Origin of the sequence: Tardiphaga sp. 866_E4_N1_4 (genome assembly GCF_052076075.1) — a bacterium.
In the GTDB taxonomy this organism is placed as follows: Bacteria; Pseudomonadota; Alphaproteobacteria; order Rhizobiales; family Xanthobacteraceae; genus Tardiphaga; species Tardiphaga robiniae.
This window is the reverse complement of sequence record NZ_CP197242.1, coordinates 2,873,553-2,931,223: the sequence shown is the minus strand read 5'-3', so window position 1 is coordinate 2,931,223 and position 57,671 is coordinate 2,873,553. Positions and strand designations below refer to the sequence as shown.

The 57,671-nt window shown below is 61.7% G+C and carries 48 protein-coding genes and 1 tRNA gene; 37 read left to right on the top strand and 12 right to left on the bottom strand.

Going from position 1 to position 57,671, the window contains the following annotated elements:
• Positions 1 to 239 precede the first annotated feature (239 nt).
• Together AB8B20_RS14350 and AB8B20_RS14345 are read left to right on the top strand one after the other, a co-directional pair.
• Positions 240 to 986 carry a class II aldolase and adducin N-terminal domain-containing protein gene (locus AB8B20_RS14350; protein WP_439074896.1) on the top strand — a complete coding sequence of 249 codons (747 nt, stop codon included), beginning with the start codon at positions 240 to 242 and terminating at the stop codon, positions 984 to 986.
• Positions 987 to 1,151: 165 nt separating this feature from the next.
• On the top strand, positions 1,152 to 2,429 hold the full coding sequence (locus AB8B20_RS14345; RefSeq protein WP_439074898.1) for a flavin-containing monooxygenase: 1,278 nt from the start codon (positions 1,152 to 1,154) through the stop codon (positions 2,427 to 2,429).
• Positions 2,430 to 2,648: 219 nt separating this feature from the next.
• Here AB8B20_RS14345 and AB8B20_RS14340 read toward each other — a convergent pair whose 3' ends face one another.
• Positions 2,649 to 3,182, bottom strand: a complete 534-nt coding sequence (locus AB8B20_RS14340; RefSeq protein WP_439074899.1) for a flavin reductase family protein — start codon at positions 3,180 to 3,182, stop codon at positions 2,649 to 2,651.
• 606 nt (positions 3,183 to 3,788) lie between these two features.
• Here AB8B20_RS14340 and AB8B20_RS14335 point away from each other — a divergent pair.
• The 5 genes from AB8B20_RS14335 to AB8B20_RS14315 all read left to right on the top strand — a co-directional run bounded on the left by AB8B20_RS14335 (position 3,789) and on the right by AB8B20_RS14315 (position 10,497).
• Positions 3,789 to 4,655, top strand: a complete 867-nt coding sequence (locus tag AB8B20_RS14335; RefSeq protein ID WP_244527955.1) for an ABC transporter substrate-binding protein — start codon at positions 3,789 to 3,791, stop codon at positions 4,653 to 4,655.
• 49 nt (positions 4,656 to 4,704) lie between these two features.
• Positions 4,705 to 6,315 carry an amino acid ABC transporter permease/ATP-binding protein gene (locus AB8B20_RS14330; RefSeq protein ID WP_439074900.1) on the top strand — a complete coding sequence of 537 codons (1,611 nt, stop codon included), beginning with the start codon at positions 4,705 to 4,707 and terminating at the stop codon, positions 6,313 to 6,315.
• A gap of 46 nt (positions 6,316 to 6,361) precedes the next feature.
• Positions 6,362 to 7,603 (top strand): acetamidase/formamidase family protein, encoded by a 1,242-nt coding sequence (locus AB8B20_RS14325; protein ID WP_439074901.1) that lies wholly within the window; start codon positions 6,362 to 6,364, stop codon positions 7,601 to 7,603.
• Between the two features lie 128 nt (positions 7,604 to 7,731).
• A complete protein-coding gene (locus AB8B20_RS14320; protein ID WP_439074903.1) occupies positions 7,732 to 10,092 on the top strand; it encodes an acetamidase/formamidase family protein in 2,361 nt (786 codons plus the stop codon).
• Positions 10,093 to 10,110: 18 nt separating this feature from the next.
• Entirely contained in the window at positions 10,111 to 10,497 is a 387-nt protein-coding gene (locus AB8B20_RS14315; protein WP_439074904.1) for a RidA family protein, read from the top strand.
• 25 nt (positions 10,498 to 10,522) lie between these two features.
• Here AB8B20_RS14315 and AB8B20_RS14310 read toward each other — a convergent pair whose 3' ends face one another.
• On the bottom strand, positions 10,523 to 10,960 hold the full coding sequence (locus AB8B20_RS14310) for a MarR family winged helix-turn-helix transcriptional regulator (RefSeq protein WP_068735340.1): 438 nt from the start codon (positions 10,958 to 10,960) through the stop codon (positions 10,523 to 10,525).
• 173 nt (positions 10,961 to 11,133) lie between these two features.
• Between AB8B20_RS14310 and AB8B20_RS14305 the strand changes: the two genes are divergently transcribed.
• From AB8B20_RS14305 to AB8B20_RS14230, 16 genes are all read left to right on the top strand, one after another.
• Positions 11,134 to 12,315, top strand: a complete 1,182-nt coding sequence (locus AB8B20_RS14305; protein ID WP_093757006.1) for a substrate-binding domain-containing protein — start codon at positions 11,134 to 11,136, stop codon at positions 12,313 to 12,315.
• A 169-nt stretch (positions 12,316 to 12,484) separates the two neighbouring features.
• Complete coding sequence (locus tag AB8B20_RS14300; RefSeq protein WP_439074906.1) at positions 12,485 to 13,999, top strand: amidase; 1,515 nt, start codon at positions 12,485 to 12,487, stop codon at positions 13,997 to 13,999.
• Positions 14,000 to 14,034: 35 nt separating this feature from the next.
• Positions 14,035 to 14,892, top strand: coding sequence for a branched-chain amino acid ABC transporter permease (locus tag AB8B20_RS14295; protein ID WP_089266026.1), 858 nt, complete (start codon positions 14,035 to 14,037; stop codon positions 14,890 to 14,892).
• A gap of 4 nt (positions 14,893 to 14,896) precedes the next feature.
• Positions 14,897 to 16,117, top strand: a complete 1,221-nt coding sequence (locus AB8B20_RS14290; protein WP_184511885.1) for a substrate-binding protein — start codon at positions 14,897 to 14,899, stop codon at positions 16,115 to 16,117.
• 80 nt (positions 16,118 to 16,197) lie between these two features.
• Positions 16,198 to 17,220, top strand: a complete 1,023-nt coding sequence (locus AB8B20_RS14285; protein WP_309943903.1) for a branched-chain amino acid ABC transporter permease — start codon at positions 16,198 to 16,200, stop codon at positions 17,218 to 17,220.
• A gap of 2 nt (positions 17,221 to 17,222) precedes the next feature.
• A complete protein-coding gene (locus tag AB8B20_RS14280) occupies positions 17,223 to 17,957 on the top strand; it encodes an ABC transporter ATP-binding protein (RefSeq protein WP_439074908.1) in 735 nt (244 codons plus the stop codon).
• Positions 17,950 to 18,651, top strand: coding sequence for an ABC transporter ATP-binding protein (locus AB8B20_RS14275; protein WP_441253327.1), 702 nt, complete (start codon positions 17,950 to 17,952; stop codon positions 18,649 to 18,651). Before AB8B20_RS14280 ends, AB8B20_RS14275 begins: the two co-directional genes overlap by 8 nt.
• A gap of 260 nt (positions 18,652 to 18,911) precedes the next feature.
• Positions 18,912 to 20,417 carry a MocR-like pyridoxine biosynthesis transcription factor PdxR gene (gene pdxR, locus AB8B20_RS14270; RefSeq protein WP_439074911.1) on the top strand — a complete coding sequence of 502 codons (1,506 nt, stop codon included), beginning with the start codon at positions 18,912 to 18,914 and terminating at the stop codon, positions 20,415 to 20,417.
• 345 nt (positions 20,418 to 20,762) lie between these two features.
• A complete protein-coding gene (locus tag AB8B20_RS14265) occupies positions 20,763 to 22,370 on the top strand; it encodes an ABC transporter substrate-binding protein (protein ID WP_439075066.1) in 1,608 nt (535 codons plus the stop codon).
• 74 nt (positions 22,371 to 22,444) lie between these two features.
• A complete protein-coding gene (locus tag AB8B20_RS14260; RefSeq protein ID WP_439074912.1) occupies positions 22,445 to 24,445 on the top strand; it encodes a hydantoinase/oxoprolinase family protein in 2,001 nt (666 codons plus the stop codon).
• A complete protein-coding gene (locus AB8B20_RS14255; protein ID WP_439074914.1) occupies positions 24,442 to 26,013 on the top strand; it encodes a hydantoinase B/oxoprolinase family protein in 1,572 nt (523 codons plus the stop codon). Before AB8B20_RS14260 ends, AB8B20_RS14255 begins: the two co-directional genes overlap by 4 nt.
• A gap of 31 nt (positions 26,014 to 26,044) precedes the next feature.
• Positions 26,045 to 27,358, top strand: coding sequence for an aminotransferase class III-fold pyridoxal phosphate-dependent enzyme (locus AB8B20_RS14250; RefSeq protein WP_439074915.1), 1,314 nt, complete (start codon positions 26,045 to 26,047; stop codon positions 27,356 to 27,358).
• A 23-nt stretch (positions 27,359 to 27,381) separates the two neighbouring features.
• Entirely contained in the window at positions 27,382 to 27,747 is a 366-nt protein-coding gene (locus AB8B20_RS14245; protein ID WP_439074916.1) for a nuclear transport factor 2 family protein, read from the top strand.
• A 35-nt stretch (positions 27,748 to 27,782) separates the two neighbouring features.
• Positions 27,783 to 29,435, top strand: coding sequence for a long-chain-fatty-acid--CoA ligase (locus AB8B20_RS14240; RefSeq protein WP_439074918.1), 1,653 nt, complete (start codon positions 27,783 to 27,785; stop codon positions 29,433 to 29,435).
• Complete coding sequence (locus tag AB8B20_RS14235; protein WP_439074920.1) at positions 29,432 to 29,854, top strand: Zn-ribbon domain-containing OB-fold protein; 423 nt, start codon at positions 29,432 to 29,434, stop codon at positions 29,852 to 29,854. The genes AB8B20_RS14240 and AB8B20_RS14235 overlap by 4 nt, the downstream gene beginning before the upstream one ends.
• Positions 29,851 to 30,999, top strand: a complete 1,149-nt coding sequence (locus AB8B20_RS14230; protein ID WP_439074921.1) for an acetyl-CoA acetyltransferase — start codon at positions 29,851 to 29,853, stop codon at positions 30,997 to 30,999. The genes AB8B20_RS14235 and AB8B20_RS14230 overlap by 4 nt, the downstream gene beginning before the upstream one ends.
• Before the next feature lie 346 nt (positions 31,000 to 31,345).
• Here AB8B20_RS14230 and AB8B20_RS14225 read toward each other — a convergent pair.
• The 8 genes from AB8B20_RS14225 to AB8B20_RS14190 form a co-directional block, all read right to left on the bottom strand.
• Positions 31,346 to 31,420: transfer RNA gene (locus tag AB8B20_RS14225), tRNA-Gln, on the bottom strand.
• A 311-nt stretch (positions 31,421 to 31,731) separates the two neighbouring features.
• Entirely contained in the window at positions 31,732 to 33,390 is a 1,659-nt protein-coding gene (locus AB8B20_RS14220; RefSeq protein WP_439074923.1) for a urocanate hydratase, read from the bottom strand.
• A gap of 19 nt (positions 33,391 to 33,409) precedes the next feature.
• Positions 33,410 to 34,498 carry a DUF917 domain-containing protein gene (locus tag AB8B20_RS14215; protein WP_439074924.1) on the bottom strand — a complete coding sequence of 363 codons (1,089 nt, stop codon included), beginning with the start codon at positions 34,496 to 34,498 and terminating at the stop codon, positions 33,410 to 33,412.
• Positions 34,499 to 34,562: 64 nt separating this feature from the next.
• The gene (locus tag AB8B20_RS14210) at positions 34,563 to 35,942 is read right to left on the bottom strand and encodes a dihydroorotase (protein ID WP_439074925.1); all 1,380 of its coding nucleotides are present in this window, start codon (positions 35,940 to 35,942) and stop codon (positions 34,563 to 34,565) included.
• Between the two features lie 64 nt (positions 35,943 to 36,006).
• Positions 36,007 to 36,666 (bottom strand): amino acid ABC transporter permease, encoded by a 660-nt coding sequence (locus tag AB8B20_RS14205; RefSeq protein ID WP_439074926.1) that lies wholly within the window; start codon positions 36,664 to 36,666, stop codon positions 36,007 to 36,009.
• Entirely contained in the window at positions 36,666 to 37,367 is a 702-nt protein-coding gene (locus AB8B20_RS14200; RefSeq protein WP_439074927.1) for an amino acid ABC transporter permease, read from the bottom strand. Before AB8B20_RS14200 ends, AB8B20_RS14205 begins: the two co-directional genes overlap by 1 nt.
• Before the next feature lie 3 nt (positions 37,368 to 37,370).
• Positions 37,371 to 38,132, bottom strand: coding sequence for an amino acid ABC transporter ATP-binding protein (locus tag AB8B20_RS14195; protein WP_439074928.1), 762 nt, complete (start codon positions 38,130 to 38,132; stop codon positions 37,371 to 37,373).
• Positions 38,129 to 38,962, bottom strand: a complete 834-nt coding sequence (locus tag AB8B20_RS14190; RefSeq protein ID WP_439074930.1) for a transporter substrate-binding domain-containing protein — start codon at positions 38,960 to 38,962, stop codon at positions 38,129 to 38,131. The genes AB8B20_RS14195 and AB8B20_RS14190 overlap by 4 nt, the downstream gene beginning before the upstream one ends.
• 167 nt (positions 38,963 to 39,129) lie before the next feature.
• Between AB8B20_RS14190 and AB8B20_RS14185 the strand changes: the two genes are divergently transcribed.
• The 6 genes from AB8B20_RS14185 to AB8B20_RS14160 all read left to right on the top strand — a co-directional run bounded on the left by AB8B20_RS14185 (position 39,130) and on the right by AB8B20_RS14160 (position 45,234).
• Entirely contained in the window at positions 39,130 to 40,350 is a 1,221-nt protein-coding gene (locus tag AB8B20_RS14185; protein ID WP_439074932.1) for a LysR family transcriptional regulator, read from the top strand.
• Positions 40,351 to 40,533: 183 nt separating this feature from the next.
• A complete protein-coding gene (locus tag AB8B20_RS14180) occupies positions 40,534 to 41,742 on the top strand; it encodes an ABC transporter substrate-binding protein (RefSeq protein WP_309943629.1) in 1,209 nt (402 codons plus the stop codon).
• A gap of 155 nt (positions 41,743 to 41,897) precedes the next feature.
• Positions 41,898 to 42,770, top strand: a complete 873-nt coding sequence (locus AB8B20_RS14175) for a branched-chain amino acid ABC transporter permease (RefSeq protein WP_439074935.1) — start codon at positions 41,898 to 41,900, stop codon at positions 42,768 to 42,770.
• A gap of 1 nt (position 42,771) precedes the next feature.
• The gene (locus AB8B20_RS14170; protein ID WP_439074937.1) at positions 42,772 to 43,776 is read left to right on the top strand and encodes a branched-chain amino acid ABC transporter permease; all 1,005 of its coding nucleotides are present in this window, start codon (positions 42,772 to 42,774) and stop codon (positions 43,774 to 43,776) included.
• Entirely contained in the window at positions 43,769 to 44,527 is a 759-nt protein-coding gene (locus tag AB8B20_RS14165; protein ID WP_439074938.1) for an ABC transporter ATP-binding protein, read from the top strand. The genes AB8B20_RS14170 and AB8B20_RS14165 overlap by 8 nt, the downstream gene beginning before the upstream one ends.
• Entirely contained in the window at positions 44,524 to 45,234 is a 711-nt protein-coding gene (locus AB8B20_RS14160) for an ABC transporter ATP-binding protein (RefSeq protein WP_439074940.1), read from the top strand. The genes AB8B20_RS14165 and AB8B20_RS14160 overlap by 4 nt, the downstream gene beginning before the upstream one ends.
• A gap of 4 nt (positions 45,235 to 45,238) precedes the next feature.
• On the opposite strand, the gene AB8B20_RS14155 is transcribed toward AB8B20_RS14160, so the two are convergent.
• Both AB8B20_RS14155 and AB8B20_RS14150 read right to left on the bottom strand, forming a co-directional pair.
• Complete coding sequence (locus tag AB8B20_RS14155) at positions 45,239 to 45,712, bottom strand: hypothetical protein (protein WP_093756982.1); 474 nt, start codon at positions 45,710 to 45,712, stop codon at positions 45,239 to 45,241.
• Complete coding sequence (locus tag AB8B20_RS14150; protein ID WP_439074942.1) at positions 45,709 to 46,620, bottom strand: helix-turn-helix transcriptional regulator; 912 nt, start codon at positions 46,618 to 46,620, stop codon at positions 45,709 to 45,711. Before AB8B20_RS14150 ends, AB8B20_RS14155 begins: the two co-directional genes overlap by 4 nt.
• A gap of 157 nt (positions 46,621 to 46,777) precedes the next feature.
• On the opposite strand from AB8B20_RS14150, the gene AB8B20_RS14145 reads away from it, so the two are divergent.
• The 8 genes from AB8B20_RS14145 to AB8B20_RS14110 all read left to right on the top strand — a co-directional run bounded on the left by AB8B20_RS14145 (position 46,778) and on the right by AB8B20_RS14110 (position 57,615).
• Entirely contained in the window at positions 46,778 to 48,328 is a 1,551-nt protein-coding gene (locus AB8B20_RS14145; protein ID WP_439074943.1) for a benzoate-CoA ligase family protein, read from the top strand.
• Positions 48,329 to 48,349: 21 nt separating this feature from the next.
• Positions 48,350 to 49,168, top strand: coding sequence for an alpha/beta fold hydrolase (locus AB8B20_RS14140; RefSeq protein ID WP_439074945.1), 819 nt, complete (start codon positions 48,350 to 48,352; stop codon positions 49,166 to 49,168).
• Positions 49,169 to 49,180: 12 nt separating this feature from the next.
• Complete coding sequence (locus tag AB8B20_RS14135; RefSeq protein ID WP_439074947.1) at positions 49,181 to 49,675, top strand: DUF309 domain-containing protein; 495 nt, start codon at positions 49,181 to 49,183, stop codon at positions 49,673 to 49,675.
• A 111-nt stretch (positions 49,676 to 49,786) separates the two neighbouring features.
• Positions 49,787 to 51,475 carry a 2,3-epoxybenzoyl-CoA dihydrolase gene (boxC, locus tag AB8B20_RS14130; RefSeq protein ID WP_439074948.1) on the top strand — a complete coding sequence of 563 codons (1,689 nt, stop codon included), beginning with the start codon at positions 49,787 to 49,789 and terminating at the stop codon, positions 51,473 to 51,475.
• A 104-nt stretch (positions 51,476 to 51,579) separates the two neighbouring features.
• Positions 51,580 to 53,025, top strand: coding sequence for a benzoyl-CoA 2,3-epoxidase subunit BoxB (gene boxB / locus AB8B20_RS14125; protein ID WP_120286981.1), 1,446 nt, complete (start codon positions 51,580 to 51,582; stop codon positions 53,023 to 53,025).
• A 76-nt stretch (positions 53,026 to 53,101) separates the two neighbouring features.
• Entirely contained in the window at positions 53,102 to 54,295 is a 1,194-nt protein-coding gene (gene boxA / locus AB8B20_RS14120; RefSeq protein ID WP_439074950.1) for a benzoyl-CoA 2,3-epoxidase subunit BoxA, read from the top strand.
• 93 nt (positions 54,296 to 54,388) lie between these two features.
• A complete protein-coding gene (locus AB8B20_RS14115; RefSeq protein ID WP_439074952.1) occupies positions 54,389 to 56,278 on the top strand; it encodes a feruloyl-CoA synthase in 1,890 nt (629 codons plus the stop codon).
• Between the two features lie 617 nt (positions 56,279 to 56,895).
• On the top strand, positions 56,896 to 57,615 hold the full coding sequence (locus tag AB8B20_RS14110; RefSeq protein WP_439075067.1) for an aspartate/glutamate racemase family protein: 720 nt from the start codon (positions 56,896 to 56,898) through the stop codon (positions 57,613 to 57,615).
• Positions 57,616 to 57,671 lie beyond the last annotated feature (56 nt).

Genomic DNA, 57,671 nt, shown 5'->3' with positions numbered 1-57,671 from the left:
GAATTAGGCCGAAACCGGCAGGTTCAGTAAGCTCAATCACAAGTCCAGCGCATCCGCCGAGCAGCGTTCGAATTGCATCATCCAGATGTGGTGACAAACGTCCGGTTTTCGGTACGCGCCGTTGGGTCGCGTCTTCACAGCGTCGATCAACGTTGGTGCGTCGAAGCCGAAGCCTCGACAGACGATCGTCGCAGCCCGCGGCGGTGCGCAGCATATGTTTCGCAAATCGGAGACAGTCATTGACCACCGAACCGAATGATTCCAACGAACGCCAGCTGAGAATTGACCTCGCGGCTGCCTTCCGCCTGTTTGCAAGGCTGGGCATGCACGAGGCCGTCGCCAATCATTTCAGCGCGGCGGTGTCGAGTGACGGTCGCAAGTTCCTGATGAATCCGAAGTGGCGACACTTCTCGCGGATCAAGGCCAGCGATCTCGTGTTGTTCGATCTCGATGCAGATGGCTCGTTCGGAGGTCAGGCATCCGTAGATCCGACTGCGTGGTCGATCCACAGCCAGATGCACAGCCTGCTTCCGCAGGCGCGCGTCGTGTTGCATCTGCATCCACCCTTCGTCACAACCATTGCCTCGCTGGCCAATCCTGACATAAAGCCGATCGACCAGAACACGGCGCGCTATTTCAATCGTGTCGCTTTGGATGCCGCATATTCCGGAATGGCCGACAGCGAGCAGGAGGGCGCGCGTCTGGCAAAGCTCTTGGGCAACCGCTCGCGCCTGATGATGGGAAATCATGGCGTGATGATTGCTGCGAGGACGGTCGGCGAGGCGTTTGACGACATGTACACCATTGAGCGTGCGTGCCAGACCCTGGTGCAGGCCTATGCCACCGGTCAGCCACTGAATGTGCTGCCCGGCGATATCGCCGAACGCACCGCACACGACTGGGAAGGTCTCACCGATTTTTCCGAAGCGCACTTCGCCGAAATGAAAAAGCTGCTCGATGCGGAAGACCCGTCCTACGCGCATTGAGCGTTCGTCGTCATGCGTCGATCGGCGCGCGGAGCCTTCACATCGGCCGAGCCCAAGCACTGGGCAGCCAAATGATAATGTTCGCGTGCTGGTGCGTTGCTCCAACATCGATGCGTGGATGATCCGGCCGTGGAGCGTTTCGGGCGGTCAGAAGTGGATACAGGGATGTCGATCGAGCGCGTAGACACGATTGTGGTGGGTGGAGGCCAGGCTGGTCTCGCCATGAGCGAACATCTGGGCATGGCGGGCGTGCCGCATGTGGTGCTCGAACGGCATCGGATTGCCGACCGCTGGCGGACCGCCAGATGGGATTCGCTGGTCGCCAACGGCCCCGCATGGCACGATCGTTTTCCTGGGATGGAATTTCCCGGTGCGCATCCCGACTCGTTTCCCGGCAAGGAAAGCGTCGCGGATTATTTCGTGTCCTATGCCGAAATGATCGCTGCGCCGGTGCGCTGCGGCGTTGATGTGACATCGGTCGAACGGATGGCCGGACAGCCGGGGTTCATGGTCAGGACCTCCGCGGGCAATTTCGAAGCGATGAACGTTGTCGCGGCGACCGGGCCGTTTCAGGTGCCCGTCATTCCGCAGATCGTTCCGCAACGCGCAGACATCATCCAGCTGCATTCCAACGACTATCGCAATCCCGGCCAGTTGCCGGAAGGCGCCGTCCTGGTCGTTGGCGCAGGCTCGTCCGGCGGCCAGATTGCCGACGAATTGCTGCGTGCGGGCAGGCGCGTCCATCTGTCGGTCGGGCCGCACGAACGTCCGCCGCGGGCCTATCGCGGCCGCGACTTCTGCTGGTGGCTCGGCGTGCTCGGAAAATGGGACTTGGAAACGAAGCAGCCGGGCACCGAGCACGTCACGATTGCGGTGAGCGGCGCGCGCGGCGGCCAAACCGTCGATTTCCGGCGACTGGCGGCCGAAGGCATGCATCTCGTCGGTTCGACAGCGTCGTATGATCAGGGCAAGGTGCTGTTCGCGAACGACCTCGCCGACAACATCGCCCTGGGCGATGCGTCCTACAGAAGCTTGCTGGACGAGGCCGATGCCTATATCGCACGGTTCGGGCTGGACTTGCCGCCCGAGCCGGACGCGCGCATCGTCAGGCCCGATCCTAATTGTGTGACCGATCCGGTGCGCGAACTGGATCTCGCAGCAGCCGGCATCACATCGATTGTCTGGGCCACGGGTTTTGCCACCGACTATAGCTGGCTGAAAGTCGATGCATTCGACACGGTGGGCAAGCCGAGGCACCAGCGCGGCGTGTCTTCCGAACCCGGGATCTATTTTCTGGGACTTCCCTGGCAGTCGCGTCGGGGGTCTGCATTCATCTGGGGCGTCTGGCACGATGCGAAGCACCTGGCGGACCGCATCTCAACGCAGCGGCGCTACACCGATTACGATACATCGGCGCGACGCGCGGTCGGGCACGCAAGCTAGTCCGTACTGGCAGGCTCCGGAGCAGGTTCGTCGCAGTGTCGACAGGGCTCGCGGTTCAGGCCCTGGCGGGACCAGAATGGCTCGTGGAGATCGACGGTACGGCAGTTATTCCGGAACAGGCGGGGCGGAGGGCTCCGTCCGCGCGCGCTTCTCGACATGATCGATGAGCGAGTAGTCCGGTCACGGCACGCATGTATCTTACGCGCTGATGACCAATCGTCAGCTAGCGTTGCAACCGGATGCCGGGGCCGATCGCGGGGCGATGGGCACGGCAGACCGATAGGCGCGGTTCGCGTAGATCAGAGGCGATCCTTCTGTGGCGAGGGCAACGTCCTGGACTTCGCCGAAGAAAACGTAGTGGGTGCCGATCTTCTTCCACGACGACAGGGTGCAACTGAAGGCGACCAGTCCGTCGACGACACGGGGAGAGCCGTTGACGTCGGGAGCCCAGGTCGCGCACGAGAATTTGTCGCCATCTCCGGTGGTCCATCGCTTCGCAAAACAGTCCGAAATGCCGGATTGATCGTCCCGCAGCAGGTTGACGCAGAACACGCCGTTCACCTTGATCGCCTGTGCGGTCGCGCTGGTCTCGTTGATGCAGACGAGCAAGGTCGGCTGTGGCGTGTCGGCCGAGACGGACGACATTGCCGATACCGTCGCGCCCTGGCGGCCAGCCGTGCCATCTGTCGTTACGATACTGACGGTGCAAACCGCATTGCTCATGCCGGCTAAGAACTGATCGCGCAGTACCATGGTTATGGACCTCTAAGGAGCTGACCGCTCGGAGCGAGCGGTATCCTTCACGAGCACCCTTAAGCTGCTCGCCGCCGATCCGCGGATGCGTATCTTGCTCCCTAGAGTTGCCCAACCCATGACTGCGATAAATTATCGGTTTTGAGAGCGATGCTTCTGATTTTCAAAAGTGCCAAGTTGCGGTAGCCAAACGGGCGTGTGGCCGGTGCATCTCTCATCGTGAATTGCAGAAGCTAATGCAATCATACCAGGGTCGCTGGTCGTCCTTGTACGCGCGAGCGCCGCCGATCATCTTTCCATCTAACCGATCGATGTAAACTGCGGAGCCGATGGCTCGACGCCGCTTCTGGCGCGCAGCCGTCATTTGGTGAATACGATCTGCCTGGTAAGAGCCCCGCCGCCCATTAATGTGGCAGCTCTGCCCAAATCATGGGAGCGGACGATCCAAATTATTGTACGTCCCGGGACAAGCTTTCTGCGGACATGCGCCCGTAGGCTTCTTCGAGGTTAGGAACATGGTTCAGGCCATGACAACGTCGAAGGAGCGATCGAATGGTCAAGTTGCATTTTGCTGACATCCGTAGGCTTTGGCCTGAAACGGGCGCGATGATCGGATGGCGTGCGGCGGCAGTGGGCGCGCTATTGGCGGTCGGCACCTTTGTTCCGATGTCGGCGCAGGCGGCCGTGCCGGCGGCTTGCGCCGAGTTGCAGGCGAAATATCCGGACTGGAAAGGCAAGACACTCGTCAACGCCATTAATCCGCATACACCGGGCTATGAATCGATCGATCCCAAGGATCCCAACAAATATATCGGTTTCGATATCGATCTCGGTGAGCAGATCGGCGAATGCCTTGGCTTCAAGCTGACCTACAAAGCTGTGACCTTCGCGGCCTTGCTGACCACGCTGGCATCGGGCCAGGCGGACATCGTGATTTCCGACATCTATGCCACCGAGGAGCGCGCCAAGGCCGCCGATTTCATCACCTATTCCAAGGTGTTCGACGGCGTGCTCGTCGCCAAGGGTAATCCGAAGAAGATCACCGGTATCAACACCTCGCTGTGCGGCACGGCTGCGGCGGAAAACACCGGCTATGTCGAAGTGCCGCTGATCCAGGCGCTGGGGCCGGAATGCAAGAAGGAAGGCAAAGCGGAGCCGACCATCCAGCTCTATGACAACAATGCCAACTGCATTCAGGCGATCCTTGCCGGCCGCGCCGACACCTATATCAACGACGTCAACACCGTCGACAACGCGGTGAAAGCCTATCCGGACAAGCTCGAGAAGGCGGTCGCGGTGACGATCCCCTATCAGGTCGGCATTGCCGTGCCGAAGGACAAGCCCAAGTTCCGCGATGCGGTGAAGGCCGCACTCACCGAGATCTACAAGTCCGGTGATCAGCTCGCACTGCTGAAGAAGTGGAAACTCGATCCGGAAAACCTGATGGAGCCCGGCCTGCTGACGGTGAAGTAACGCCGGCCCGCAAGCAAGGATCACTCTCACGTAAGGGCTTTCTGCCTCCATGGAGCTGTTCCTCCACTATCTCAGCATGCCGTATATGATCGAGGGTATTCAGGCGACCTTGCAGGTCACCGCCCTCGGTCTCGCCGGCGGGCTGATCCTCGGTGTGATCCTGGCATGGATGCAACTCAGCCGGTTCAAGCCGCTGGCATCCTTCGCCCGGGTCTATGCTGTGATCTTCCGCGGCACGCCGCTGATCCTGCAGATGGTGTTCGCCTACAATGCGCTGCCGCAGATCGGCATCAAGCTTCCCGCCATTCTCGCAGCCGGCCTGGCGCTGGCCTGTAACGAAGCGCCATTCATCGCCGAGATGCTGCGCTCCGGCGTGCTCGGCGTTGACCGCGGTCAGGTGGTGGCCGGTCAGGCGCTCGGCATGACCCCGGGCGTCCTAATGCGCCGGATCATCGCGCCGCAGGCGATCCGGTCGATGATCCCCGCTTTCGGCAACGAAGCGGTCAGCGCGCTGAAGAATTCGTCGCTAGCCTCCGTCATCGCCGTGCAGGAGCTGACGCTGCGCTCGACGCAACTGGCGTCCTCGACCTTCGATTTCTTTTCGATCTTCTTCGCGTCGGGTCTGATCTATCTCCTACTCACAGCGGCGATCGCCGGCATCCAACTGCTTCTGGAATGGAAGTTCGACCTCGATCGCACGGCAAAGCAAACTACATTCATGCGCTTCCTGCCGTGGTACCGCGCCCCGGGCATCGACGATCCCTTGGTTCCGGATGCTGGCGCTCCGCCGGAGCTTCTGCCCGATGGCGGTGTCGCCGAACTACCGCCGCCGCGACTGCGGCCGGAACGCGGCGATCCCATCAAACGCGCGGAGATGCTGGCGCGCAACAATGTCGCCGTCGAGGTCTCCGATCTCCGCAAGAGCTACGACAGGAACGTGGTGCTCGACGGCGTCGACATCACGGTCAGGATCGGTGAAGTGATCGCGCTGCTCGGACCAAGTGGCTCTGGCAAGAGCACGCTGCTCCGCTGTATCAACAATCTCGAACTGTGGAACGGCGGCGCCATCAAGGTCGCCGGCCGCCAGCTCGGCTTCAACGCGCATGGCAAGCCGCTGTCGCCGCGGCTGCTGGCGAATGCCCGCGCCGAGGTAGGCGTCGGCATGGTGTTCCAGCAGTTCAACCTGTTCGGCCACCTCACGGCCAAGGAGAACATCGCCGGCCCGCTGCGCTGGGTGCATGGCGTCGCGCGCGCCGATGCCGAGCGTCGTGCCGATGAACTCCTGGCGCGCGTCGGTCTCAGCCACCGCGCCGATGCGCTGCCGCGGCATCTGTCCGGTGGCCAGCAACAGCGCGTCGCCATCGCCCGGGCCATCGCGCCCAATCCAAGCGTGCTGTTGCTGGACGAGCCGACGTCGGCGCTCGATCCCGAATTGGTCAACGAGGTCCTCGAAGTGATCCGCAGGCTCGCCGTCGAGGACGGTCTGACCATGATCATCTCGACGCATCAGCTGCGCTTTGCCAGCGAAGTGGCCGACCGTGTGGTGCTGCTCGCCGGAGGCGCGATCATCGAAGAAGGCCCAGCCAGTGAAGTCCTGACCAATCCGCGCAATCCCGTCGCGCAGCGTTTCCTCAATGCGATGGAGGCGGAAGTCTCGTGATCGTCGCGCCTGTGAAGTTTGTCCATTTGCTACCGAGGGCCTCAGCATGAAACATCATCTTCTTCCGGTGTCGCCGAAGACCGTTCACTGGGGCTATTTCAGCAAGGTGGTCACGCCGTCGCTGACGCTGAAGTCGGGCGACCGCGCTACCATCGAAACGCTGACGCATCATGCCAATGACGATTACGAGCGCATGATCGAAGGCGATCCCGGCGCCGAGAGCGTGTTCAAATGGACCCGCGAGCACAAGGCGGTGGTGCGGCGTGGGTCGGGCCCGACGGAAGGTCCGTTCATCCGCGGCTCAGGCGAAGGCGTCGGCGTGCATCTGCTCACCGGGCCGGTGGCGATCGAAGGCGCAGAGCCGGGCGATGTGCTGGAAGTGCGTATTCTCGACGTGCGCCCGCGGCCGGCCTGCAAGGCCTGTTATGCCGGCAAGTGTTTCGGCTCCAACGTCGCCGCGAATTGGGGCTTCCACTATCACGACCTGATCGAGGAGCCGAAGCCGCGCGAGGTCGTGACGATCTTCGAGCTCGATACGTCGGGCGAGCCGTTTGCTAAAGCGGTCTATAATTATGTCTGGACGCCGCAGACCGACCCCGATGGCATCCTGCATCCAACCATCGATTATCCCGGCGTGCGCGTCGATCACGCGACCATCAGGAAACGCGAAAACATCCTGCCGAACGTCAAGGTGCCGGCACGGCTGCATTTCGGCACCATGGGCCTCGCGCCATCCGAGGAGGATTTCGTGTCGTCGATCCCGCCGAGTTACACAGGCGGAAATATCGATGACTGGCGCGTCGGCAAGGGCGCCAAGATGTTCTATCCCGTGGCGGTGCCCGGTGCATTCTTCTCGGTCGGCGATCCCCATGCCGCGCAGGGCGACAGCGAGCTCGGCGGCACGGCCATCGAGACCTCGCTGACCGGCGATTTCGAGTTCATCCTGCACAAGCATCGTGACCTCGGCGGTACGCCCCTCGAAGGCCTGACGCATCCGATGCTGGAAACCGCGGAAGCCTGGTCGGTCTACGGCTTCACCTTCCCGAACTATCTCGCCGAACTCGGCGCCAATGCGCAGCTCGACGTCGCCAATCATTCCAGCCTCGATCGGGCCATGCGCGATGCGTTCCGCAAGCTCAGGCGTTTCCTGATGACGGTGCACAAGATGAGTGAAGACGAGGCGATCTCGCTGATGTCGGTCGGTGCGGATTTCGGGGTGACGCAGGTGGTCGATGCCAATTGGGGCGTCCATGGCACAATCCGCAAGAAGGTCTTCCGCTGCGACTAAGCGGATGAAATTGCACTGAATTCGGCTATGAGGATGATGGCGCGGTGATCGGGGAAGTTGCAGGGCAGGGCGCTGCGTCCTTCGGGATGGCACGGAGGTTGCTTCGCTTCGGCTATGAAGGTCGATGCATGAGCCTCCGTCCGTTCACCAGTGAATCCTACTCTGAAGACGACCGCCCCGAAGCATGGCGCGACGTCCTGAGTTCGATTGGCTTGCAGCCGACAGCTGCGACGACCACGCATCACGGGCATGCCACCGCAGTTCGTCGCACCTTCGAAGGTATTGCTCTGGCCAAACTGTCTGCCGGCGCACAGGCGATTTCGCCGCTGTCGGATCTGGCCAGCGATCATCCGCTGGTGTTGCTGCCGCTTGAGGATGGTGTCGGCCTAAAGACAGTCGCCGGACATCAGATCGTGGCCGCTGGACATCTGCTGCTGCTGCCGCGCAAAGGGGACTGGAGCGTCGCATTCCAGCGCGACATGCGCGCGGTGGTGCTCTCGGTGACGTCCGATCCGCTGCACAGCCGCCGCGCCAGTGCTCCCGCCATCGCCGATGTCCAGATCATAGGCCCCGGCGGCTTCGGCGATGTGTTCGCGCGTATGATGGAACAGGCGGCCCGCAACCTCGAAACATTGTCCGATGCCGAGTGGTTGGCGATCGCACAAGGTCTTGCCGATCTGTTGCCGACCTTTACACGTCAACTGGCCGAGCCGACGGCCGATCTCAACAGCGGCACGGCGACCAAGGCTGCGACTTTGCATCGGCTGTGCCAGACCATCGAGCGACGCCTCGACGATGCGGATCTGACGCCGGCCAAGGTGGCGCAGGCCGAGGGCATCTCCGAACGTTATCTGCAGAAACTGTTCGAAGGCACCGGCAGCAGTTTTACACATTATCTTCGCGAGCGCCGGCTGCAGCGCACCTGGGCCGATCTGTCGAATCCGTCCGAGGCGCATCACTCGATTTCCGAGATTGCCTTTCGTGCCGGCTTCAATGACTCCGCACATTTCAGCCGCACGTTCCGTCATCGCTTCGGCCTGTCGCCGCGCGAGTTTCGCCAGAACGAAGCCGAGCGCCTGACGGCATCGGCGACGGCAGCGGGACAACGCGGTTGGCCACAGGACGCGCTGGCGCAGTTGCGCAGCCAGCATGCGCCATCGGCCGCTGAGAAGATTGCGCAGCCGGAGCCGGCCTCGACGATCCCGCACGGCATCGCGGATACTTCGAAGAATCAGCGGCACCATCATCTCGCCGCCGATGCATCTCGCGTGCACTGGGGCTATTTCAGCCGCTCGTTGCCGCCGCAGATCGAGATCAATTCCGGCGACACGATCACCATCGAAACACTGACGCAGCACGCATCCGACGATCCCGAGCGGATGATCAAGGGCGATATCGGCGCTGAGAGCGTGTTCTGCTGGACACGCGATCAGAAGAATGTCGATCGCCGCGGCGCCGGTCCGATGGATGCCTCGATCTATGGCCGCGGTGCCGGCGAGGGCTTTGGCGTCCACATCTGCACCGGGCCGGTGGCGATCAGGGACGCGCAGCCCGGCGACGTGCTGGAAATCCGCATCCTCGACATCGTGCCGCGCGCCAGTCGCAATCCGGATTTCGACGGTCAGGTTTTCGGCAGTAGCGTCGCGGCGTGGTGGGGCTATCACTACAAGGAATTTCTCGCCGAGCAGAATGCGCGCGAGGCGGTGACGATCTACGAAATTCTCGATCACGACGACGTGCCATATGCGCGCGCGCTCTATTCGTATCGCTGGGAGCCGCAGACCGATCCGTTCGGCACCGTGCACAACACCTACGACTATCCGGGCATTCCGATTACGCCGGCCTCTGTACGGCGTCGGCATGACGTGCTCGACGGCATTCGCATTCCACTGCGCCCGCATTTCGGTGTCATTGCCGTGGCGCCGCGCGAGGCCGATCTCGTCGATTCAGTGCCGCCAGCCTATTTTGGCGGTAACCTCGACAATTGGCGGCTCGGCAAGGGATCGACGGTCTATCTGCCGGTTTCGGTGCCCGGCGCATTGCTGTCGGTCGGCGATCCCCATGCCGCGCAGGGCGACGGCGAACTCGGCGGCACGGCGATCGAATGTTCGATGACCGGAACCTTCCAGGTGGTCCTGCACAAGAAGGGCAATCTCGCCGGCCAGGCGTTCGCCGATCTCACTTATCCGCTGATCGAGACCGAGAGTGACTGGGTGCTGATGGGCTTCAGCCATCCGAACTATCTCGCAGAATTCGGCGCCAAGGGGCAGAGCGAGGTCTATGCGACCTCGTCGCTCGATCTCGCGATGAAGGACGCCTTTCGCAAGATGCGGCGCTTCCTGATGAACATCAAAGGTCTCACCGAGGATGAGGCGATCGCGTTGATGTCGGTCGCGGTCGACTTCGGCGTGACGCAGGTCGTCGATGGCAATTGGGGCGTCCATGCCATTCTGAGCAAGCGGGTGTTCGATCACACGTCAAAATCATAAGGTCCAGGAGACGCGCTGTTGCAATTTCACATGATCTCCGGCGGGCCGAAGCCGGTCGCGCCGTTCAGCCATGCTGTGGAGACCGAGGGCTTCGTGTTCGTCACGGGGCAGATGCCGGACACGCCGGCAATGCCGGGCGTGCTGCCCGATGGCATCGTGGCTCAGACCAAAGCGGTGATGGAAAATCTGCGCGTGGTGCTCGCGGGGCTCGAGCTCGGCTTCGAGCACATCACCATGACGCGGATTTATCTCACCGAGTTCAAGCGCGACTACGTGGCGATGAACGAGACCTATCGCAGCTATTTTCCGCCGGATCGCCTGCCGGCGCGGACCTGTGTCGGCGTCACGGGCCTCGCTTATGACGCTCTGATCGAAATCGACCTGGTTTGTCGACGGCCCACATAATAGTCGGTGCGAAGAGATGGAAAGCCTAGTTCGCCTTTTCGATCAGGCTTTCCAGCAGGCGCTTCAGGTCGGCCGTTGCCTTGTTGCCGTAGTTCTCGGCGATATGGGCCTCCTGGCTCAGCGCCAGCGAGTTCAGCCGCTGGGTCAGAGTCTTGCCACGGTCGGAAATGAACATCACCACCTTGCGGCGGTCGTCGGGGTCCTGCACCCGGTAGACCAGCGCATCAGACACCATCCGATCGACCATCTTGGTCAGGGTCGGATGATTCAGCAGAACCGCATCGGCGAGGTCGCCCATGGAGTGGCCCTTGCCGTCGGACAGCACTTTCAGAATGCGCCACTGTTCGACCGGCACGCCTTCCTTCTTGAAGCGCGCATCGAGCTGGCGATTAATTTCCCGGTTCGCCTGCGCCAGCAGATAAGCGAGGTGTTCGGTGATGGGCGTGCTCGGCGTTCTGGCCACGGTTGGGAAACTTTGCTGGAAGGGGTGATGAATATTAAGCGACTTTGCCTGATCCATATGCACGGGAATCGTTGAATATTCAATATTTTCCTCTACGATATTTTCTTTCGCACGATTTTACTGCCGATAAATTGACGCCGCACCGCCGCTGACAACGTCGAAAGGAGAGCGACATGCTCTCGTCACTGCAGATTGCAACGACCGGTGCGCTGCCGATGCCGGCGCCATGGTTGCTGAAGGGCTTTCAGGACAGCGGGGGAGGTCGTGCCGCTATTGCACGTCCCGATTTGTTTCCGCGGCGTCGCAATCGCGAAAAGCTGCGCGTCGTCAATTTTATCGGGCTGTCCGGCCCGGCCGGGATCTGGGGCCTGGCGGGCACCAATAGCATGATGCTCGCGGCATCGGAGATCAATCGGCGCGGCGGCATTCTCGGGCGCGAGATCGAGCCGGTGTTTCATGACGCCGGCGGCGATATCGATGGCGTTGTCCGCACGGCAGCCGACATGATCGCGGCTGGTGATGCCGATGTCATCATGGGCTCTCATATCAGCGCGGTCCGCGTCGCGTTGCGCAAGGTGATCGCCGGGCGCGTGCCCTATATCTACACGCCTGTCTATGAGGGCGGAGAACGCACGCCCGGCGTGATGGCGATCGGTGAGACGCCGCGCGATCAGTCGCGCCCGGCCATCGAATGGCTGGCGAATGAAAAGAAGGCGAAGCGCTGGTATCTGATCGGCAGCGATTACGTCTGGCCGTGGCTGGCCCACAAGGCCACCAAGACATATATCGCCGGCGCCGGAGGGCGCGTGGTCGGTGAGGAATTCGTTGCGCTTGGCGAGCAGAATCACGATGCCCAGATCGCCCGCATCCGGGCCGCCAAGCCGGATGTCGTGGTCATCTCGCTGATCGGTACCGACAGCATCGTGTTTAACCGCGCCTTCGCCGAACATGGTCTCTCGTCGAAGGTTCTCCGACTGGCGGGGGCCATGGATGAAACGCTGCTGCTCGGCATGGGCGCGGATAGTTCCGAGGGGCTCTATTGTGCATCGGGCTATTTCGTCGACCGTGCATCGGCGGCGAATGATGCATTCCGCGCGCAATATGAAGCATCGTTTGGACGCTGTGCGCCTGTGCCGGGATCGGTCGCGCAGTCGAACTACGAGGGGCTTCGGTTTCTCGAATCCGTGGCGACCAAGGCGGGCTCATTCGACGTCCGGCCGATGCTGAACGCGGCGTCCAGTGTGGCCTATCATGGCGCCCGCGGTGAGGTCAGCATGCGCGGCGGGCGGGCGAAAATGCCGATCTATCTTGCCGAAGCAGACGGTCTGGATTTCAGGCTCATCCGGACATTCTAGGTCAGTCGCAGACGATCCGATCGGGACGATCCCGAAAAATAATACTTGAAAAGGAAAATATTTCTCTTTCTAATGATGCGCGAAAGGCGACACCGTCGTCGCCTTGACGGCGTGGGCATCCCGAAGAAATGCCGTGCCGGTTGCATCGTGGATATCAGGAGAAATCATCGTGGCCGTTTCACTTCCCACTCCCGATCAACTCCTCGCCGTCGCCGATCAGTGCGGCCTCGCGCTGTCCGATGAGGACGTCACCTCGTTCCGCGCGCTGATGCAGGGATCCGTCGATGCCTACAACGTCGTGGCGGCGATGCCCGACGAAGTACCGGAAGTGAAATATCCGCGTACGCCTGGCTATCGGCCCGCGCCGGAAGAGAACACGCGCAACGCCTGGTATCGCAAGTCGGTGGTGAAGGGTGCGCCCAGCGGCAAGCTCAAGGGCAAGACCGTCGCGCTGAAGGACAACATCATGCTGGCCGGTGTGCCGATGATGAACGGCTCCTCCACGCTGGAAGGCTATGTGCCGGATTTCGACGCCACCATCGTCACGCGCATGCTGGATGCCGGCGCCGAGATCATGGGCAAGGTGCATTGCGAATCCTTCTGCATGTCCGGCGGCAGCCACACCAATTCGACGGGTAACGTGCATAACCCGCACAAGATGGGCTATTCCGCCGGCGGGTCGTCGTCCGGCAGTGCGGTCGTTGTCGCGCTCGGCGAAGTCGACATGGCGATTGGCGGTGACCAGGGCGGTTCGATCCGCATGCCGTCGTCCTTCTCGGGCACCTATGGCATGAAGCCGACCTGGGGTCTGGTGCCTTATACGGGCATCATGCCGATCGAGATATTCGTCGATCACACAGGCCCGATGACATCCAATGTCGCTGACAATGCGCTGCTGCTGGAAGTGCTTGCCGGCGATGACGGTTATGATCCGCGGATCAAGTCGCCGGAAGTGCCGGAATACACCAAGGCGCTCGGCACCGGCGTCAAGGGCATGAAGATCGCCATCGTCAAGGAAGGTTTCGAGCAGCTCGGCGCCGAAGACGCGGTCAACCGCAGCGTTCGCGAAGCCGCCAAGCGCTTCGCCGATCTGGGCGCGACAGTGGAGACGATCTCGATCCCGATGCATTTCACCGCGGCGGCGGTGTGGACCCCGATCGGCACCGAAGGCATGACGCAGACCATGATGGTGGGCGACGGCTATGGCCTCAGCCGGTCGGATCTCTATTCGACGTCGCTGATGGACGCCCATCGTGGCTGGCGCGGGCAGGCGGACTCGCTGTCCGAAACCACCAAGCTGCTGCTGCTGTTCGGCACCTATGTCAACAATAATTTCGGCCCTCGTTTTTACGGCAAGGCACTGAACATCTCGCGTCGTGTCACGGCTGCCTATGACAAGGCGCTGGCGAGCTATGATCTGTTGCTGATGCCGACCACGCCGATGAAGGCGACACCGCTGCCGGCGCCCGGCGCGCCGCGTGAAGAAGTCGTCGGCCGCGCCTTCGAAATGATCTCCAACACCTCGCCGTTCGATATCTCGCATCATCCGGCGATGTCGATCCCCTGCGGCATGGTCGATGGTCTGCCGGTCGGGCTGATGCTGGTCGGCAAGCATTTCGACGAGATGACCATCTATCGCGCGGCTCATGCCTTCGAGCAGTCCGCCGATTGGAAGACGATGTGAGGCATCCATGCAGAAGCGAGGATCGGTGATCACGCATGGATAATCTGATCATGGCGGTCTTCGAGATCGCCAGTTTCGGGGCGATCGTCGTGCTGGTCGTGCTGGGGCTGGGGATCATCGCCAGCATGATGGGTATCTTCAATTTCGCGCAGGGCGAGTTCGTTCTGCTCGGGGCCTATGTCACCTACATTGTTCACACCGCGGGTTTGCCGGTGTGGCTCGGTATGGTCGCGGCACCATTTGTTGTCGGCGCACTGGGCTTCGTGCTCGAGCGGCTGATCGTCCGGCGCTTCTATGCCGCGCCGATCGTCGCCATGCTCGGCACTTATGCGCTCGGACTGATCATTCGCGAGATTGTGCGTGGCCTGATCGGCGGACTGTATCTCTCGGTACCGGAGCCGGTCGGCGGCTCGGTGGCCATCGGCGGCATGCATTTCTCAACCTGGCGTCTGGTGATCATCGTGATCACCGCACTGGTGATGGCAGGGAGCTATCTGCTGCTGGCGCGCACCGCGTTCGGCCTGCGCATCCGCGCTTCGCTGGAGAACCCGGCGCTGGCGCGGGCCTCCGGCATTTCGACCAACGCAATCTATGGCGCAACCTTCGCGTTCGGCGCCGCGCTCGCGGGTCTGGCCGGCGCGCTGATCGTGCCGGTGTTCACGCTGTTTGCCGATCTCGGCATTCGCTTTCTCATCCAGGGTTTTGTCGCCGTCATGGTCGGCGGCATCGGCTCTTTTGCAGGTCCGGTCGCCGGCGCCGGCCTGATCGGCACGCTGAGTGCGGCGCTGCCCTGGGTCATTTCGCCCGTTATCGCTGATGTCGCTGTGTTCGTGCTCGCCATCATCTTCATCAAATTCCGGCCGCAGGGCCTCGTTGCAGGAAAAGGGGTTTAGTCCAATGTCTCAAGACGCCAACACTCTCAGCCGCCGCCGCTTTCTCGGCAATGCGGCGCTGTTCGGGACGGCCATCGCCACTGGTGTCGGCAGTTGGGTGATCCGGCCGGACTGGGCCAACGCGGCTGCCGGACCAATCAAGGTCGGTGTCGGTACCGATCTGACCGGGCCGATGGGCTATGCCGGCAATGCCGACGCCAATGTGGCCAGGATGGTGATCAAGGACATCAACGATGCCGGCGGTCTGCTTGGCCGGCCGCTGGAACTGTATATCGAGGACACTGCGTCCAATGAATCCGTCGCGGTCGGCAATGTGCGGAAGCTGATCCAGCGCGAAAAGGTCGATCTGGTCATCGGCGGCATCACGTCGTCGATGCGCAACGCCATCAAGGACGTCATCGTCTCCCGCGGCAAGACGCTCTATATTTATCCGCAGCTCTATGAGGGCAAGGAATGCACGCCCTATCTGTTCTGCACCGGGCCGACGCCGGCGCAGCAATGTGATGAATTCATCCCCTGGCTGATCAAGAATGGCGGCAAGAAGTTTGCGCTGCCCAGTGCAAATTATGTCTGGCCGCATACGCTGAACGTCTATGCCCGCAAAGTGATCGAGGCCAATGGCGGCGAGGTCGTGTTCGAGGAGTATTACCCGCTCGACCAGATCGATTTTTCGTCGACCGTGAACCGCATCATTTCGAACAAGGTCGATGTCGTCTTCAACACCGTCATTCCGCCAGGCGTCGGGCCGTTCTTCAAGCAGCTCTCCGAAGCAGGCTTCCTCAAGAATGGCGGGCGGCTCGCCTGCGTCTACTATGACGAGAATACGCTCAGCATCAATCAGCCGGCCGAGATCGAGGGCCTCGCGAGCTGCCTCGATTACTTTAAGGCGCTGACGCCGGAAGATCCGTTCAGTGCCAAGCTCCAGGCGGCCTACGAAAAACAGTTTCCCGGCAACTTCCTGTTCGCGGCTGGCAGTGCCGCGACCGGCACCTATCGCGGCCTGAAACTGTGGGAAGCCGCCGTCAAGGAAGCCGGCAGTGTCGATCGTGATGCAGTTGCCAAGGCGCTCGACCATGCCAAGATCGCCGAAGGCCCGGGCGGCCCGGCCGAGATGGTCCCCGGTCAGCGGCACTGCAAGATGAAGATGTACACGGCGGTGGCCAAGGGCGGCAAATATGAGGTCGTCGCGCGCAGCGCCGGTCTCGTCGATCCCAAGGAATGCTGAGCCGATAGTCCGAACCTCGCGGGAGTGAGCGATATCACTCCCGCTTCTCTTTCTCTCATGCCGGCGACCTGATGACCGAGATGACGCCACTCTCTGCCGTATCTCTGACGCGAGGCATCAGCGCATCGCGCCAATGGCGCGTGCTGCCGATGATCGAGATCGCAGTGCTGGTCATTGGCCTGCTGCTGCCGCTGGTGCTGCAGGATTATCTCACCGTCTATGCCACGCGCGTGCTGATCCTCTGTCTGTTCGCGCTGTCATTCGACCTGGTCTGGGGCTATGCCGGCATCATGAGTTTCGGCCAGGCCGTGTTTTTCGGCTCGGCCGGGTATGGCGTGGCGCTGCTGGCGCGCGATCTTGGCATTACGTCCATCCTGCTCGTGCTGCCCGCCGGCCTTCTGATCGGCTTCGCCTTTGCGCTGCTGCTCGGCGGCTTTCTGTTGCTTGGTCGCCATCCCGCCAGCGTCATCTTCGTCGCGCTGGGCACGCTGACCGGCTCCTATGCCTGCGATCGTCTGGCGCGGGGCTGGTACTATCTCGGCGGCCAGAACGGCATTCCCTCGATCCCGCCGATGACAATCGGCAGCTATGAGCTCACAGAGGGACCTGTCTATTACTACATGGCCATCGGCTTCCTGATCGTGGTCTATCTGCTCTGTCGTTTCCTGATGCGCTCGCAATTCGGCCTCGCGCTGGCTGGCCTGCGCGAAAACGAACAGCGCATCGCCTTCTTCGGCTACAAGGTGCAGCACCTCAAGGCGATCATCTTCTCGCTGAGCGGGGCTATCGCCGGGCTCGCCGGCAGTCTCTATGCGTTTCACGAAGGCTTCGTCTGGCCGAATATGCTGGGCGTGGTGATCTCAACCCAGGTCGTGCTGTATGTGTTGTTCGGCGGTTCTGGCACGCTGATCGGCGCCGTGATCGGCACGGTTGTCATTGAGGCCGTCAGCTTCTGGCTGTCGAACAGCTATCAGGACATCTGGCCGATCATTCTTGGCGTATTGCTGCTGCTGGTCATCCTGTTCCGGCCCGCAGGACTGGTCAGCCTGCTGTTGTCAGAGCGCGAGCGCGTCGGCAGCTTCGGCCGTCCGGGGAAGCGATAGTCATGGCGCTTCTGGAAGCAAAAGGCCTCATCAAGATATTCGGCAAGCTCACCGCGCTGAACGGTGCCGATCTCACCATCGCTGCCAATGAATTCCACGGACTGATAGGTCCCAATGGCTCCGGTAAGAGCACGCTGATGAAATGTATCGCCGGCGCCGAGACACCGACGCAGGGCACCGTCACTTTCGGCGGCCACGATATCACGCAGGCCTCGCCAGCGGAGCGCGCCCGTGCCGGCATGAGCCTGAAATTCCAGATCACCAGCGTGCTGCCGGCGCTCACGCTGTACGACAACATCCTGCTGGCGCTGCAGGCACAGACATCACTGCTCAATCTGGCGCTGTCACGCACCCGCGGCGTGCTGCATGACAAAGTCATGGCGATGCTCGAACAGTTTCGTCTCGTCGATCGCGCCCACGAGCCGGCATCCGCTCTGTCCCACGGCCAGCAGCAATGGCTCGAGATCGCCATGGCGCTGGCGCCCGAGCCGAAGCTCCTGCTGCTCGACGAGCCGACCGGCGGCATGAGCCTGGAAGAACGCCGCGTCACCGGCGAATTGCTGCAGCCGATCAAGGCGCGCTGTTCGCTCGTCATCGTCGAGCACGATCTCGATTTCATCCGCGATATCTGCGACCGCCTGACCGTGCTGGATCAGGGCCAGATCCTGCAGACCGGCACGGTGCAGCATGTGCAGTCGTGCCCCAAAGTTCAGGAGGTCTATCTCCGCCGTGCCTGACGATAAATTCCTCGATATCCAGTCGCTCGATGCCGGTTACGGCCGCAGCCAGGTGCTGTTCGGCGTTACGCTCAGCGTGCCGTGGCGCGGCGGCGTCGCCATTCTCGGTCGCAACGGTGCCGGCAAAACCACGCTGATGAAGGCTATTGTCGGTGAGTTGCCGGTGCTCGGCGGTGCGGTGAGCCTCGATGGCCGCGATGTCGGCAAACTGCCGACCGAGCAGCGCATCCGCCGCGGCGTCGGCTATGTCCCGCAGGAACATTCGGTGTTCGCGAAACTCTCGGTGCGGGACAATCTCGCCGTCGGCGCGCTGACCAATCGCGACAGCGGGGCAGTTAACCGCGTGCTAGAGATCTTCCCGAAGCTCGGCCAGCGGCTCGATCAGTTTGCCGGCACATTGTCCGGCGGTGAGCGCAAGATGCTGGCGATCGGGCGCGCCATGCTGTCCGATCCCAAAATCTTGCTGCTGGATGAGCCGACTGAGGGCGTTTGGATCGGTGTCATCGAGGAAATTACCGAGCGCCTGATCCTGCTGGCGAAGGACATCGCCGTCGTCATCGTCGAGCAGCATCTCGATCTCGCGCTTCGGGTCGCGAGCCGCGCTTACGTGCTGGATCGCGGCCGGGTTGCGCTGACAGGTTCGGCGCAGGAAATCCGCAACGATCCACGATTGGTGCAGTATTTGGCGCCTTAGAACCAAGCGAGATCGTTGGCACACGCCTTGCTTTAGAGTGAATAATTTCCGCTTTTGGCGTCTCGCGTATTGCGAAGGCCGGTACTGCGATCGGGATTTTAGCGCGCTGGAAGCGTCTTGGTTCCGATCTCAAACCGTGTGCAGGGCGCCTGGCAAGCTCGGCCATTTCGGCTGTACGGTGCGATGTGGACGTCCAGCCTTCCGTGCTGTTACTTGTCCGGTCGCATTCATCTCGATCGCTTGTCCGGGCCCCGTTTCGCATGCAGAATTCCACTGGCCAGAGGAGGCGGGTGTCGCTGGCGGGCATCCGTCTTGACCGGGCCTCTTCAGTGGCATTGCCCCAGCAGATCGCAGCGCAGATGCGCGACGGGATTCTGCACGGGACGCTGCCGGCGGGCACCCAGTTTCTCGGTTCGCGGGAGATTGCGCGCGAACTCGGGTGCTCGCGCATGGTGGTGCTGAGTGCCTGGGACATCCTCTACGCCGAAGGTTATCTGGAATCGATGCCGCGCGGCGGTGTCTCGGTCGCTGCAGTCAGCCGCAACGCGGCATCACCGGCGGGCGCGTCTGCGGATACGTCTCGTATCGCCGGTCCCATCTCTCAGCGCTGGAAGTCGCTGATTGGCTTCACCTACGAGACCAATTGGGCGTCCGATTTCAGCCCCGGTGCGCCCGATATCTCGACCTTTCCGTTCGGCGACTGGGCCCGGTTGCTGCGCCAGACGTCGCTGCAACCCGACAAGGAGGAATGTCTCGATTTGTCCCCCGCCGGGCTTCCCGAGCTTCGGCGCGAGATCGCGGATTTCCTCGGCGCGGTACGTGGTCTCGTCTGCACGCCTGAGCAGATCGTCGTGACCTCGGGTACTTCCAGCGCACTCGACCTGTGCAGCCGCATGATCCTCGATCATGGCGACGAAGTCTGGGTGGAGGAACCGGGCTTCGTGGAGGCGCAGTGGTCGCTGACGGCGGCGGGCGGTAAATTGGTGCCGATACCGGTGGACGACAAGGGGCTATGCGTCACCGAGGGCATTCGCCGCGCGCCGAATGCGAAGCTGATCGTGGTGACGCCGTCGCATCAATATCCGCTCGGCGTCAGCATGGGGCTGGAGCGGAGGCTGGAATTGCTTGACTGGGCCAATCGTAACGACGTCTGGATTGTCGAAGACGATTACAATTCCGAGTTCCGGCATCAGGACAGCATGATCGCGTCGCTGAAGTCGCTCGACCGCGAGCAGCGCGTGATCTATCTCGGCACCTTCTCCAAGATCATGATGCCCAGCTTGCGCTTAGGCTACATCGTCGCGCCGGAGCGCTTTGTCGAAATCTTCACCAAGGGCCGTGCGCGTATCGACGTGCACAGTTCCGGCATCGGCCAGCGCGCGCTCGCCGAATTCATGCGCGAGGGCCATCTGCTGCGCCATCTCCGTCGCATGCGAAAAGTTTATGCGGAGCGGCAGAAGGCCCTGATGGATGCGATCCGTCAGTATTTGCCTGATGATCTCACCGTCGCTCCCTGCGCAACCGGTCTTCATCTCGTCGCTCTGTTCACCGAGCGCCTGAAGGCGCGGATGAGCGATGTGGAGGCCGCCCGGCTGTTGAAGCAAGCGGGTCTCCACGTGCAGCCGCTATCGCAGAATCATCTGGAGACGCCGATCTATGCCGGCCTCGTATTAGGCTACGGCCGCCTCAAGCCCACCGATGCGACGCGTCTGATCGCGAAAATGGCGCAGGTTCTCGGTGTGGAGTCATCTGCAGCGAAAAAATAATCCGATCCGCCATATGCGTTTCCCGGCAATGGCCGCGCGCCTGCGAATTGATCAATCGTCGGCGGGGAGCTCCCGGCCGCCGCCAAGGCGCGATCTCGTCGAACCATCGACGGCGCGACCACTGCCGCACATCCTGCCCATTTGAGCGGATAGGCGCATCGATGAGATCGTTGCTGCATTCGCGTGCAGCGCTTGCACTGTAACAAAGCACCTTGGCGCCTCGCTCGCGCGTTACCCTGCGTCCGGCAATCTGGCCTAGTCGTTTCCAGTGAGTCTGGCTCTATCCGGATGCGCGTGACGCGCCAAGATTTGCAGAATGAGGTTCGACAAGGACGGTGGCAGATGATGGCTGATCGCGGGCGTTTGTTGAGATTGACGGGCAGCGTGCTGCTGATGGCGCTCACGCCAGCGGCGGCACAGGCGCAGACGCGGGCCGAGACGCTGCGTCAGGTGACTGGCAACAATATCCCGACGCTGGACCCGACCACCCCGGGTGCGACACGTGAGGCCTTTGGCGTCTCGACCAGCATCTATGACCGCCTTGTGGCCTTCGACCGCAAGCGCGACGAGAACGGCGTCTGGGTATTCGACCGCAGCAAGATCCGCGGCGAATTGGCCGAGAGCTATGAGGTCAGCCCGGACGGGCTGAAGATCACCTTCAAGCTGCGCGATACCAAGTGGCACGATGGCACGTCCGTCACCGCAGAAGACGTGAAATGGTCGCTCGATCGTGCCGTCACGGCCAAATCCATTGCCGCAGGGCAAATGGGCACGGGATCGCTGACCAAGGCCGAACAGTTCGCCATCGTCGATGAGCGCACCGTCACGGTGACGCTGCCCAAGGCGGATCGTCTGGCGCTGGCCAATCTCGCCACGCCGCTGGCGCTGATCTTCAACAGCAAGCTCGCGAAGCAGCATGCGACAGCCGAGGATCCCTGGGCTCAGGAATGGTTGAAGACCAACACCGCCGGCTCGGGCGCCTACACGGTCGAGATGTTCAAGCCGGGTGAACAGTTGATCCTGAAGCGCAACGACAACTGGAAGAGCGGCCGTGACGGCAAGCTGCCTTACTTCAAGCGCGTCATCGAACAGACCATCGGCGATCCCGCCACGCGAGCCAATCTGATCGAGAAGGGCGATGCCGACATCGCCATCGATCTGCAGGCCAGCGACGTACCGTCGCTGCAGCAGCGCGGTAAGGTCAAGGTGGAGTCGTCGCCGCAGACCAACGGCTTCACCATGATTGCCTTCAACACGCAGATGGCGCCGTTCGACAATCTCAAGGTCCGTCAGGCCATCGCCATGGCGCTGCCCTATAACGACATGTTCAGCGCAGCAATCTTCAAGCGTGGCCTTCCGCTGTTCGGTGCATCGTGGACGTCGCCGCCGAATGGCGACTTCCCGCAGCCGATGCCGGCGAAGACCGATATGGCCAAGGCCAAGCAGCTTCTGGCTGAAGCCGGTTTCGAGAAGGGCTTCAAGACCACTTTCAGCATCAATGTCGGCTCCGCCGCTGTCACCGAGCCGATGGCGGCGCTGCTGAAGGAGGCGCTGGCGAAGCTCAACATTGAGGTCGACGTGCAGAAGCTGCCGGACTCGCAGATGTCGACGCAGATCACCGAGAAGAAGCTGCCGTTCTTCACCGAAGGTTCCACCGCCTGGCTGCCGACCACCGATTACTTCTTCCGCAATTTCTTCACCGGTAACCAGCGCTGGAATTACAGCTCCTGGAATGACGAGCTGGTGGTGAAACTGGCCAATCAGGCTCGGTTCGAGCAGGATCAGGCCAAGTATGACGAGATGGGCAAGCAGATGATCGCGGAATACGTCAAGGAAATTCCGCTGGTGCTGTTGTGGCAGGCTAACCAGGACGCCGTGATGATCCCGCAACTCGATGGCTACACCTACTGGTTTCACCGCCAAGTCGACTTCCGCGATCTCGCCCGCAAGTAAGCGAAGACGAACGACCCGACGATGTAGCCCTTGTGCTGCAGCGCCGGCCCTGAACGAAAGCGGGACCAACGCGCGTGACGAATATCTGGGAAATCGGAACCGACATCGGTGGCACCTTCACCGATATCATCGCCATCCGGCGCGACACGTCAGAGACGCGGATCGCCAAAGTGCCGTCGCGCCCCCACGCGCCGGTGCAGGCAATGCTCGAAGCCATCGAGGCTGTCGGTCTGCGCAAGAGCGACGTGAAGCGCTTCATTCACGGCACCACCCGGATCACCAATGCGATTGTCGAAGAGCGCTTGCCGAAGATCGCGCTGATCGCGACGAAGGGGTTCGAGGACGTTCTTGAGATCGCGCGCTATCGTCGCCGCGATCTCTATCGCCTGGATATCGCGCCGAAGGCCAAGGCGCTGGTGCCGCGTGAATTATGTTTCGCGCTCGATGAGCGCCTCGATCACGAGGGCCAGGTGCTGAAGCCACTGGCCGAAGCCGAAATCGAGCGCCTGATCGCCTGGCTGAAGGAGACTGGCGTGGAAAGCGTCGCTGTCTCGCTGCTGCATGCCTATGCCAATCCCGTCCATGAACAGATGCTGGCCGAACGGTTGAAGGACATCGTGCCACATGTCTCGCTATCGCATGAGATCAATCCCGAGGCGCGCGAGTATGAGCGCACGTCGTCGACGGCGTTCAATGCAGCGGCGATGCCGATTGCGGTGGAATATCTGAGCGAGCTTGAAGAGCGCCTGCCCATCGGTGCGGGCCTGCAGGTGTTTCACTCCGCCGGTGCGATGATCCCGATCTCGGCCGTCAAGCGCCGTCCACTGGTGATGGCGATGTCCGGCCCGGCCGCCGGCGTTGCGGCCTCGGTCAGCATCGCGCGCCAGCTCAAGAAATCCCGCGTGCTCACTTTCGATATGGGCGGAACGACCACCGACGTCTGCCTGATCGTCGATGGCCAGGCGGAGATGGCCGACGGCAAGATGCTTGGCGATCGCCCGCTGCGTCAGCCGATGCTCGCGGTGCATTCCATTGGCGCCGGCGGTGGCTCCATCGTGCGCGCGGGCGCAGGCGGTCTGACCGTCGGGCCGGAAAGTGCCGGCTCCGAGCCAGGTCCGGCCTGCTATGGCCGTGGCGGCACCAAGCCGACCATCACCGATGCCAATGCGCTGCTCGGCTATCTCAACCCCGAAACCAAGCTAGGCGACCGCATCGGCATCGATGTTGATGCCGCAGCCCGTGTCATCGAGCCGATCGCGCAAGGACTTGGACTGAGCCTTACCGAAACCGCACTTGGCATCATCCGCGTCGCGAATGCCACCATGGCGCGCGCGTTGCGCCGCGTGACAGTGGAGCGCGGCATCGATGGCCGCGACTGCACGCTGCTAGCGTTTGGCGGTGGTGGCCCGATGCATGCGGCGGGTCTCGCCGAACTCTACGGGATCACAGAGATCGTGGTGCCCGCTGCGTCCAGCGCCTTTTCCGCGCTGGGATGTCTGACCGCCGATTTCAGCTTCCTGCAGCAGCAGACGTTGTGCGTTGCGCTGGACGGCATCGATCTGGCCAAGGTCACGCAGCGTATCGAAGCGCTGGTCGAGCAGACCCTCGTGCCTCTGCTCGCCAATGCGATCCCGCGCGACTCCATCCAGATCGAACTGGTCGCGCTGATGCGCTATGCCGCGCAGGCCGATGCGATCCCCGTGCCGTTCACGATGCCGCTCGATGTCGATAGACTGCGGCAGGACTTTCTCGTCAGGCATCGCGAGTTGTTCGGCTACGCGACCAGCGAGAGCTGCGTGATTGAATCCGTGCGTGCGCAGGCCCGCCAGCCCTCGACCACCGAAGTCAGCCGTCCAAAGACGGCGCTGCGCACCATGGCGACTCCCAGGCGCCGCTGTTCGTTCGATGGCGCACTGGATGTGATGACCGATGTGATCGATCGCAGCGCGATGACCGACACCATTATTGGCCCTGCGATCATCGAAGATGCCTGGTCCACCGTGGTGCTGCCGCCGCAATGGCAGGCGACGCCGGACAGCAACGGCAATCTTTATCTCGCGAAGGTGGCATCATGAAGCTCGACCCGTTTGCCGTCGAAGTGATCCGCCATGGCCTGTCGGCCGCAGCGGAAGAGATGAGTCTGGTGATGACACGCTCGGCGCGTTCACCGCTGTTGCGCGAGGCCGGCGATCTATCCTCGGCGATCACCGACGCGCAGGGCGAACTTGTCGGGCAGGGCCGTGACATCCCCGTGCATCTCGGCGCCATGGCCTATACGATCCGCGAATTGCTGAAAGTCGTGCCGGCTGCGACGCTGAGCGAAGGCGATGTGCTGATCTACAATCTGGGCGCGCTCGGCGGCAATCACCTCAACGACGTCAAGGTGGTGCGCCCGGTGTTCTTCGAGGGTGACATCGTTGCCTTCGCCGTCAGCCTCGCTCATTGGCCCGATATCGGTGGCTCATGGCCGGGCAGCTATCTCGCCAAGGCTATCGATACCTTCCAGGAAGCGCTGCGCATTCCACCGATCAAGATCGCCACCGCGGCGGGTGTCAGCGATGCCATCGTCCAGTTCCTCAAGGTCAATGTCCGCGATCCGGAATCCTGCGAGGGTGATTTGCTCGGCCAGATCGCCTGCACACTGGCCGGCGAAAAGCGCATCGTCGAATTGTGCAAGCAGCACGGCAAGGCAATGTTCGTGGCGGCGCTGTCGCGGCTGCACGATCTCTCCGAAGCCGAGATGCGCGAAGCCATTCTCGGGCTACCTGACGGCGTCTATGAAGGCGAGGATTTTCTCGACGACGGCGGCCCCAATGATGAGCCGGCTCGCATCCATGTCAAGATCACCATCAAGGGCGACGAAGCGACGTTCGATCTGTCCGGCAGTTGCGACCGGGTCTCGAATTTCTGTAACACCACGTCCTTCATCGCGAAATCCGCGGTGGCCTATAGCGCGCGCATCATGAGCGGGCGCGATATGCAGCAGAATGGCGGCGCGTTGCGTCCGCTCACCATCATCACTCGGCCGGGCTCGATCTTTGAACCCGGTCTCACCGCACCGGTGGCGGCAGGCAATCACGAGACGTCGCTGCGCATCGTCGATGCGATCTTCCTGGCCATGCAGGATGTGATACCGGAGCGGCTGTCGTCGGGCGGCGCCACCACGTCCGGCATGCTCTCTTTCGCCGAGCCGCGGCAGGATGGCTCCTGGAAGATGCTGTACGAGGTCCATGCCGGCGGCGAGGGTGCGCGGCACAATCGCGCCGGCTGCGCCGCAACCCGCGTGCACCTGACCAACACCTCCAACACGCCGGCCGAGGCCATCGAGGCCAACTACAATATTCGCGTCGAGCAGCAGGCGATCCGCTGGGGCTCCGGCGGGGCAGGCGCCTATCCGGGCGGTGACGGTGTCGTGCGCAGCTACCGGATTCTCGCACCCAGCATGCATCTGACCAGTTGTGTCGAGCGCAAGATTATTCCCCCGTTTGGCTTGAAGGGCGGTGCACCCGGTAAGACCGCACGCCTCACGCTCACGCGCGGCGACGAGGTGATCGATGTCGAGGGCAAGTCGAACCTCGTGCTGCAACGGGACGATGTCATCACCATCGAGATGTGCGGCGGCGGCGGCTATGGCCGCGCGTGATGCACCTCCGCAAGGACAAAAAGGATAATCGATGAGCAGACTTTTGCGGACGGGCCTCAATGCCGGCGATAGCGCACCCCTGACCGTGGTTGGCGGCGAAGGCGTGTATTTCCATCTGCAGGATGGGCGTCGCCTGATCGACGGCAGCAACACCGGCGGCGGGCTCGGCCATCGCCACCCGAAAATGGTGGAAGCCATTCGTGCAGCCGCGGATACGCCGGTCGTCAACGAAGGCTGGACCTGGATCGGCCGCGAGAAAGCCGCCGATGATCTGATCGGCACCGCCTTTGCGGGCGAAGAGGATTGGGTCGGCGGGGTACGCTTCTGCATCAGCGGCAGCGAGGCCAACGACATGGCGTTATCGCTGTGTCAGGCGCTGTCGCAGAAGACGGCATTGGCGACGCGCGAGCGCGCCTATCATGGCCTCGTCGGTCTGTCGCGCAGCATGACCGTGCAGCCGCACTGGCATGGTGGGCTTGCCGTGCAGGCCGGCGGTTCGCGTCTGCCGGCCCCGATGGCGCCGGTGAAGATCCTGCCTGCACCTGACGGGGCGATCTATGGCGCGCCGCTGAGCAACCAGCCAGTCAAGGACGTGCTCGCCGATGCTGGCACTATTCTGGCGGATACGGCGGCGACCATCATCGACTACACGCAGGGCGGCAATTACTACGACGGCGACTATCAGGACGAAGTCGCCGATCACGCCGCGAAAGCAAATTCGATCTGGATTGCCGACGAAGTCGTCACGGGCGCCGGACGCTCCGGCCGCTGGTTCGCTTTCCAGGGTGCGCAGAGCCGTCCGGATATCGTGACCATGGGCAAGTCGCTTGGCGGCGGGGCTGCGGCGGTCGCGGCCGTGGTCGTGTCCAAGAAGATCGTCGAGCAGCTCAAGGGATCGAGCTGGCAGAATTACGGCACGCTGCGCGGCCATCCGATCAGCATGGCCGCCATCAGTGCCTATCTCAATGTGGTGACGGAAGAGGATATTCTGGCGCGCGTGCGCGCCATGGAAGTGTTCTTCACCAAGCGCCTGCTCGAAATTGCCCGTAACCATCCGAGCGTCAGTCGCGTTGCCGGCCAGGGCCTGCACTGGACCGTCGAGTTGCACGGGCCCGACTGGCGTTCATGGGCCGCCGACACCATGGAAAATCCGATCGCCTCGCGTGTTGCCGCGCGGGCGATGGAAGCCGGAGCCGTGATCGGCACCAGCGGCGAGCAGACCTCACTGTTCCTGGCGCCGCCGCTGATCATCAGCGAGCAGGACGCCGAGCGGCTGCTCGCAGCGCTGGACCACGGACTCGAACTTGCCGACCAAGAACATGCGCGGGCCAGTGGCCTCAACTGAAAAACGACAACAGAGAATTACCGATGCAAGACGAACAGGACATCCGCGCTGTCATCGCTGGCTATTTCGAAGCGTTGTATCACGGCGATGTCGCAGGCTTCCGCAAGGTACTCCATCCCCAGGTGCGGCTGTTTTCGGCCACCGACGGTACGCTCGTCAATCTCGATCTCGAAACCTATATGGGCATGGTTGCCGCGCGGCCGTCATCGGCGTCGCGGGGCGACCTGCGCGAGGACGAGATTGTGAGCGTGTCTGTGGCATCGCCCACTACTGCCCACGCCCGCGTCAAGGACATGTATCTGCCAAAGCGCTTCGTCAACGAACTCTCCTTCATCAAGATCGATGGCCGCTGGCAGATCATTGCCAAGGTCTGGCACTTCTTCGCCTGAATAATTGCGGAAATGTACCTGTCAGGAGGCTTGCCGTGAGTGCTGTCTCTCCGTTCTGGCCGCCCGGCGAACCGCACACGCTGCCGTTGCCCGAGGGCGTCCTCTACGACGCGCTGGTGCGGGCGGCGACGGCGAGGCCGGATCATCCGGCCACGCTGTTCTACGGCGGAGTTCTCACTTACGCGGAATTATTACGGCAGGTCGATGCACTCGCCGGCTATCTGCAGAATGCCTGCGGCGTGAAGCGCGGCGACCGCGTCATGGTCGCGCTGCAGAATTCGCCGCAATATGTGATCTCGTACTACGCCGTCATGCGGGCCGACGCGGTCGTGGTGCCGATCAACCCGATGAACAAGACAGCCGAACTCGACTACATGGCGTCCGACAGCGGCGCGAGTGTGGCGATCATCGGCAGCGATCTCGTCGATGTTTTTGCACCGCTGCTTGGCAACGCCATCAACAGCATCATTGTCGCGCACTATCGCGACTATGTGCCCGAGACATCGTCTTACACGCTGCCAGCCTGCGTGACGCAAAACGGATCGTGCCCCACGGCGCCGGGTTGGCGCGCCTGGGACTATGTCATCGCGCGTAACGAGACGCCGTCGCCGATGACCGTGACGCCAGCCGATCTCTGCCTGTTCCCTTACACATCCGGCACCACGGGCAAGCCGAAGGCCTGCATGCATCTGCACTCGAGCGTGCTGTTCACAGCGGTGTTGCAAGCGCGCTGGTACCGGCTCGGTGGCGATGACGTGCTGACTGGCGTGCAGCCGTTCTTTCATGTGGCGGGCATGCAGGGCTCGATGAATGCAGCGATCTCGGTCGGCGCGACGCTGATGCTGTTGGCGCGCTGGGATAAAGACCTGATCCCGCTATTGTTCGAGGCACATGGCGTGACCTTCTGGAACGCGGCGCCGACCATGATCGTCGACGTGCTCTCCAGCCTGACATTCCGTGAAGAATGTTTTGCAAAGCTCAAGGTCATCACCGGAGGTGGCGCGGCGATGCCGGTGGCGGTGGCCGAGCAGCTGAAGACCCGCTTTAGCCTCGAATTCGTCGAAGGCTACGGCATGACCGAGACCATGTCGCCGACCCACATCAATCCGATGGAAGCGCCGAGGCGGCAGTGCCTTGGCATCCCGGTGCATCAGACGGATGCGCGGATCATCGACCCGGAGACCTTGGTCGAGCTCGGCATTGGCGAGACCGGCGAGATCGTGGTCAACGGCCCGCAGGTGCTGCAGAACTACTGGAATAAGCCTGAGGCTAATGTGACCTCGTTCGTCACCCTTGAGGGCGGGCGCTTCCTGCGCACCGGCGATCTCGGCTATCGCGATCGCGACGGCTATTTCTTTGCTGTCGATCGGCTGAAGCGGATGATCAATGTGTCAGGCTTCAAGGTGTGGCCGGCGGAAGTCGAGTCCATCATGTATGGCCATCCCGCCATCAAGGAGTGCTGCATCATCTCGACGCCGGACAGCTATCGCGGCGAGTCGGTGAAGGCGCTGGTGGTGCTGCATGATGCGGCCAAAGCGTCGACAACGGCGGACGACATCATCGGCTGGGCGCGTGGGGCCATGGCCAACTACAAGACGCCACGCTCGGTGGTGCTGGTCGATAGCCTGCCGCGCTCGGAAAGCAACAAGATCAGCTGGCGGTCGCTGCAGGAAGCGGAATGGACATGACGACAGCAACCTCGCCAGCGGCGGGGCTTGGTCCCGAAGGACAGTTCTGGGCCCATCTGCGCGCCGGCAGACTGATGATCCAGCGTTCGCGCACGACCGGCGAATATGTGTTCTATCCGCGCCTGATCGCGCCCCGCAGCGGCGCAGACGATCTCGAATTCGTCGAAGTCAGTGGCTTCGGCACGGTCTATTCGACCACCATCATGCGGCGGCCCGCGAAGCACGGCGGCGACCACAATGCGTGCGTCGTCGAGCTCGACGAGGGCGTTCGCATGCTTAGCCGCGTTATCGCGTGCGCGCCGGATGAGGTTCATATCGGCATGCGCCTGCAGGCGGTGATCGCGCCGGTGGATTTCGGCACCTATGCCAATAGCGAGCAGCCCATCGTGCTGTTTCGTCCCGTGGGAGCCGCGTCATGACCGCATCTTCGTTGCGTGGCAAGAGCGCCGTCGTCGGTATCGGCACCTACGGCCTCAGCCGTGCGCCCGGTCTGTCCTCGATGGATCTGATGGCCGGCGCCACCGCGCGCGCAGTCGCCGATGCGGGTCTGCAGTTGAAGGACATCGACGGCATCTGCGGCGGCACGCTGTATCACATGTTCCCGACGCTCTCGATGGGTGAGTATCTCGGCATCCGTCCGAAATGGGCGTGTTCGGACATGACCGGCGGCTCGTCCTTCCTGTCGCATCTCCTGCAGGCGACCATGGCCATCGAGGCAGGGCTCTGCACCACGGTGCTGATCGCTTATGGATCCAATCTCAAAGGGGCCGGCACCTTCGGCATCCACGAACTGCCGACCTTCGAGAAAGTCTACGGCCTGATGTCGCCGCTGCCGGGGTACGCTATGTGTGCCGCGCGGCACATGTATGAATACGGCACCACGCGCGCGCAGATGGCGGAAGTTGCCGTGGCCGCGCGGCAATGGGCGCAACTGCATCCCGATGCAACGATGAAAGCACCGCTGACCATCGACGACGTGCTGGCATCGCCACTGGTGGCTGATCCGCTCTCGCGGCTAGATTGCTGTCTGATGAGCGATGGCGGTGCGGCGGTCATCGTCACCAGTCCCGATCGTGCGAAAGCGCTGAAGCACAGGCCGGTCTATTTCCTCGGCGGCGCCGGGGCGAGCTGGAGCCGCGAGGTCTCGCAGATCCCGGATTTCTGTACGACGCCGACGGCGGAATGCGCGCCGCGCGCGTTCGAGATGGCGGGCATCACCACGGCTGACGTAGATGTGTTGCAGCTCTACGACGCCTTCACCATCAATGTCATCATGTTCCTGGAAGACATGAGATTCTGCAAGAAAGGCGAGGGCGGCGCGTTTGTCTCCGGTGGTCGGATCGCGCCGGGTGGTGCTCTGCCGGTCAATACCAATGGCGGTGGATTGTCGTTTGCACATCCGGGCATGTATGGGCTGTTCACGCTGATCGAAGCGACGGAGCAATTGCGCGGCAATGCCGGCGCACGGCAGATCGCGGATGCCGAGATCGCGATCGCTCATGGCAATGGTTGCACCTTCTCGCATGAATTTACGGCCGTGCTTGGCGGCGCCAACACGCTGTAATGACAGATCTGTTGATGTCCACACTTTGTGGATAATGGGCGATCATGTGTGACCACACGCGGTGTTGCCGATAGTGCCCTTAGTTCTTCCTATCGATCGTGAAGTCGAAATTACAGCCTTCATCGGCTTGCGTCGCCGTCTGGCGAAACAGGTACACGAGGCGTTCAAACGGGCCGAGGCATCGCGTGTTTAGCCGTTATGGAATTGACGAAAAAGCGCCCTCGCGGGCGCTCTTTTTTGGCTCAATCCGAGAACGTTCTGACAACAGTTTTCCGGAATGGGCAGGGGAGCACTTTCCAGAATGGAATGGTTCTAAAACTTATGTAGTTGATTTTATTGTTGAATTTGGCTGGGGCGGGAGGATTCGAACCTCCGCATGGGGGAATCAAAATCCCCTGCCTTACCACTTGGCGACGCCCCAAAGGCCAAGGCGGTAAAGGGCGGGCTAGGCCCGCGGATCGCTTTGGCTCCGCCGGTCTATAGAGAGAGCTCCGCAATTTCAACCACCTGACAGCGGTGTTCCCCGCTTCTGGAAGCGACTGACTTTTGTGCAATTGGGGTGTCGGCGTCTGCCGGCGCGCGTGAACCCCTGACGCACTGAATTTTCCGATTTTCGCGGTCGCATATTGGGCGATAGGGCCTGTGAGCTGGCGCGAAGCGAAGTTCCCAAAGCCTGTCCGCGGGCGCTGGCACTCGCCCAACACGCCATGGAATGTGTTCGGAACGACCGTTCTAGAGTTGTATATGCGGGATGTGCTTGAGCGAGACCTCGTCCATGGCCTCGCCATACCCCGCATCCGCGTAGCGGATGACGCCGAGGCCGGTGTCGTTGTCGAGGCTCATGGCGAGGCGTTCTGCCGCGGCGGCCGTGCCGTCGGCGATCAGGGTGACCCCGGCGCTGGTCATGTAGCCGGCATAGCCGCCGCCGCCGGAATGAACGGCGACGAGATCGGCCTGGGACGAACACAATGCCATGGCGTCGAGCAGTGGCCAGTCAGCGATGGCATCTGAACCGTCACGCATGTTCTCGGTCATGATGTTTGGATGCGCCATGCCGGCGGCGTCGAGATGATCGCGCGAGAAGGCGACCGGTCCCTTGAGCGTGCCATTGGCGACGAGTTCATTGACGCCCAGCGCCAATTCGCTGCGCTCGCCATGACCGAGCCAGGCAATGCGCGCCGGCAAGCCTTCGAAAGGCACGTATTGGCGCGCGAGCTTGATCCAGTTCGAGACGATCTGGTTGTCGCCGAACAGGCTCAGGACGAGATCGTCGATGGCACGGATATCGTCGGGATCGCCCGACAGCACCATCCAGCGGAACGGACCGATGGCGCGCGCAAATAGTGGGCGCAGATAGGCTTCCGTGAAAATGGGGATATCAAAGGCATTCGCGACGCCGCCTTCCTTGGCGTGGGTGCGAATGAGGTTGCCATTGTCGAACACTTCCGCGCCGCGCGACTGGAACGTCAGCATGGCCCGCACATGGTCGACAATCGACGCGCGGCTCTCCGCCATCAACCGTTCTGGCGCGGTCTTGCGCATGATGCGCGCTTCCTCGAGCGAGCGCGTGCGCGGTACGTAACCATAGACCAGATCGTGGGCCGCGGTCTGGTCGGTCACCACATCGGGAACGATGCCGCGCTGCGCGATTTCCGGATAGATATCGGCGGCATTGCCGACGAGGCCGACCGACAACGCGCGACGCTCGGCCTTTGCAGTGCCGATCATCTCCAGTGCGGAATCGAGATCGGGGGCGATCACTTCGAGATAACCGATCTCTTTGCGCTTGCGCGCCCGTTCCGGATCGATGTCAACGGTGAGGATCGCCGCACCGGCCATGCGGCCTGCCAGCGGCTGCGAGCCGCCCATGCCGCCGAGCCCAGCGGTAAGGATAAAGCGCCCGGTGAGTGTGCCGCCAAAGCGGCGCTCGGCAATGCGCATGAAGATCTCGTAGGTGCCCTGAATGACACCTTGCGAGCCGATATACTGCCAGGCGCCGGCCGTGAGTCCGCCCCAGCAGATCAGACCCTTGCGTTCGAGTTCGTAGAAGATCTCGGCCTTGGCCCATTGTCCCACGATGTTGCAATTCGCCATGATGACGAGCGGCGCCTTGTTATGGGTGCGCAGCAGGCCGACCGGTTTGCCGGACTGGATGACCAGCGTCTGGTCCTCCTCCATGGTCATCAGCGCCTGCACGATGGCCTTGTGTGCGGGCCAGTTACGGGCCGCGCGCCCCAGGGCCGCATAGACGACGAGGTTCGACGGATCCTCACCGACCGCGAGCACGTTTTCCAGAAGGCGCAACAGACCTTCCTGTCGCCAGCCCTTGGCGCGCAGCTTTGGGCCGCCAGGAATCGGAAAATCGGGGTGCCGTGGATTCGCTGATGTCATGACGGACTCCTGTCGTGTCTCAGGCCAGTGCGTAGCGTGCGATCTCTATGCCCATGGCGCGTTCGACGGAGGGATAGACCGCCGGATCCTTGACGCTGGAGGCAAGCGGAATGATCGTCTTCGGCACATGGAACAGATGCATGTTCATGCCGACTTCGAGATGGCCGACGCTCATGGGTTCAGCCTCGTCGGACAGTGTGGCGATGATGTCCGGGAAGGTCGCGAGACGATTGCCCGATGCATCGACGATGGCCATATATTCGTTCATCACATGCAGCGTGATGGCGCGGTCGCCTTCGCCGATGGTCAGGGTGCCGATGTCAAAGGCTTCCGGTGTGTAGACCACATTTTTTGCGGTGATCTTGCCGCTGCCGAGGATGGAGCCGCCGGTGTCCTTGCAGATCGCGTCGATCACGGCAGACGGGCCTTTGGGCTCGGCCGCGAGAATGGCTTCGCCGAGGCGTAGTGCTAGCGAGATGCCGCCGAGAGCAGCGTTGTCGCGCACATAGGAGGCGCGGACCGGGTTGCGGCAGGAGGCAATGAAACCGCCGGACATGTCGCCGGCCGTACGCAGGATCGGCGACACCTTGGCGGTAGCGCCGCGCACGGTGAGTTCGATATAGCGGTTCTCGGCGCGGTTGCCGCCGGCTGCGGTCTGGATCATCGGCTCGGGTGAGCCGGCAAGGCCGATCGATCCCATGTCGCCGGTCGGATGTGCGCGCATGTCGCCGACGGCATCGACCACCTTAGTGCCGAGCAGGGCCGATGGTAGCCACGCATTCATGGTGGACGACTTGCCATTCTGGCCGATGATGAGGCCTTTCAGCGGTTCACCCAGCGCGTCCTGTAGCAGTTGCACCGCACGAACGTAATCCTTGCCCTGCATCTCCCAGGCGGTGGTCGACGCCGGCGCGCCGATCGCAGCGGCAGTGGCCACCCAGTCGTCGTCGTTGAGTTCGTCGATCGACACGAGTTCGGGCTTGCCGACGAGAATGGCGGCGCGGCCGAGCATGCGCCCGTGATCCGCCCAGCCGCCGCCACCGGCAGCGTAGACACCGCCGCCGCGCACGGCGGCTTCAATATCGCGTTCGGTCAGAATACGTCCCATCGGAATGTCTCCTCGGCAGATGTTCTTGTGTTCGATACGTGGTCGGTGATCGGAACGGCGGGCGTCACGCCACCGGCAGTCGTTCCGAGAGAAGCAGCGGTGGCCGCACGAATTGTCCGCTGCCAGGTTCGGCGAGAACCTTGCTGCCGTCGAAGGCGAGCTGGCCGCGCACGTAGGTCGCAGCCACGGTCCACGGCAGCGTGATGCCGTTATAGGGCGACCAGCCGACCACGTTGTTGCCGCTTGCCGCGCCGTCATAGACGATGGGCTTATCCACCAGCACGGTGATGTCGGCGTCGAGGCCGGGCGCCAGCGCGCCCTTGCGATCGTCGATGCGGAAGTGCCGCGCTGGATTAAACGACATCAGCTTCGCGGCATGGGTCAGCGGCAGCTTGCGTTCGACGAGGCCCTTTACCAGCAGCGGCACCATGGCTTCGAGGCCGGGGACGCCGGACGCGTTGGCGAGCATGTCCGGATTGATCTTGCGATCTTCCGACCAGCTGACGTGATCGGTCGAGACCAGCGAGACGCGTCCGGCTGCAAGCTCTGCCCACAGCGCTTCGACATCGGCACGCGGGCGCACCGGCGGATTGATCTTGGCCTTGCCGCCGAGGCGGGAGACGTCGTTCTCCTCGTCGAGCACGAGATAGTGGATGCAGCATTCCACCGTGGCGTGATGACCCTCGGATCGATACCACGCCGCAATGTCATAACCGCGTGCGACAGAACAATGCACCACATGGGCGGGACAACCGGTCTCGGCGCCGGTCTCATAGATCTGCAGCATCGCCAGGATTTCGGCGAGCGGCGGGCGCGACATGGCATGCGCGCGCCAGTCGGTGACGCCCTTGGCCTTCACCTTGGCGACGGCATCGCGGATGAATTCGTCGTCCTCGTTGTGGACGCCGGCTGCGAGGCCGGTCGGCGCAATGGCGGCGAAACAATCGGCGAGCAGCGGCGCGGGGATGCGCGGAAAGCGCTTGGGGTCAGTGCCGAAGGTGGAGAACTTGAAGGCGGCGACGCCGGCCTTCGCCTGTTCGGCGATGCGTGCCGGACCCTCCTCGGGATCGATGGTGCCATAGAGTGCGAAGTCGACGCGCGCCTGCTTGCTGGCATGGGCAATCTTGCGCTCGACTGCAGCAGCCGAGCAGACCAGATCGCACTCGTCATAGGGCATGTCGACAATGGTGGTCACGCCGCCGGCTGCGGCGGAGCGTGTCGACCAGACGAAGTCTTCCTGATTACGCTGGGACAGCGAGTGGACCTGTGCGTCGATGGCGCCCGGCAGGATCATGCCTGACTTGAAATCCTGCCGCTCGCGCGCGGCCGGCGGCGTACCTTCACCGACGGCGCCGACGCGCCCGTCGCGGACCGCGACCCAGCCGTTCTCGATGATGCTGTTGTGACCGATCACCTTGCCGGTGAGAACCAGATCGAAATCCATGTGCAACTCCACATTCGCCGCCGGCGAGCCGGCTTGTCGTGATGGCCCTGCCGGACCGTATGTTCTAGAGCCTGTGTTCCAGCCGCGCGATCAGGCGCACGACCGGCAACAGCAGGAGCAGATAGATGATCGCCGCGAGGATCAGCGGCGATGAGTTGTAGGTGAGCGAGCGCGCCAGATTGGCAGAATGCAGCAGCTCAGGGACCGAGATGACGCTGGCGAGAGTCGTGAGCTTCACCAGCTCGACCGTATTGGACAACAGATCCGGCAAAACGTTCCGGATCGCCTGTGGCAGCGTCACGTAAAGCAATGTCTGTGTGGCGGAGAGTCCGGTCGACCGCGCGGCCTCGCGCTGGCCCTTCGGCACGCTAACCATGCCGGCGCGATAGATCTCGCCGTAGTAACTTGCCGAATTGATCAGGAAGGCAACGGCGACCGCGACCAGCGCCGGTGCGCGCAGTCCGATGAAGGGCAGACCTGCATAGACGAAGACCAGCAGGACCAGCGGCGGAAAGGCTCGGAAGAAGTCGACGGCGGCGATCGCCGGCCAGCGCAAAACGCGATAGGGGCTGGTGGTCAGCAACATCACGAGGATGCCGCTGACCAGGCCGATCGGGATCAGGAACGAACACAGCAGCAGCGTCTGCAACAGTCCCTGCAGCAGGAACGGTGCAACCTTCGCCATGACGTCGAGATTGAAGAATTCCTGGGTGAACTGCTCCATCAGTGCTCACCCCACCGATAGTTGCGTTCAAGTGTACGGGAGGCGATCACCAGTGGAATGAAGACCAGCACGTAAAGTAGCGCGCCCATGGTCAGCGGCGTCGCATTGGCGGACATCGACAGCGCGGAATTGGCGCGGCCAAGAATCTCGTTGACACCGATGGCGCTGCCAAGCGCGAGGTTCTTGGTGATGGAGATCGCGCGGTTGGTGAGCGGCGGAATGCCGAGGCGGACCGCCTGCGGCAGGATCACATAGCGCAGCGTCTGAGCGAAGGTGAGCCCTGTTGAGCGCGCGGCCAGCCATTGGCCCTTGGGTACCGAGGTGATGCCGGCCCAGAAGATCTCTTCGGCAAAGGCCGCAAGCACCGCGCCGAGGGACATCCACAGCACGATGAGGCTGGGCAGCACGATGCCGATACTGGGAAATCCGAAGAACAGGACCAGGATGATCGCCAATGGCGGCAGCGAGCGGAAGATATCGACGAACACGATGATGAGGAAATTGACGGGCTTCCAGCCGATCGCCCGGAGCGCCGCGAGGCCGAATCCGGCGCCGATGCCGGTGATAACCACGGCGAGGCCGGCAAGAATGGTGACGCCCGCGCCCTGCAAAATCTCCCAGCCGTACTTCATCGCGATATCCGCATTGAAGAAGGTGAAGACGAAGCGGTCCCAGTTGCTCATCGCGTCGGCGGCGGTCATGACCTAATGCCTGATCTGCGCGAGGAAACGTTTGGTGCGATCTTCCTTCGGCCGCAGGAAAATGTCTTCGGCGCTGCCTTGTTCGATGACCAAGCCGCCATCGAGGAACACGACCTTGTCAGCGGCTTCGCGGGCGAAATTCATCTCATGGCTGGCGATCACCATGGTGATGCCGCGGGCACGCAGGTCCTTCACGACGGCGAGCACGCTGCCGACGAGTTCCGGGTCGAGCGCCGAGGTCGGCTCGTCCATCAGAATGATCTTGGGATTGAGCGCGAGTGAACGTGCAATGCCGATGCGTTGCTGCTGGCCGCCGGAGAGTTGTGCAGGATAGGACGCTGCCTTGTCGGGCAGGCCCACCAGCGCCAGCATCTCCGCGGCACGGGCATTGGCGTCGGCCGTGCTCATGCCGGCGACCTTGCGCAGGGCCAGCGTGATGTTCTTCTGTACGGTGAGGTGCGGATAGAGGTTGAAGCTCTGGAATACCATGCCGATCTGTCGCCGTGCGGCATTGATATCGGTGCGCGGCGACAGCAGGTCGACATTGTCCATGATGATGGAGCCGCCATCCGGCTCCTCCAGACGATTGCAGCAGCGCAGCAAGGTGCTCTTGCCCGAACCGGATGGGCCGATCAGAAAGACCAGCTTGCCCGGCTCAACCAGAAGATCGACGCCCTTCAGGACTTCGGTGGTGCCGAAGCTCTTCCGGACGCCGCGTGCTTCGAGCAGATAGCGGGGTACAGGCGCTGCTGCTGCCGAACTCATGAACAGGTCGGCTTCTGCTCGGTCGCGTCATAGCCGGCAACGCCCGGTGCGCCATAGCCGGGATAGATGGTGGTGGTCGCCGAACCGGCCTCCGGCTCGACACCGAACCATTTTACGTAGAGTTTCTTCAACGTGCCGTCCTGCTTCATGCAGACGAGTGCGTCTTCGAGCTTGTTGCGCAATTCAGTATTGCCGTTGCGCAGCGGCATGCTCCAGACGAGGCCCGTCTTGTAGAGAAAGGCATTCTTCAGCCGCGGATTGTTCTTCACGATCCAGGCGACGACGGTGGCGGCCGAGATGTTGGCTTCGGCACGGCCGGCGAGCACGGCCTGCGCCGCGTCGGTGCTGGTGGCGAAGGATTCCGACTTCCAGCCATATTTGGCGGCATTGTCGTTGACCCATTTCTCGTAGATCGCGCCTTTCTGCACGGCGATGGTCTTGCCGGAGAGATCTTCGAGCTTGGTGATGGGAGGTGCCGAAGCCAGCGTCATGAAACGATAGTCGGCGTCGACGAAGCCTTCCATGAACAGCAACTGCTGCGCGCGCTCGGGCGTGACAGTGACCACAGCAGCGAGGAAGTCGTAGGTGCCGGCCTGAAGCGCCGGAAGGAGACCGGCGAATTGCGCGCCTTCCACCGTGATCGGGCGTTTGATGCGCTTCGACATTTCATCAACGACGTCGATATTGAAGCCTTCAAGCCCGCCTGACAGTTTGGGCATGGCATGCGGCGCGAAGGTCGAGTCGATCGCCGACTTCAGCGGTTCCTGCGTCTGAGCGAATGCGGGGCTGGCCAAAGCCAGAAGCCCGGCGGCAAGGATCATTGCTTTCATCGAACACCTCCATTGGTGCGGCCAGGCCAAGCCGGCATCTGGCTCCGCAGTCCCTGTCATCAAGGCTAACGCAATTGCGCATCGGGGGGATATCCCATTTGGTGGACATCCTATACGCTCTCGCTGCAGCGCGGAAAAAATCGACTACAGACCCGGATGACAATGGAATGGACATTGCGACTTTGGTGATGACAGCCGTGGTGCTCCGTTGCGGCAATGTGCGCGAGGCCGCGCGCCAACTTGGACGCGCACCCAGTACGCTCTCGGCAGCGGTGAAACGGTTCGAGCGCTCCATTGCGGCGCCGCTGTTGAATCGCGTGGGTGCCGCGAGCTTTCTCACGCTCGAGGCGCGGCGCATGCTGGATGAGATCGAAGCCGCAGCGGACATCGCGATGGGGATGATCGCGCCCGATAGGGCAGGCGATGCAGCACGGGCTTTCTGCGCCGAGTGTGATGTCAGTCTCACGGCCTTGCAGCGTGTGGCATTGGTTGCGGAAACCGGCAGCGTTCGTCGTGCCGCACGCATCATCCGTCTCGGTCAGCCGCAACTCGCGCGACAGATTGCACGCGTTGAAGATGAACTCGGCAGCGTGTTGTTTCATCGCTCCCGTATCGGTGTCACGCCGACGCCGGCATGCCAGTTGCTGGTCACGTCGCTGGCCGAACTTGAAAAAACCATGCAGCGACTGTCACGGCGTGCGCGTGAGCGTTTTCGTTCGACCAATGCCACCATCAGGCTCGGGGCAGTGATGCCGCTCGGCCATGAAAGCAATGTCGCGCGGCTGCTGGCCTTTCTCGTCGCCGCCTGGCAGCGTGATCGGCCGACGCAGCCGCTGTTTGTCACCAATGGTACTGCCGAGGATCTGCTGACCGGCCTGAAAGACAAACGGTGCGACGTCGCGTTGATCGACAGCGACACGATCCCCGCCGATGTCTCGTCCCGCGCGCTGGTGCGATCGAAACTTGTGGTCGTTGGCGCGCGCGAGGTGCTGGGTGACCAGCCCGATGTCATGCGGGTGCTTCGCCAGCAACCGCTTGCGCTGCCCAGCCGACGCACTGGCCTTGGGCAGGCCGCTCACAGACTGCTCGCGCAATTGCTGCCTCAGGCAGAGATAGATGCGCTGACAATCACGGAAATCGACTCGATCCCGATCATCGCCAACCTGATGCTGGATTTCGGCTTCGTGTCCGTACTCCCCGAAAGCGCGCTCGTCTCGTTCGATGCACGCCTCGTGGCGCTGCCGGTTGATCCCGGGCTTGAACTTATCCTGTCGCTGGTCTGGGTGCAGACCGAAGGTGCACGGCGCGGCGCCCGCTCCATTCTTGCTGCCCTGCGTAACTATGCGCCGGCAACGCCAGCAGCCGCCATGATGGTCAACAGCGATTGATTTGAATGAGCGTGGCTACCCACTGCCGCTGACTATGAATTATAATTCTTGATCTTTTCCAATTTCGTGCATTATGCTGCAGAGATGCGAGCGCGGGTGGAGGGCAATGCTCCCACCTGGCGTCAATCTGCATTGGTAGGCCGGATCAACCGGTCATCAATTATTCCGAGGGGAGACGAGCCGATGACCACCAAGGGGTTTCTGCGTCCGTTGACGCGGCGCGCCATGCTGTCCGGGACCGCCGGTGCAGCAACATTCATTGCGACGTCGCCGCTTCATAGCCCGGCCATCGCGCAGAACGCGCCATTGAAGGTGGGGATGATGCTTCCCTACACCGGGACCTATGCGAAGCTTGGCCAGTTCATCGATGACGGCTTCCGCCTTTATGTCGAACAGAAGGGCGGCAAGCTCGGTGGGCGCGACATTGCGTTCGTGCAGGTGGACGATGAATCGAAGCCGGAAGCAGCCACCGACAACATGAACCGGCTGGTCGGCCGCGAGAAGGCTGACGTCGTTGTCGGCACCGTTCATTCCGGCGTGGCCATGGCCATGGTCAAGGTCGCGCGCGACACCAAGACGCTGCTGATCATTCCGAATGCTGGCGCCAATGATGCGACTGGTCCTGCTTGCGCGCCGAACATCTTCCGCACGTCGTTCTCGAACTGGCAGAGCACCTACCCGATGGGCAAGGTGATGGCCGATGCCGGCATCAAAAACGTGGTCACGATCACATGGCGTTACACGGCCGGTGCCGAGATGATCGGCGCCTTCGCTGAAAACTTCACCAAGAACGGTGGCAAGATCGTCGCGGACCTGACGGTGCCATTTCCGGAGGTGGAATTTCAGGCACTGATCACGCAGATCGCGCAGCTGAAGCCCGATGCCGTGTTCAGCTTCTTTGCAGGCGGTGGCGCGGTGAAATTCGTCAAGGACTATGCGGCGGCCGGCCTGAACAAGACCATTCCGCTTTATGGCGCGGGCTTTCTGACCGACGGTACCATCGAAGCGCAGGGTGAAGCCGCCAAGGGCATCAGGACGACGCTGCATTACGCCGACAATCTCGATAATCCCGCCAATCTCGCCTTCCTCAAAGCCTTTAAGGCCAAGACAGGCAAGGACGGCGATATCTACGCCGTACAGGGCTACGATGGCGCGGCGCTGTTGGATATCGGATTGACCGCCGTGGGCGGCGACTTCAATGCGCGCGACAAGATGATCGCGGCAATGGGAGCTGCGAAGATCGACAGCCCGCGCGGGCCGCTGTCCTTCAACAAGGCGCATAACCCGATCCAGAACATCTATCTGCGCGAGGTCCGCAACGGGCGTAACGAGATGATCTCGATCGCCCAGGCCGATGTCGACGATCCCGCGCGGGGCTGCAAGATGACCTGAAGCATCGTTGCGCGGTCCTTAGATGAAGATCGAATCGTCGAAGCCTGTTGTGTGCAATGCCGTCCGTGAAGGAGGTGGCGCTGCGCAGCCAGGTACGGCCTCATGCTTGATTGCGCCGGCGACTGAAGGTGGCCCGCCGTGGTTGGATTGATCTGATGGACCTCATCACACTAGGCGTTCAGTTGCTGAATGCGGTTCAGTATGGCGCAGTCCTGTTCCTTGTCGCGAGCGGTCTGACACTGGTGTTCGGCATCCTGGGGGTCATCAATCTCGCCCATGGCGCGTTCTATATGCTCGGCGCCTATCTGGCTTACTGGATCACGTTGATGACCGGCAGTTTTGTGGTCGCCTTGCTTGGCGGCGTGCTGGTTGCCTTCATCGCTGGCATTCTGCTTGAGGCCGTCTTCGTTCGTCTTCTCTATGGCCGGGATCATCTGGCACAGGTGCTGCTCAGCTTCGGCCTCATCCTGGTCATCGATGAAATCAGGCAGTTGCTGTTCGGCAAGGACGTGCATGCGGTTGCTCCGCCCGCGTGGTTGTCGGCGTCGATCCAGCTGACCGACAATCTGTCCTATCCGGTTTACCGGCTGGCGATCTGTGTGTTCTGCCTGATGGTGGCACTCGTCATCTTCTTCGTGATCACGCGCACCAAAATCGGCATGATCGTGCGGGCGGGCTCGGAAAATCGTGAGATGGCGCGCGTGCTCGGCATCAAGTTCGACCGGGTCAATCGCTACGTCTTCGCCGCCGGCATAGCGCTGGCGGCGCTCGGCGGCATCCTGATCGCGCCGATCTCGACAGTGTTTCCCGGCATGGGCGATGGCATGCTGATCCTGTCCTTTGTCGTGGTCGTGCTCGGCGGCATCGGTTCGGTCGCTGGCGCAGCCGTCGGCGCACTGCTGATCGGCCTCACAGATACGTTCGGAAAGGTGTTCTTTCCCAGCGTTTCCAGCATTCTGATCTATGTCGTGATGGCAGCCGTGTTGCTGTGGCGACCCAGCGGAATTCTCGGACGCCAGGATGCTTGATATGAGCATGCCCAATCTGCGGGTCCGATTGTTCGGCATCGCCTGTCTGGCTATGGCGATTGCGCTGCCATTCTATGTATCGACCTATTACACGCAGTTTTTTGCCAAGGCGCTCATCATGGGCATGCTGGCCATGTCACTGAATCTCGTGGTCGGCCATGGCGGTCTGGTGAACCTGTGCCATGCTGCCTTTTTCGGCCTTGCCGGATACGTGCTTGCGCTGTTGTCGCCTCGTTATGATGCGGCGTCGCTGTTAACGACGCTTCCAATTGCGATCCTGTGCTCCGGCACCGCGGCCCTGCTGATTGGCGCGTTGGTGCTGCGCACCCGCGGCGTCTATTTCATTATGGTGACGCTCGCCTTTGGCGAGATGCTGTTCTTCTTCTTCCACGATACCAAGTTCGCGGGTGGGTCGGATGGCATTTCCATCAACATCCGGCCCGAGATCGCCATTGCCGGCCGCCAATTGCTCGATCTCGACAAGCCCATGACTTTCTACTTTGTCGTGCTAGGCTTTCTGGTGGGTGTGATCGCTCTGCTCACAATCGTGGTCCGCTCACCGTTCGGGCGGGCGCTGGCTGCAGCCCGGGACAATGAGCGCCGGGCGCGGTCGCTCGGCTTTCCGATCTTTCGCCTCCGTCTGACGGCATTCACCCTGTCTGGTGCATTGGCCGGCGTCGCCGGTTATCTGGCCGCGGCCCAGTTCGGCTTCGTCGCGCCGCAGATGCTGGGATGGCATCAGTCGGCGACAATCCTGGTCATGGTGCTGATCGGTGGCTTGCGCTCGGTCACCGGGCCGCTCGTCGGTGCGCTGGTTCTGATCGGCATGGAAGAAGTGCTGAAGGCGCATCTCGACAACTGGAAGCTTGTCGAAGGCCTGATCATCATCGGCATCGTTATCCTGCTACCCAACGGTGTCCGGCAGATTTGGTCGATGGTGTTCGGGGCGTCGCCGCAACGCGCGGCCGAAATCAAGCCTGCAGCTGCGGAAGCCCGCCATGCATGACATTGCGCTGCGTGCCGCTGGATTGCAGAAGCGCTTCGGAGGCCTGCTGGCTGTTTCCGATGTGTCGATCGATATTCGCGCCGGCGAGATCCATGCGGTGATCGGCCCGAACGGTGCCGGAAAATCCACACTGATCAATCTGCTGGCCGGCGAACTTCTGCCAACCTCGGGTGAGGTCTTGCTGAATGGCGTGGATATCACCTCCTTATCGCCGGACCGCCGCGCACGCGCCGGCCTCGGCCGCGCCTATCAGAAGACGACCTTGTTTGCGCAATTCAGTGTGCATGAGAATGTGCGTCTTGCGGCGCAGGCCCGTTCAACCGCGCCGCTCCGGATGTTTGGCGGCACGCGGTGCGACCGGCCATATCTCCAGTTGGTCACCGACGCGATCGACCGGGTCGGGTTGTCCGCACGGTCGCAGATCATTGCCGATAAACTAAGTCACGGCGAACAGCGCCAGCTCGAAATCGCGATGGTGCTGGCGACCAATCCGCAGGTCATTCTGCTCGACGAGCCGCTGGCCGGCATGGGACCATCGGAAGCGCGAGGCATCATTGGATTGATCGCGTCGCTGAAGGCAGATCGTGCGCTGCTGGTGGTGGAGCACGACATGGATGCGGTGTTCGAACTCGCGGACCGGTTGACGGTGATGCAGGACGGTCGTGTCATCGCCACAGGTTTGCCGCAGGACGTGCGCGTGGATCCCGGCGTGCGCGCCGCCTATCTCGGTGCTAATGGAGGCATCACATGACGGCCTTGCTGCAGGTGGAAAAGCTCGATGCGTTTTATGGCGCCAGCCAGATTCTGCACGGCATCGATCTGACCTTCGCGCCGGGCGAGCAGGTCGCGCTGATCGGCCGCAACGGCATGGGCAAGACCACGCTGCTGCGTTCGCTGATGGGATTGATGCCGCTTTGCCGCGGCAGTTTGCGCTTCCATGGCCACGATATCCGCAATGCAGCGCCTGAAACGATCGCGCGATGCGGCATGGCGCTGGTGCCGGAGGGGAGGGGCATTTTCGGTTCGCTGTCGGTCACCGAAAATCTGGTGATGGCCGCGCGACAAGGAAATCATGGTCGTCAATCCTGGACCCTGCCGAAGATATTTGAGCTGTTTCCGCGTCTGCACGAACGCCGCAACAATGGAGGGCATCAACTGTCGGGAGGCGAGCAGCAGATGCTGACCATCGGTCGCGCGTTGATGACCAATCCCGATATGATCATGATCGATGAAGCCACCGAAGGTCTGGCACCACTGGTGGCGCAGTCGATCTGGCAGACGCTGGCGATCGTTCGGGGCGAGGGCATCGCGACCATTGTCGTTGACAAGGATTTTCGGAGTCTGGCGAAAGTCGCCGACCGAATGGTGATCCTGTCGAAGGGCTGCGTGGTGTTCGACGGAACGCCGGCGGCATTGGCCGCGCAGCCCGGCGTGCTGGAGCGCCATCTCGGCGTTTGAGCGATTAGGCCACGACGACGGTCAGCGCATCGTCATCGGCCGCAAGAATATTGTCGGAAAGCGGCTCCGGCCATTGCACGACCAGACAGCCGAACAGATCGTTGAGTTCTTCCCGGTCAATGACGTCATAAAAACAGGGCGTCGTTGCGCGCGCGATGAAGCTGTGCAGCAGGTGCGCGGCGTCGTAGTCATAGACGATGTCGCCGGGAACGCTTCCCGGCTTGCGCAGCAGGAAGGTTCGCAGGCTTGTCAGGCATGCCTGCCCGCCGTCTGTTGCGGCAAAGGAGAGCACGGCTGTCTGATGCGCGATGCGTGGTCCGTCCTGCATCCGGTCATACATCGGCAGCGCATTGGCGCTGATGACATCGGCGAGATCGCGGAAATCGTTTGAGATATCTTCGGCGTGCAGGGTATTGCGGATCGCCATCGCACCGACAGGATCGAAGCCGCGTGCTTGCAGAAGCTCGCCCAGTGTCACGACGCAGCGCTTCTCAGTCCGAAGGCCTGGGCATTGGTGTTCAACATACGCGACACCGCGCCGACCAGTTGCGCGGCAGCCTTGTCCTTGCTGAGACCGGCCGTATCGACAATGGCGGATGCGCGGGAATAAAGCGGTTCGCGGCTCAGCAGGATTGTGCGCAATTCCTGCATGGCGGAGCGGTCGTCGGCCATCGGGCGCAAGTCACCCTGGCGGCGGACGCGCGCCATATGCTCCTCGGGCTTGGCCTTGAGCCAGATCGTGTAGAACGACGACAATACCCGATCGAAGGTTACGGGTTCCGAGACGATGCCGCCGCCGGTCGCAAGGACGATGGGCTCCTTGCGTCCCAGCAGGCCGTTCAGCGCGGCCTGTTCCATGCGGCGAAAGCCCTCCTGTCCATAGAGGGCGATGATCTCGGCGACCGATAGTCCGTTGTGCTGCTCGATCTCCTTGTTGAGTTCGACGAAGCTCCAGCCGATCTTGTCCGCCAGCAATTTGCCGAGGGTCGATTTTCCGGCGCCGCGCAGCCCGATCAGGGCGATGCCGCTGAATGACATATAATTCTGGAACTGACCGTTCCCGCGTCCGGCGAGAACATCCTTGGCCTGGGCGATCTGGTTCGGTGTCGCGTTACGAACGAGGTCGCGAATGACCGGCCACTCTGTTGTCGGTTCGTCCGCCGGAATCAGATCTTCGAGATGGGCACCCATGGCGCCGGACACCCGGCGCAGCAGCACGATAGACACGTTGCCCTTGCCGCTTTCCAGCTGCGCGATGTAGCGCTCCGAAATCCCGGACACTTTCGCCAGCACCTTTCGCGACATGCCGCGCAGGCCGCGCATGGTGCGGACACGCTGGCCGAGCTGTTCAAGAAAGGCGGTTTCGGGATCGGCCTGGTCAGTCATGTGGCGTGCGTGCTCGCAGAGGATTTCAGGAAAGATAATTCCGGATGCGATTGACAGCAACCGGAGTTGGTGACTTTATATGAATTATAATTCAAAAAGACGATAGGGAGAGCACCGTGAGCAACGGTTGTGGAATCGCCCAAGGTGCAAACGCATCATGAGTGGGCCATCCAATTCTTACAATGCGGTGACCTGGCTTCTCGACCGCAACATCGATGAGGGCCGCGGCAGCAAGCTCGCCTTCACCGATACCGTGACCGAACTGACTTACGGCGACCTGCAGACCAAAAGCTGCCAACTGGCCAATCTGCTGAAGCGGCTCGGCGTCCGGCGCGAAGAACGCGTCGCGATGATCATGCTCGACACCGTCGACTTTCCGGTGGTGTTCCTCGGCGCGATCCGGGCCGGCATCGTCCCGGTGCCGCTCAATACCCTGCTGACTTCGGAGCAATATGCCTATGTGCTGGCCGATTGCCGGGCACGCGTGTTGTTCATTTCCGCGGCGCTTTTGCCGGCAGTGGACGACATGCTCGGTCGTCTGCCGGATCTTGAGCATGTGATTGTGGTCGGTGGCGCTGGCAATGGCCGCAAGAGTCTGGCCGATGAAGTCAGAAATGAGAGCACAAGCTTCACCACGGTCGCGACCCATGCGGACGAGCCTGCCTTCTGGTTATACTCGTCCGGATCCACGGGCATGCCGAAAGGCGTTCGCCATCTGCACGCCAGCCTGGAAGCAACGGCGACCACCTATGGCAAGCAGGTTCTCGGCATCCGCGAGGACGATGTCGGACTGTCTGCGGCCAAATTGTTCTTCGCCTACGGTCTCGGCAACGCCATGACATTTCCCATGTCGGTTGGCGCCACGACGGTGCTCAACCCGGAGCGACCCACGCCGGCCACCATGTTCGGCCTGATGCGCCGGTATCAGCCGAGCATCTTTTTCGGGGTGCCGACATTGTTCGCGGCGATGCTGAACGATGAGGGGTTCAAAACGGAAGCCCGCCTCCCGCGCCTGCGCATTTGCACCTCGGCTGGTGAAGCGCTGCCGGAGCCGGTGGGGAACGGCTGGAAGAGCCGCTTCGGCGTCGATATTCTCGATGGCGTCGGCTCAACCGAGCTGCTGCATATCTTTCTGTCGAATGCTCCCGGCGATATCAAATACGGCACGTCCGGCCGGCCGGTGCCAGGATATCGTGTGCGGCTCGTCGATGATGCTGGCCTCGATATAGCTGATGGAGAAATCGGCGAGTTGCTCGTCGATGCGCCGTCTGCCGGCGAGGGATACTGGAATCAGCGCAGCAAGAGTCGTCGCACCTTCGAAGGTCATTGGACGCGCACCGGTGACAAATATGTCCGCGACGCCGACGGGCGCTATACGTTCTGCGGACGTGCCGATGACATGTTCAAGGTGTCCGGCATCTGGGTGTCCCCGTTCGAGGTCGAGAGCGCGCTGATCGCGCATCCCGCCGTATCCGAAGCGGCGGTCGTGCCGGAGGCCGACGCCGAGGGGCTGTTGAAGCCGAAGGCCTTTGTGGTGCTGAAGCCGAATGCCGTGGTCGAGGGCCTGCGCGAATCCTTGAAGGATCACGTCAAGCAACGGATCGGTCCGTGGAAATATCCACGCTGGATCGAGGTTGTCGATTCCCTTCCCAAAACAGCCACCGGAAAAATCCAGCGCTTCAAATTGCGCGATGGAACGGCAGCCTGAAACCGAGAGATGGATGACAAGATGAGTGCATTGAAATCTGCGGGACGGCTGACCATCGGTGCATCCGAACTTGAATACCGCATGATCGGTCCGCAACCGGATGCAGCGCTGACCATCGTGCTGCTGCATGAAGGGCTGGGCTCGGTCGCGCTGTGGGGCGACTTCCCGGACAAGCTTCAGGCAGCGACCGGGGCCGGTGTCTTCGTCTATTCGCGCGCCGGCTACGGGTCCTCGACACCGGTGACGTTGCCGCGGCCACTCGATTACATGCATATGGAAGCGCTGGAAGTGTTGCCGCGACTGCTCGATGTCATCGGCTTTCGCCGCGGCTTGCTGGTCGGTCATTCCGATGGCGGATCCATCGCGACGATCTATGCCGGCGGCATTCAGGACCATCGCATCCGCGGCGTCTCGATGATCGCGCCGCATTTCGTCGTTGAGGATATCTCCGTAACGTCGATCGCCGAGATCAAGACGGCCTACGAACAGGGCGACCTGAAAGCCAAGTTGGCGCGCTGGCATGATGACGTCGACAACGCGTTCTATGGCTGGAATGGTGCATGGCTCGATCCGCAGTTCCGTGACTGGGATATTTCCGACTATCTCGCTTATGTGCGCGTGCCCGTGCAGATTTTGCAGGGCGCGGACGATCACTACGGCACCATGAAGCAGATCGAGATCGCCGAGGTCGAATGCTATTGCCCGGTGGATGTCGAGATCATTCCCGGCGCTGCGCATTCGCCCCATCGCGAAGCCCCCGAGGCAACCTTGCGGGCCGTGGCGGATTTCGCCAATCGCCTGCTGCATTTTCACGGCGAGGGCGAATTACGCGCTGCGTAAGCGGGCACGATCGTGACTGTCACTCCTTCTCTCGCGATGCCGCGCTGGCCCTATCGGCTCGGCAAGCAGACGAAGGCTGATCACGACACGCTGACGCAGGCCAAGGCGCTGGTCCCGCTGCGCTATGCCCGGTTCGTCCCGGCGGATGATCCGGCGTTGCGCTACGGGCTCGCGCTCAACGATGCCGGCTTCTTCTGGGAGGCTCACGAAATTCTCGAGGCTGTCTGGAAGGTCGCGCCGCAAAGAGGGCGCGACCGGATTCTGCTTCGCGCCTGTATTCAGGTTGCCAATGCCAATCTGAAACTCAGTCTGCAGCGGCCGCGCGCGGCACATCGATTGCTACAGGACGCACTGTCCGAACTCGATGAACTCGCCATGCGCCCGCCGGCGGGTATTGCCGGAAGCTTTTCCGAGCACTTTCCGGTCGCGATGCTGGCGTCTGCGCTCGCGCATCAACTGGCGGTCGAGGAGGCCGAGCGGGGTCCGGTCAAGATCACCGGAACATGAAAGAAAATGCATAATTCTATCGGATTTCCCTAGACGCCCTCAATATCATGAATTATTGTGCATATAACCAAGGCGCACGGCGCATAAATCAAGACTGTCAAAGGGTGGAGCATGGCCGCAGAGCAACGCGTTCTCTCGAACGGCGCCAAATTTATCGACTTCCAAACCGATCCGTCGCGCTACCGCCACTGGAAGCTCAGTGTTGATAACGACGTGGCGACGCTCACCATGGATGTCGATGAGAATGGCGGTCTGTTCGAGGGCTATCAGCTCAAACTGAATTCCTACGATCTTGGCGTCGATATCGAACTGGCGGATGCCGTGCAGCGGCTTCGTTTTGAATATCCCGAGGTCAAGGTCGTGCTGCTGCGCTCTGGCAAGAACCGCGTGTTCTGCGCTGGCGCCAATATCCGCATGCTGGCCGGCGCTACTCATGCTCACAAAGTCAATTTTTGCAAATTCACCAATGAGACTCGCAACGGCTTTGAAGACTCGAGCGAAAATTCCGGCCAGCGCTTCATTTCGGTGATCAACGGGACAGCTGCAGGCGGCGGCTATGAACTGGCGCTGGCCACCGATCACATTATCATGGCAGACGATGGATCGGCGGCGGTGGCGCTGCCGGAAGTGCCGTTGCTGGCGGTGCTGCCGGGCACTGGCGGTCTGACGCGCGTGGTCGACAAGCGCAAGGTGCGCCGCGATCACGCAGATTACTTCTGCACGATCGAGGAAGGCATCAAAGGCAAGCGCGCAGTGGCGTGGCGGCTGGTCGATGACATCATTCCGAACAGCAAGCTTGAAGCCAAGGTCGCGGAGCGGGCCAAAGAGTTTCTGGCGACGTCGAAACGTAGTGGCGCCGGCGATGGTCTCAAGCTGGCACCGCTGAATCGCCGCTTCGATGACAGCGGTATTCGTTACGGTCTGGTCAATGTCGATATCAATCGCGCAGAGCGAATTGCTACCATCTCGATTAAAGCGCCTGACGCGGCGGCGCCGTCGGATGTCGAGAGCATGATGGCGCAGGGCGCTTCCTTCTGGCCGCTGCAGGTGGCGCGCGAGCTGGACGACGCCATTCTGCATCTGCGAATCAATGAACTCGAGACAGCCATGCTGGTGTTCAAGTCGCATGGCGAAGGCGCCAATGTGCTGGCTCATGACGCCTTCCTCGAAACGCACAAGGCGCATTGGCTGGTCAACGAGATCCGGCAATACTGGAAGCGGGTGTTGAAGCGCATCGATGTGACCTCGCGCACGCTGGTGACGCTGGTCGAGCCGGGCTCGTGCTTTGTCGGCACCTTGGCCGAACTCGTCTTCGCTGCGGACCGCTCCTACATGCTGGTCGGCCAAAAGCAGGGCGACAACCGCGCGCCGCCGGCCATCGTATTGAGCGCGATGAATTTCGGACCTTACCCGATGAGCCACGGGTTGACGCGGCTGCAGTCGCGCTTCCAGGCCGATCCGGAAGATGTCACCCGCGCGAAAGCGAGGATCGGCGAGCCGCTCGATGCGGAAACCGCCGAGCAGCTCGGGCTCGTCACCTTCGCGCTCGATGACATCGACTGGGATGACGAGGTGCGTGTGTTCTTCGAAGAACGCTGCAGCTTCTCACCCGACAGCCTCACGGGCATGGAAGCCAATCTGCGATTTGTCGGGCCGGAGACGATGGAATCGAAAATCTTCTCGCGGCTGACGGCCTGGCAGAACTGGATCTTCCAGCGGCCCAATGCGGTCGGTGAGAACGGCGCGCTTGGACGTTACGGCACCGGCCAGAAGGCGCAGTTCGACATGACACGCGTGTAGCGTCCGCAACTGGAACAGCGCGGCCATGTGTCACTCTTTGGATAAATGCAAGTCGGTGGCTTGCCCAATTCGAACGATCAGAAATACAGCGGGAGATCCCAGTCATGAACATCATGAATGTCGACTACAGCACGAAGATTCCGAACAACGTGAATCTGGCCGAGGATCGCCAGGTGCTCAAGGCGCTGGAGGGATGGCATCCCGGCTATCTCGATTGGTGGAACGACATGGGGCCTGAAGGTTTTCAGGAATCCCTCGTCTATTTGCGCACCGCGATATCCGTCGATCCCAAAGGCTGGGCCAAGTTCGACTATGTGAAGATGCCTGAATATCGCTGGGGCGTGTTGCTGGCGCCCCAGGACACCGAGCGCAAGGTGAACTTCGGACGACATATGGGCGAACCCGCCTGGCAGGAAGTGCCCGGCGAATATCGCGCGATGCTCCGACGCCTCGTTGTCATTCAGGGTGACACTGAACCGGCCTCGGTGGAGCAGCAGCGTCATCTCGGTCAGACCGCGCCGTCGCTCTACGACTTGCGCAACCTGTTCCAGGTGAATGTGGAGGAGGGCCGCCATCTCTGGGCAATGGTCTATCTGCTGCAGAAATATTTCGGCCGTGACGGCCGCGAAGAGGCCGACGATCTTCTCCGTCGCCGCTCGGGAGATGCCGATGCGCCGCGCATGCTCGGTGCATTCAATGAGGCGACGCCGGACTGGTTGTCCTTCTTCATGTTCACCTTCTTTACCGATCGCGATGGCAAGATGCAGTTGGAGAGTCTGGCGCAATCCGGCTTCGACCCGCTGTCGCGGACCTGCCGCTTCATGCTGACGGAGGAGGCGCATCATATGTTCGTCGGCGAGACCGGCGTCGGCCGCGTGCTGCAGCGAACCTGCGAAGCGATGAAGGCGGCGGGGATCGAGGATCCCAACGCTATCGAAAAAATTCGTGCGCTCGGCGTGATCGACCTGCCGACCATGCAGAAGAAGATCAACCTGCACTATTCGCTGTCGCTCGATCTGTTCGGCTCGGAAGTTTCGACCAATGCTGCGAATTTCTACAATTCCGGACTGAAGGGCCGCTTCCAGGAGACCAAGATCGAGGACGATCACCAGCTCACCAACGACATCTATCAGGTCCTGAAATTCGTCGATGGCGAAATCAAGCTGGTCGACGAGCCGGCGCTGACCGCGCTCAACATGCGCCTGCGCGACGATTACACCGCGGATTGTGCCAAGGGCGTCGAGCGCTGGAACAAGATCATCGAGAAAGCTGGCGTCAATTTCCGTTTCGATTTGCCTCACACCGCATTCCATCGCCAGATCGGTGAATTCCGCGATGTGAACGCTTCGCCGAAGGGCATCATCATGAGCGATGCCGCCTGGGCGAAAGCCAGGAACGACTATCTGCCGTCTGTTGACGACGGTGATTTCATCGCGTCGTTGATGACGGCGGTCAGCGAGCCCGGCAAGTTCGCCAGCTGGATATCGGCGCCGAAGGTCGGCATCGATAACAAGCCGGGCGACTTCGAATACGTAAAGATTGCGGCCTGAAACGAGCGGACGCGGCGGAGGGATTTCCAGCTCCCCCCGTCGCTGTCAGTCCTCGATGGCACGTGTGGGATTTGCCATGAACGCCCCTTTCAAACAGCATCTGATCGATCCAGAAATCTGCATCAGGTGCAACACCTGCGAAGAGAGCTGCCCGGTCGATGCGGTGACGCATGACGACAACAACTATGTCGTCAACGCAGAGATCTGCAATTACTGCATGGATTGCATCTCGCCGTGTCCGACCGGCGCGATCGACAACTGGCGCGTCGTCGCGGCGCCGTATTCGCTCGACGAGCAGTTCTCCTGGAGTGACTTGCCGGCGCAGGAGGAGATCGCGGATAATAGCGCTGGTGCGGGCGCCATCGAAGCACTCGAGGATGAAATCGGCGCGTTGCTCGAAGAAGCGCGCAGGGGGCTGGGCGGCAAGCCCGTCGCGCCGCCGTCCTCCAGCAAGGCGTCGGTTAATCTCTACAATCGCGGCAAACCCGCGTTGGCAACCGTGACCGGCAATTTCCGGCTCACCCACGCGACGGCCGACTCCGACGTGCGCCATATCATTCTGGATTTCGGCGAGCAGCCGTTTCCCATCCTCGAAGGCCAGAGCATCGGTATCGTCGTGCCGGGCCTGGGCGCGGACGGCAAGCCGCATCAGGTGCGGCTCTATTCGATCGCCAGTTCGCGCGATGGAGAGAAGCCGAATACCAACAATCTGGCGCTGACCGTGAAGCGTGAAGTCGGTGGGCTGTGCTCGAATTATCTCTGTGATCTGCCGCGTGGCGCAAAGGTCGAAGTCACCGGGCCATTCGGTGCCACCTTCCTGCTGCCGAACGATCCGTCGGCGAATGTTCTCATGGTCTGTACCGGCACAGGCTCTGCGCCATTCCGCGGCTTCACGGAGCGTCGGCGCCGCGCGATGCCTGGCGCGCCCGGGCGGCTGCTCCTGTTCTTCGGTGCGCGCCGCCCCGAGGAGCTGCCCTATTTCGGTCCGCTGCAAAAGGTCCCAGAGGAGTTGCTGGGCAAGCACTTCTGCTATTCGCGCGTGCCGGGCGAGCGACGGATCTATGTGCAGGATCGTATCCGCAGCGAAGCTGCAGCGATCACGTCGCTGCTGCGCGACGTGCAGACCCACGTCTATATCTGCGGGTTGAAAGGCATGGAAAGTGGCGTTGAAGAGGCCTTCGCCGATATTTGCCGCGCCGCGTCGATGGATTGGTCGGATCTGAAAGCGGCGATGCGCGGCGGTGGAAGATATCACGTCGAGACTTACTGATCGATGTTGCATCCGATCCGAGCCGGCAACAACCGGTTCGATTGAACAGCCCGAATAAGAACAAAGACGGGTACGTTATGGGGGAGAGAAGCGATGGTTCTGGACCACGACAATGCGGCTGGCTCAGGCAGTCCATTTTTTCTGACGCCGTCGGTTGACGCAGAACAGCGATCCGACGGTACGATCCTTCTTCGATCCGATACAGCACTGCGCCCCTATGCGCGTTGTGTCGGGGACTGGTTTGAACATTGGGCACAACAGGTGCCGGAGCGGATCTTTCTGGCAGAGCGGTCCAGTCCGGATGTGCCTTGGGTGACGCTAAGCTATGCCGAGACGCTTCGACGGGTGCGCGGCGCGGGTAGCTGGATTCTTGCACAGGAGATGAGTGCGCAGCGGCCCCTCGCAGTGCTATCGGACAACGGCATCGAGCATGCCGTTCTGGCCCTGGCAGCGATGCATGTCGGTGTGCCCGTTGCTGCGATTTCCCCGGCCTATTCGCTGATGTCGAAGGATTTCGAAAAGCTGCGTGGCGCGATCCGGCTTCTTGATCCCGGTGCCATCTACGTCTCGAACTTGCATCAGTTCGGTCCGGCCCTCGCTGCGATAGGCCCGTTTCACACTGCCGCCATCATCGGCGGTGGCGCGGCTGCCGGAGCGGGATACTCATATGCCGATGTGATCACGACGCCGGTGAGCGCAGCGATCTATCATGCCTTCGCAGCGGTCGATGCCGATACGATCGCCAAATTCCTGTTCACGTCGGGATCGACCGGCGCGCCGAAGGCGGTCATCAATACCCAGCGCATGTTGACCTCGAGCCAGCAGGCCAAGGCACAGACCTGGCCGTTTCTCGAAGCGCCGCAGAGCGAACTCGTTCTTCTCGACTGGCTGCCCTGGAGTCATACCTTCGGCGGAAATCACAATTTCAATATGGTGCTGCGCAACGGCGGAACGCTGTACATCGACAGCGGCAAGCCCGCGCCCGGATTGTTCGTGACGTCGATCGCCAATCTGCGCAGCGTCATGCCGACGGTCTATTTCAACGTGCCGCGTGGCTTTGACATGCTTATTGCAGCCCTGCGGAAGGACGATGGGTTACGAGAGCGATTCTTCAGCGAGGTGAAGTTCGTCTTCTATGCCGGTGCGGCTCTGCCGCAGAGCACGTGGTCGGCGCTGGAGACACTTTCCATCGAGACAATCGGGCGCCCGCTGCCGATGGTCTCCGCCTGGGGATCGACGGAAACATCGCCACTCGCGACCGATTGTCATTTTCAGGCGCCAAGATCAGGCAATATCGGCGTGCCAATTCCCGGTACGGAGCTAAAGCTCGTGCCGTCGGACGGCAAGTTGGAGGTACGGGTGCGCGGGCCCAACGTAACGCCGGGCTACTGGAAGGCGCCGGACCTCACCGCGAAGGCTTTTGATGCGGACGGCTTCTATCTGATCGGCGACGCCGTTGCATTTGCAGACCCGACCCATCCGGAGCAGGGTTTGCTGTTCGACGGACGCATCGCCGAGGATTTCAAGCTGACATCGGGTACATGGGTCAACGTCGGAACGTTGCGCGTGGCGGGAATCTCCGCGTTGGCGCCGCTGGTTCAGGATATCGTCGTGGCCGGCCATGGCGGCGAGGATGTGCGATTTCTTCTCGTTCCCAATCTGGCTGCCTGCCGTGCGGTGTCCGGCCTGCCGGAAACAGCGAGCATCGATGCCGTGCTTGACTGTGAAAATGTGCGTTCGTCCATAGGGGAAGGGCTCGCAAGACTGAAGGCGTCAGGCGGAGGGTCTTCCACCTATGCAACTTGCGCGCTTTTGCTGGCAGAGCCGCTATCTGTCGATGGCGGCGAGATTACTGACAAGGGCTACGTCAACCAGCGCGCCGTTCTGGCGCGCCGCGTAGCCGACGTGGAAGACCTGAACAGAGAGTTCTCAGGCCGCTTGATAATCTGCGCGAGTGTCGAGCAATACGCCCGTCATGCCTAGCCGGGATGTCCAGAACTCGAACGATGCATTGGGACAATAAAATATCGCGTTGATGGTGAAGGCAACAGGTCGAGCGACCGCACGCGAGACTTTGCCGATGCGATCAACTGTCACATGCCGTGTCATGTCGTCGTCACACACCAGCGCGGGCGCCGTGGTCAAATATAGCGCTCTTCCCCAGAGCACATGGACCGGCGCGAGGGCATTCGCGCGCTCCACGAGGTCGCCTTTCCCTCCAGGAGGCGACCTCGTTTGTTTCCGATGAACGGCTCATGCGGAGTGTTCGCGAAACGTGTCCGATCCGCATGCGTGTTAAATTGCACTGAGTTCTACTCCTGGTGCAGACCGGACTCTTCTCACGCAGTGAGATTTCACACGACACACACGGCGACTCCCGGCGCTGCACGTCGTTGCATCATTCTGGTCTGTCAGGACCCAACGAAGAAACGTTGATGCGACGGATCGGAAAATTTGAAATCCTATTCCGCCGATCGCTCGAACTATGAAGTTTCTTCTCAGGCAAACTGAGTATGATGACCGCGATCCGCAATCGGATTGCGCGGTGCCGATGCTATCGTTCCGTCAAGCACATCGACTGGACAGAGCGAGCAATAGTAATGCGGACGATTGGTTTGATTGGTGGAATGAGCTGGGAAAGTACTGCTGTTTACTATCGCCGGCTGAATGAGCAAGTCCGCGCCGAACTCGGTGGGCTCCACTCCGCGGATATTCTGATGCGTTCGATCAACTTCGACGCGATTGTCAGCTTGCAGAAACAAGGGCGTTGGGACGAGGCCTGTCAGGTTCTCGCTGACATCGCACGCGATCTGGAAGGAGGCGGTGCTGGTTGCATTCTGATCTGCACGAATACAATGCACAAGCTTGCCGACGAAGTGCAGCAGGCAGTGTCGATCCCGCTTCTTCACATTGCCGACGTTACCGGCGCTGCCGTGAAGGCTGCAGGGCTGCAGCGGCCGCTACTTCTGGCAACGCGCTACACGATGGAACAGGACTTCTATGTGACGCGATTGCGCGAGGGGTTCGGGCTAAATCCCGTTATTCCGGCTGAGGCCGATCGTGTGTTCATTCACGACATCATCTTCGATGAACTATGCCAAGGCGTTGTTCGCGAGGATTCGCGCCGTCTCTATCTCGATGCGATTGCACGAGGAAAAGAGCGTGGCGCTGACGGCGTAATTCTTGGTTGTACCGAGATCTGTCTCCTGGTCGGCCCCGAGCACATCGATCTTCCAGTCTTCGATTCAACGATTCTTCATGCGGATGCGGCGCTCGCCTTTTCCATGGCGAAGGAAGAACCGCGACCACGTGCTGCATGACATCGGCGTGATTGTTCTTTGGATTGGCATCGATCTTGCTGGTCTCCCTAACCTGG

Bases quoted from the DNA above. Each gene is read 5' to 3' on its own strand.
- AB8B20_RS14345 (WP_439074898.1), top strand. From the start codon at position 1,152: ATGTCGATCGAGCGCGTAGACACGATTGTGGTGGGTGGAGGCCAGGCT.
- AB8B20_RS14340 (WP_439074899.1), bottom strand. From the start codon at position 3,182: ATGGTACTGCGCGATCAGTTCTTAGCCGGCATGAGCAATGCGGTTTGC.
- AB8B20_RS14335 (WP_244527955.1), top strand. From the start codon at position 3,789: ATGATCGGATGGCGTGCGGCGGCAGTGGGCGCGCTATTGGCGGTCGGC.
- AB8B20_RS14330 (WP_439074900.1), top strand. From the start codon at position 4,705: ATGGAGCTGTTCCTCCACTATCTCAGCATGCCGTATATGATCGAGGGT.
- AB8B20_RS14325 (WP_439074901.1), top strand. From the start codon at position 6,362: ATGAAACATCATCTTCTTCCGGTGTCGCCGAAGACCGTTCACTGGGGC.
- AB8B20_RS14320 (WP_439074903.1), top strand. From the start codon at position 7,732: ATGAGCCTCCGTCCGTTCACCAGTGAATCCTACTCTGAAGACGACCGC.
- AB8B20_RS14305 (WP_093757006.1), top strand. From the start codon at position 11,134: ATGCTCTCGTCACTGCAGATTGCAACGACCGGTGCGCTGCCGATGCCG.
- AB8B20_RS14295 (WP_089266026.1), top strand. From the start codon at position 14,035: ATGGATAATCTGATCATGGCGGTCTTCGAGATCGCCAGTTTCGGGGCG.
- AB8B20_RS14290 (WP_184511885.1), top strand. From the start codon at position 14,897: ATGTCTCAAGACGCCAACACTCTCAGCCGCCGCCGCTTTCTCGGCAAT.
- AB8B20_RS14285 (WP_309943903.1), top strand. From the start codon at position 16,198: ATGACGCCACTCTCTGCCGTATCTCTGACGCGAGGCATCAGCGCATCG.
- AB8B20_RS14280 (WP_439074908.1), top strand. From the start codon at position 17,223: ATGGCGCTTCTGGAAGCAAAAGGCCTCATCAAGATATTCGGCAAGCTC.
- pdxR (WP_439074911.1), top strand. From the start codon at position 18,912: ATGCAGAATTCCACTGGCCAGAGGAGGCGGGTGTCGCTGGCGGGCATC.
- AB8B20_RS14265 (WP_439075066.1), top strand. From the start codon at position 20,763: ATGGCTGATCGCGGGCGTTTGTTGAGATTGACGGGCAGCGTGCTGCTG.
- AB8B20_RS14255 (WP_439074914.1), top strand. From the start codon at position 24,442: ATGAAGCTCGACCCGTTTGCCGTCGAAGTGATCCGCCATGGCCTGTCG.
- AB8B20_RS14250 (WP_439074915.1), top strand. From the start codon at position 26,045: ATGAGCAGACTTTTGCGGACGGGCCTCAATGCCGGCGATAGCGCACCC.
- AB8B20_RS14245 (WP_439074916.1), top strand. From the start codon at position 27,382: ATGCAAGACGAACAGGACATCCGCGCTGTCATCGCTGGCTATTTCGAA.
- AB8B20_RS14235 (WP_439074920.1), top strand. From the start codon at position 29,432: ATGACGACAGCAACCTCGCCAGCGGCGGGGCTTGGTCCCGAAGGACAG.
- AB8B20_RS14230 (WP_439074921.1), top strand. From the start codon at position 29,851: ATGACCGCATCTTCGTTGCGTGGCAAGAGCGCCGTCGTCGGTATCGGC.
- AB8B20_RS14220 (WP_439074923.1), bottom strand. From the start codon at position 33,390: ATGACATCAGCGAATCCACGGCACCCCGATTTTCCGATTCCTGGCGGC.
- AB8B20_RS14215 (WP_439074924.1), bottom strand. From the start codon at position 34,498: ATGGGACGTATTCTGACCGAACGCGATATTGAAGCCGCCGTGCGCGGC.
- AB8B20_RS14210 (WP_439074925.1), bottom strand. From the start codon at position 35,942: ATGGATTTCGATCTGGTTCTCACCGGCAAGGTGATCGGTCACAACAGC.
- AB8B20_RS14205 (WP_439074926.1), bottom strand. From the start codon at position 36,666: ATGGAGCAGTTCACCCAGGAATTCTTCAATCTCGACGTCATGGCGAAG.
- AB8B20_RS14200 (WP_439074927.1), bottom strand. From the start codon at position 37,367: ATGACCGCCGCCGACGCGATGAGCAACTGGGACCGCTTCGTCTTCACC.
- AB8B20_RS14195 (WP_439074928.1), bottom strand. From the start codon at position 38,132: ATGAGTTCGGCAGCAGCAGCGCCTGTACCCCGCTATCTGCTCGAAGCA.
- AB8B20_RS14190 (WP_439074930.1), bottom strand. From the start codon at position 38,962: ATGAAAGCAATGATCCTTGCCGCCGGGCTTCTGGCTTTGGCCAGCCCC.
- AB8B20_RS14185 (WP_439074932.1), top strand. From the start codon at position 39,130: ATGGACATTGCGACTTTGGTGATGACAGCCGTGGTGCTCCGTTGCGGC.
- AB8B20_RS14180 (WP_309943629.1), top strand. From the start codon at position 40,534: ATGACCACCAAGGGGTTTCTGCGTCCGTTGACGCGGCGCGCCATGCTG.
- AB8B20_RS14175 (WP_439074935.1), top strand. From the start codon at position 41,898: ATGGACCTCATCACACTAGGCGTTCAGTTGCTGAATGCGGTTCAGTAT.
- AB8B20_RS14170 (WP_439074937.1), top strand. From the start codon at position 42,772: ATGAGCATGCCCAATCTGCGGGTCCGATTGTTCGGCATCGCCTGTCTG.
- AB8B20_RS14165 (WP_439074938.1), top strand. From the start codon at position 43,769: ATGCATGACATTGCGCTGCGTGCCGCTGGATTGCAGAAGCGCTTCGGA.
- AB8B20_RS14160 (WP_439074940.1), top strand. From the start codon at position 44,524: ATGACGGCCTTGCTGCAGGTGGAAAAGCTCGATGCGTTTTATGGCGCC.
- AB8B20_RS14150 (WP_439074942.1), bottom strand. From the start codon at position 46,620: ATGACTGACCAGGCCGATCCCGAAACCGCCTTTCTTGAACAGCTCGGC.
- AB8B20_RS14145 (WP_439074943.1), top strand. From the start codon at position 46,778: ATGAGTGGGCCATCCAATTCTTACAATGCGGTGACCTGGCTTCTCGAC.
- AB8B20_RS14140 (WP_439074945.1), top strand. From the start codon at position 48,350: ATGAGTGCATTGAAATCTGCGGGACGGCTGACCATCGGTGCATCCGAA.
- boxC (WP_439074948.1), top strand. From the start codon at position 49,787: ATGGCCGCAGAGCAACGCGTTCTCTCGAACGGCGCCAAATTTATCGAC.
- boxB (WP_120286981.1), top strand. From the start codon at position 51,580: ATGAACATCATGAATGTCGACTACAGCACGAAGATTCCGAACAACGTG.
- boxA (WP_439074950.1), top strand. From the start codon at position 53,102: ATGAACGCCCCTTTCAAACAGCATCTGATCGATCCAGAAATCTGCATC.
- AB8B20_RS14115 (WP_439074952.1), top strand. From the start codon at position 54,389: ATGGTTCTGGACCACGACAATGCGGCTGGCTCAGGCAGTCCATTTTTT.
- AB8B20_RS14110 (WP_439075067.1), top strand. From the start codon at position 56,896: ATGCGGACGATTGGTTTGATTGGTGGAATGAGCTGGGAAAGTACTGCT.